At 53.0% G+C, this 52,727-nt stretch carries 70 protein-coding genes and 4 pseudogenes (1 of these 74 running past the window's edge); 37 read left to right on the top strand and 37 right to left on the bottom strand.

Annotated elements, in window-relative coordinates:
- On the bottom strand, positions 1-274 hold the 5' end (the start) of the coding sequence (mfd, locus tag ACOTYB_RS04015) for a transcription-repair coupling factor (RefSeq protein WP_409248873.1). It extends 3,173 nt beyond the left edge of the window; 274 of the gene's 3,447 nt are visible here — the first part of the coding sequence; it begins with the start codon at positions 272-274; its stop codon lies off the left edge, out of view.
- Positions 275-419: 145 nt separating this feature from the next.
- A complete protein-coding gene (locus ACOTYB_RS04010; RefSeq protein ID WP_220153739.1) occupies positions 420-1,493 on the bottom strand; it encodes an acyltransferase family protein in 1,074 nt (357 codons plus the stop codon).
- 256 nt (positions 1,494-1,749) lie between these two features.
- Between ACOTYB_RS04010 and lolC the strand changes: the two genes are divergently transcribed.
- Genes lolC through cobB form a run of 5 tightly spaced genes read left to right on the top strand, consistent with a single transcriptional unit; the run spans position 1,750 to position 6,689 of the window.
- Complete coding sequence (gene lolC / locus ACOTYB_RS04005) at positions 1,750-2,949, top strand: lipoprotein-releasing ABC transporter permease subunit LolC (protein WP_017384712.1); 1,200 nt, start codon at positions 1,750-1,752, stop codon at positions 2,947-2,949.
- On the top strand, positions 2,942-3,643 hold the full coding sequence (gene lolD, locus ACOTYB_RS04000) for a lipoprotein-releasing ABC transporter ATP-binding protein LolD (protein WP_126524697.1): 702 nt from the start codon (positions 2,942-2,944) through the stop codon (positions 3,641-3,643). The genes lolC and lolD overlap by 8 nt, the downstream gene beginning before the upstream one ends.
- Positions 3,643-4,887, top strand: coding sequence for a lipoprotein-releasing ABC transporter permease subunit LolE (gene lolE / locus ACOTYB_RS03995; protein WP_220153740.1), 1,245 nt, complete (start codon positions 3,643-3,645; stop codon positions 4,885-4,887). The genes lolD and lolE overlap by 1 nt, the downstream gene beginning before the upstream one ends.
- A 54-nt stretch (positions 4,888-4,941) precedes the next feature.
- Complete coding sequence (gene nagK, locus ACOTYB_RS03990) at positions 4,942-5,853, top strand: N-acetylglucosamine kinase (protein WP_023324463.1); 912 nt, start codon at positions 4,942-4,944, stop codon at positions 5,851-5,853.
- Positions 5,854-5,867: 14 nt separating this feature from the next.
- The gene (gene cobB / locus ACOTYB_RS03985; RefSeq protein ID WP_022647760.1) at positions 5,868-6,689 is read left to right on the top strand and encodes a Sir2 family NAD+-dependent deacetylase; all 822 of its coding nucleotides are present in this window, start codon (positions 5,868-5,870) and stop codon (positions 6,687-6,689) included.
- A gap of 34 nt (positions 6,690-6,723) precedes the next feature.
- Here the strand turns inward: cobB and potD are convergent, their stop codons facing one another.
- The 4 genes from potD to potA are packed head-to-tail and all read right to left on the bottom strand — an operon-like array spanning position 6,724 to position 10,532.
- A complete protein-coding gene (potD, locus tag ACOTYB_RS03980; protein ID WP_421765752.1) occupies positions 6,724-7,758 on the bottom strand; it encodes a spermidine/putrescine ABC transporter substrate-binding protein PotD in 1,035 nt (344 codons plus the stop codon).
- Positions 7,755-8,546 carry a spermidine/putrescine ABC transporter permease PotC gene (potC, locus tag ACOTYB_RS03975; protein WP_015570805.1) on the bottom strand — a complete coding sequence of 264 codons (792 nt, stop codon included), beginning with the start codon at positions 8,544-8,546 and terminating at the stop codon, positions 7,755-7,757. Before potC ends, potD begins: the two co-directional genes overlap by 4 nt.
- Positions 8,543-9,400 carry a spermidine/putrescine ABC transporter permease PotB gene (gene potB / locus ACOTYB_RS03970; RefSeq protein ID WP_017693625.1) on the bottom strand — a complete coding sequence of 286 codons (858 nt, stop codon included), beginning with the start codon at positions 9,398-9,400 and terminating at the stop codon, positions 8,543-8,545. Before potB ends, potC begins: the two co-directional genes overlap by 4 nt.
- Positions 9,384-10,532, bottom strand: a complete 1,149-nt coding sequence (gene potA, locus ACOTYB_RS03965; RefSeq protein WP_166714835.1) for a spermidine/putrescine ABC transporter ATP-binding protein PotA — start codon at positions 10,530-10,532, stop codon at positions 9,384-9,386. Before potA ends, potB begins: the two co-directional genes overlap by 17 nt.
- A 237-nt stretch (positions 10,533-10,769) precedes the next feature.
- On the opposite strand from potA, the gene pepT reads away from it, so the two are divergent.
- Positions 10,770-11,993 (top strand): peptidase T, encoded by a 1,224-nt coding sequence (gene pepT, locus ACOTYB_RS03960; protein WP_032658046.1) that lies wholly within the window; start codon positions 10,770-10,772, stop codon positions 11,991-11,993.
- 92 nt (positions 11,994-12,085) lie between these two features.
- Here pepT and ACOTYB_RS03955 read toward each other — a convergent pair whose 3' ends face one another.
- The 3 genes from ACOTYB_RS03955 to phoP form a co-directional block, all read right to left on the bottom strand.
- The gene (locus tag ACOTYB_RS03955; RefSeq protein ID WP_003857909.1) at positions 12,086-13,207 is read right to left on the bottom strand and encodes a cupin domain-containing protein; all 1,122 of its coding nucleotides are present in this window, start codon (positions 13,205-13,207) and stop codon (positions 12,086-12,088) included.
- A gap of 91 nt (positions 13,208-13,298) precedes the next feature.
- Positions 13,299-14,762 (bottom strand): two-component system sensor histidine kinase PhoQ, encoded by a 1,464-nt coding sequence (phoQ, locus tag ACOTYB_RS03950; RefSeq protein WP_015570801.1) that lies wholly within the window; start codon positions 14,760-14,762, stop codon positions 13,299-13,301.
- Positions 14,763-15,434 carry a two-component system response regulator PhoP gene (gene phoP, locus ACOTYB_RS03945; protein WP_026094318.1) on the bottom strand — a complete coding sequence of 224 codons (672 nt, stop codon included), beginning with the start codon at positions 15,432-15,434 and terminating at the stop codon, positions 14,763-14,765.
- A 394-nt stretch (positions 15,435-15,828) separates the two neighbouring features.
- Here phoP and ACOTYB_RS03940 point away from each other — a divergent pair, with 394 nt between their 5' ends.
- A complete protein-coding gene (locus ACOTYB_RS03940) occupies positions 15,829-16,221 on the top strand; it encodes a hypothetical protein (RefSeq protein ID WP_022650801.1) in 393 nt (130 codons plus the stop codon).
- A gap of 86 nt (positions 16,222-16,307) precedes the next feature.
- On the opposite strand, the gene purB is transcribed toward ACOTYB_RS03940, so the two are convergent.
- Genes purB through rluE form a run of 5 tightly spaced genes read right to left on the bottom strand, consistent with a single transcriptional unit; the run spans position 16,308 to position 20,643 of the window.
- Positions 16,308-17,678 carry an adenylosuccinate lyase gene (purB, locus tag ACOTYB_RS03935; protein WP_048240970.1) on the bottom strand — a complete coding sequence of 457 codons (1,371 nt, stop codon included), beginning with the start codon at positions 17,676-17,678 and terminating at the stop codon, positions 16,308-16,310.
- Positions 17,679-17,697: 19 nt separating this feature from the next.
- The gene (gene hflD, locus ACOTYB_RS03930) at positions 17,698-18,327 is read right to left on the bottom strand and encodes a high frequency lysogenization protein HflD (protein ID WP_006809213.1); all 630 of its coding nucleotides are present in this window, start codon (positions 18,325-18,327) and stop codon (positions 17,698-17,700) included.
- A 27-nt stretch (positions 18,328-18,354) separates the two neighbouring features.
- Entirely contained in the window at positions 18,355-19,467 is a 1,113-nt protein-coding gene (gene mnmA, locus ACOTYB_RS03925) for a tRNA 2-thiouridine(34) synthase MnmA (protein WP_220153742.1), read from the bottom strand.
- 40 nt (positions 19,468-19,507) lie between these two features.
- A complete protein-coding gene (locus tag ACOTYB_RS03920; protein ID WP_220153743.1) occupies positions 19,508-19,981 on the bottom strand; it encodes an NUDIX hydrolase in 474 nt (157 codons plus the stop codon).
- Entirely contained in the window at positions 19,981-20,643 is a 663-nt protein-coding gene (rluE, locus tag ACOTYB_RS03915) for a 23S rRNA pseudouridine(2457) synthase RluE (protein WP_022650805.1), read from the bottom strand. The genes ACOTYB_RS03920 and rluE overlap by 1 nt, the downstream gene beginning before the upstream one ends.
- 117 nt (positions 20,644-20,760) lie before the next feature.
- On the opposite strand from rluE, the gene icd reads away from it, so the two are divergent.
- Positions 20,761-22,011 (top strand): NADP-dependent isocitrate dehydrogenase, encoded by a 1,251-nt coding sequence (gene icd / locus ACOTYB_RS03910; RefSeq protein ID WP_003857898.1) that lies wholly within the window; start codon positions 20,761-20,763, stop codon positions 22,009-22,011.
- A 75-nt stretch (positions 22,012-22,086) separates the two neighbouring features.
- On the top strand, positions 22,087-22,332 hold the full coding sequence (locus tag ACOTYB_RS03905; protein WP_003857897.1) for a DUF2543 family protein: 246 nt from the start codon (positions 22,087-22,089) through the stop codon (positions 22,330-22,332).
- 4 nt (positions 22,333-22,336) lie between these two features.
- Here the strand turns inward: ACOTYB_RS03905 and ACOTYB_RS03900 are convergent, their stop codons facing one another.
- Together ACOTYB_RS03900 and yncL are read right to left on the bottom strand one after the other, a co-directional pair.
- Positions 22,337-23,836, bottom strand: a complete 1,500-nt coding sequence (locus tag ACOTYB_RS03900; RefSeq protein ID WP_421765751.1) for an EAL domain-containing protein — start codon at positions 23,834-23,836, stop codon at positions 22,337-22,339.
- 124 nt (positions 23,837-23,960) lie between these two features.
- Positions 23,961-24,053 carry a stress response membrane protein YncL gene (yncL, locus tag ACOTYB_RS03895; RefSeq protein WP_071524166.1) on the bottom strand — a complete coding sequence of 31 codons (93 nt, stop codon included), beginning with the start codon at positions 24,051-24,053 and terminating at the stop codon, positions 23,961-23,963.
- Between the two features lie 371 nt (positions 24,054-24,424).
- Here yncL and ACOTYB_RS03890 point away from each other — a divergent pair, with 371 nt between their 5' ends.
- A complete protein-coding gene (locus ACOTYB_RS03890; RefSeq protein ID WP_003857896.1) occupies positions 24,425-24,673 on the top strand; it encodes a GlsB/YeaQ/YmgE family stress response membrane protein in 249 nt (82 codons plus the stop codon).
- A 53-nt stretch (positions 24,674-24,726) separates the two neighbouring features.
- Here the strand turns inward: ACOTYB_RS03890 and yoaJ are convergent, their stop codons facing one another.
- From yoaJ to ACOTYB_RS03875, 3 genes are read right to left on the bottom strand one after another with little or no spacing between them, the layout of a single operon-like run.
- Positions 24,727-24,801, bottom strand: coding sequence for a protein YoaJ (gene yoaJ / locus ACOTYB_RS03885; protein ID WP_015570794.1), 75 nt, complete (start codon positions 24,799-24,801; stop codon positions 24,727-24,729).
- Positions 24,802-24,900, bottom strand: coding sequence for a YoaK family small membrane protein (locus ACOTYB_RS03880; protein ID WP_220153744.1), 99 nt, complete (start codon positions 24,898-24,900; stop codon positions 24,802-24,804).
- Between the two features lie 45 nt (positions 24,901-24,945).
- Positions 24,946-25,974 carry a sensor domain-containing diguanylate cyclase gene (locus tag ACOTYB_RS03875; protein ID WP_023315855.1) on the bottom strand — a complete coding sequence of 343 codons (1,029 nt, stop codon included), beginning with the start codon at positions 25,972-25,974 and terminating at the stop codon, positions 24,946-24,948.
- Between the two features lie 312 nt (positions 25,975-26,286).
- Here ACOTYB_RS03875 and ACOTYB_RS03870 point away from each other — a divergent pair, with 312 nt between their 5' ends.
- Both ACOTYB_RS03870 and ACOTYB_RS03865 read left to right on the top strand, forming a co-directional pair.
- A complete protein-coding gene (locus ACOTYB_RS03870; RefSeq protein ID WP_022650809.1) occupies positions 26,287-26,541 on the top strand; it encodes a DUF333 domain-containing protein in 255 nt (84 codons plus the stop codon).
- Positions 26,542-26,621: 80 nt separating this feature from the next.
- Complete coding sequence (locus ACOTYB_RS03865) at positions 26,622-26,927, top strand: hypothetical protein (RefSeq protein ID WP_022650810.1); 306 nt, start codon at positions 26,622-26,624, stop codon at positions 26,925-26,927.
- On the opposite strand, the gene ACOTYB_RS03860 is transcribed toward ACOTYB_RS03865, so the two are convergent.
- A complete protein-coding gene (locus ACOTYB_RS03860; RefSeq protein WP_003857886.1) occupies positions 26,928-27,272 on the bottom strand; it encodes a DUF488 domain-containing protein in 345 nt (114 codons plus the stop codon).
- Between the two features lie 150 nt (positions 27,273-27,422).
- On the opposite strand from ACOTYB_RS03860, the gene ACOTYB_RS03855 reads away from it, so the two are divergent.
- Complete coding sequence (locus ACOTYB_RS03855; RefSeq protein ID WP_045898122.1) at positions 27,423-28,130, top strand: CTP synthase C-terminal region-related (seleno)protein; 708 nt, start codon at positions 27,423-27,425, stop codon at positions 28,128-28,130.
- A gap of 31 nt (positions 28,131-28,161) precedes the next feature.
- Here the strand turns inward: ACOTYB_RS03855 and ACOTYB_RS03850 are convergent.
- Positions 28,162-29,349: pseudogene (locus ACOTYB_RS03850) on the bottom strand (CynX/NimT family MFS transporter).
- Between the two features lie 99 nt (positions 29,350-29,448).
- On the opposite strand from ACOTYB_RS03850, the pseudogene ACOTYB_RS03845 reads away from it, so the two are divergent.
- Positions 29,449-30,240 (top strand): annotated as a pseudogene (locus tag ACOTYB_RS03845) (AraC family transcriptional regulator).
- On the opposite strand, the gene ACOTYB_RS03840 reads toward ACOTYB_RS03845, so the two are convergent.
- The 3 genes from ACOTYB_RS03840 to ACOTYB_RS03830 all read right to left on the bottom strand — a co-directional run bounded on the left by ACOTYB_RS03840 (position 30,224) and on the right by ACOTYB_RS03830 (position 34,160).
- Positions 30,224-30,670, bottom strand: a complete 447-nt coding sequence (locus ACOTYB_RS03840) for a DUF441 domain-containing protein (RefSeq protein ID WP_063162718.1) — start codon at positions 30,668-30,670, stop codon at positions 30,224-30,226. The pseudogene ACOTYB_RS03845 and the gene ACOTYB_RS03840 sit on opposite strands and share 17 nt — an antisense overlap.
- Positions 30,671-30,776: 106 nt before the next feature.
- On the bottom strand, positions 30,777-32,813 hold the full coding sequence (locus ACOTYB_RS03835; protein ID WP_023315858.1) for a TIM-barrel domain-containing protein: 2,037 nt from the start codon (positions 32,811-32,813) through the stop codon (positions 30,777-30,779).
- A gap of 15 nt (positions 32,814-32,828) precedes the next feature.
- On the bottom strand, positions 32,829-34,160 hold the full coding sequence (locus ACOTYB_RS03830; RefSeq protein WP_022650815.1) for a glycoside-pentoside-hexuronide (GPH):cation symporter: 1,332 nt from the start codon (positions 34,158-34,160) through the stop codon (positions 32,829-32,831).
- Positions 34,161-34,447: 287 nt separating this feature from the next.
- Here ACOTYB_RS03830 and yoaI point away from each other — a divergent pair, with 287 nt between their 5' ends.
- A complete protein-coding gene (gene yoaI, locus ACOTYB_RS03825) occupies positions 34,448-34,549 on the top strand; it encodes a small membrane protein YoaI (protein ID WP_017384693.1) in 102 nt (33 codons plus the stop codon).
- A gap of 20 nt (positions 34,550-34,569) precedes the next feature.
- Here yoaI and ACOTYB_RS03820 read toward each other — a convergent pair whose 3' ends face one another.
- The 10 genes and pseudogenes from ACOTYB_RS03820 to ACOTYB_RS03775 all read right to left on the bottom strand — a co-directional run bounded on the left by ACOTYB_RS03820 (position 34,570) and on the right by ACOTYB_RS03775 (position 40,586).
- Complete coding sequence (locus ACOTYB_RS03820; protein ID WP_015570783.1) at positions 34,570-35,070, bottom strand: YbaK/prolyl-tRNA synthetase associated domain-containing protein; 501 nt, start codon at positions 35,068-35,070, stop codon at positions 34,570-34,572.
- Positions 35,071-35,289: 219 nt separating this feature from the next.
- Complete coding sequence (locus ACOTYB_RS03815; protein ID WP_006809195.1) at positions 35,290-36,432, bottom strand: phage integrase Arm DNA-binding domain-containing protein; 1,143 nt, start codon at positions 36,430-36,432, stop codon at positions 35,290-35,292.
- The gene (locus ACOTYB_RS03810) at positions 36,407-36,670 is read right to left on the bottom strand and encodes an excisionase (RefSeq protein ID WP_022650818.1); all 264 of its coding nucleotides are present in this window, start codon (positions 36,668-36,670) and stop codon (positions 36,407-36,409) included. The genes ACOTYB_RS03815 and ACOTYB_RS03810 overlap by 26 nt, the downstream gene beginning before the upstream one ends.
- 32 nt (positions 36,671-36,702) lie before the next feature.
- Positions 36,703-36,972, bottom strand: coding sequence for a hypothetical protein (locus tag ACOTYB_RS03805; RefSeq protein ID WP_333032238.1), 270 nt, complete (start codon positions 36,970-36,972; stop codon positions 36,703-36,705).
- Positions 36,973-37,072: 100 nt separating this feature from the next.
- A pseudogene (locus ACOTYB_RS03800) lies at positions 37,073-37,357 on the bottom strand (dATP/dGTP pyrophosphohydrolase domain-containing protein); the annotation flags it as partial.
- A gap of 481 nt (positions 37,358-37,838) precedes the next feature.
- Positions 37,839-38,015 carry a hypothetical protein gene (locus tag ACOTYB_RS03795; protein WP_170965310.1) on the bottom strand — a complete coding sequence of 59 codons (177 nt, stop codon included), beginning with the start codon at positions 38,013-38,015 and terminating at the stop codon, positions 37,839-37,841.
- A gap of 2 nt (positions 38,016-38,017) precedes the next feature.
- Entirely contained in the window at positions 38,018-38,551 is a 534-nt protein-coding gene (locus tag ACOTYB_RS03790) for an ead/Ea22-like family protein (RefSeq protein WP_137041913.1), read from the bottom strand.
- A gap of 109 nt (positions 38,552-38,660) precedes the next feature.
- Positions 38,661-39,206: a hypothetical protein gene (locus ACOTYB_RS03785; protein WP_375293765.1), complete on the bottom strand. Its 546-nt coding sequence runs from the start codon at positions 39,204-39,206 to the stop codon at positions 38,661-38,663.
- Complete coding sequence (locus ACOTYB_RS03780; RefSeq protein WP_063963787.1) at positions 39,193-40,227, bottom strand: hypothetical protein; 1,035 nt, start codon at positions 40,225-40,227, stop codon at positions 39,193-39,195. Before ACOTYB_RS03780 ends, ACOTYB_RS03785 begins: the two co-directional genes overlap by 14 nt.
- On the bottom strand, positions 40,227-40,586 hold the full coding sequence (locus ACOTYB_RS03775; protein WP_333032234.1) for a hypothetical protein: 360 nt from the start codon (positions 40,584-40,586) through the stop codon (positions 40,227-40,229). The genes ACOTYB_RS03780 and ACOTYB_RS03775 overlap by 1 nt, the downstream gene beginning before the upstream one ends.
- A 384-nt stretch (positions 40,587-40,970) precedes the next feature.
- Here ACOTYB_RS03775 and ACOTYB_RS03770 point away from each other — a divergent pair, with 384 nt between their 5' ends.
- Positions 40,971-41,207, top strand: a complete 237-nt coding sequence (locus tag ACOTYB_RS03770; protein WP_135733748.1) for a hypothetical protein — start codon at positions 40,971-40,973, stop codon at positions 41,205-41,207.
- Here the strand turns inward: ACOTYB_RS03770 and ACOTYB_RS03765 are convergent.
- Together ACOTYB_RS03765 and ACOTYB_RS03760 are read right to left on the bottom strand one after the other, a co-directional pair.
- Positions 41,197-41,424 carry a ClpX C4-type zinc finger protein gene (locus ACOTYB_RS03765; protein ID WP_062932511.1) on the bottom strand — a complete coding sequence of 76 codons (228 nt, stop codon included), beginning with the start codon at positions 41,422-41,424 and terminating at the stop codon, positions 41,197-41,199. The genes ACOTYB_RS03770 and ACOTYB_RS03765 overlap by 11 nt on opposite strands.
- A gap of 152 nt (positions 41,425-41,576) precedes the next feature.
- Positions 41,577-42,209, bottom strand: a complete 633-nt coding sequence (locus tag ACOTYB_RS03760; RefSeq protein ID WP_045357684.1) for a LexA family protein — start codon at positions 42,207-42,209, stop codon at positions 41,577-41,579.
- A 100-nt stretch (positions 42,210-42,309) separates the two neighbouring features.
- Between ACOTYB_RS03760 and ACOTYB_RS03755 the strand changes: the two genes are divergently transcribed.
- The 20 genes and pseudogenes from ACOTYB_RS03755 (at position 42,310) to ACOTYB_RS03660 (ending at position 51,771) form a co-directional block, all read left to right on the top strand.
- The gene (locus ACOTYB_RS03755; protein WP_045357683.1) at positions 42,310-42,513 is read left to right on the top strand and encodes a Cro/CI family transcriptional regulator; all 204 of its coding nucleotides are present in this window, start codon (positions 42,310-42,312) and stop codon (positions 42,511-42,513) included.
- 22 nt (positions 42,514-42,535) lie between these two features.
- On the top strand, positions 42,536-43,090 hold the full coding sequence (locus ACOTYB_RS03750) for a YmfL family putative regulatory protein (RefSeq protein ID WP_333032229.1): 555 nt from the start codon (positions 42,536-42,538) through the stop codon (positions 43,088-43,090).
- 163 nt (positions 43,091-43,253) lie between these two features.
- A complete protein-coding gene (locus tag ACOTYB_RS03745) occupies positions 43,254-43,439 on the top strand; it encodes a DUF4222 domain-containing protein (protein ID WP_032673528.1) in 186 nt (61 codons plus the stop codon).
- A complete protein-coding gene (locus ACOTYB_RS03740; protein WP_333032227.1) occupies positions 43,423-44,376 on the top strand; it encodes a conserved phage C-terminal domain-containing protein in 954 nt (317 codons plus the stop codon). The genes ACOTYB_RS03745 and ACOTYB_RS03740 overlap by 17 nt, the downstream gene beginning before the upstream one ends.
- Entirely contained in the window at positions 44,373-44,867 is a 495-nt protein-coding gene (locus ACOTYB_RS03735; RefSeq protein WP_333032225.1) for a hypothetical protein, read from the top strand. Before ACOTYB_RS03740 ends, ACOTYB_RS03735 begins: the two co-directional genes overlap by 4 nt.
- Positions 44,867-45,525: pseudogene (locus ACOTYB_RS03730) on the top strand (MT-A70 family methyltransferase). Before ACOTYB_RS03735 ends, ACOTYB_RS03730 begins: the two are co-directional and overlap by 1 nt.
- Positions 45,522-45,749, top strand: a complete 228-nt coding sequence (locus ACOTYB_RS03725) for a hypothetical protein (protein ID WP_022650831.1) — start codon at positions 45,522-45,524, stop codon at positions 45,747-45,749. The pseudogene ACOTYB_RS03730 and the gene ACOTYB_RS03725 overlap by 4 nt, the downstream one beginning before the upstream one ends.
- Entirely contained in the window at positions 45,746-46,066 is a 321-nt protein-coding gene (locus ACOTYB_RS03720) for a LexA family transcriptional regulator (protein ID WP_045325141.1), read from the top strand. Before ACOTYB_RS03725 ends, ACOTYB_RS03720 begins: the two co-directional genes overlap by 4 nt.
- Complete coding sequence (locus tag ACOTYB_RS03715; RefSeq protein WP_045326198.1) at positions 46,063-46,452, top strand: RusA family crossover junction endodeoxyribonuclease; 390 nt, start codon at positions 46,063-46,065, stop codon at positions 46,450-46,452. Before ACOTYB_RS03720 ends, ACOTYB_RS03715 begins: the two co-directional genes overlap by 4 nt.
- Positions 46,453-46,476: 24 nt before the next feature.
- Entirely contained in the window at positions 46,477-47,193 is a 717-nt protein-coding gene (locus ACOTYB_RS03710; RefSeq protein ID WP_421765759.1) for a phage antirepressor KilAC domain-containing protein, read from the top strand.
- Complete coding sequence (locus ACOTYB_RS03705; protein WP_333032219.1) at positions 47,190-48,179, top strand: DUF968 domain-containing protein; 990 nt, start codon at positions 47,190-47,192, stop codon at positions 48,177-48,179. The genes ACOTYB_RS03710 and ACOTYB_RS03705 overlap by 4 nt, the downstream gene beginning before the upstream one ends.
- Positions 48,180-48,191: 12 nt before the next feature.
- Positions 48,192-48,770, top strand: a complete 579-nt coding sequence (locus ACOTYB_RS03700; RefSeq protein WP_328736194.1) for a DUF1133 family protein — start codon at positions 48,192-48,194, stop codon at positions 48,768-48,770.
- 108 nt (positions 48,771-48,878) lie between these two features.
- The gene (locus tag ACOTYB_RS03695) at positions 48,879-49,451 is read left to right on the top strand and encodes a hypothetical protein (RefSeq protein ID WP_328736192.1); all 573 of its coding nucleotides are present in this window, start codon (positions 48,879-48,881) and stop codon (positions 49,449-49,451) included.
- An 89-nt stretch (positions 49,452-49,540) separates the two neighbouring features.
- Complete coding sequence (locus ACOTYB_RS03690; protein WP_022648767.1) at positions 49,541-49,936, top strand: phage holin family protein; 396 nt, start codon at positions 49,541-49,543, stop codon at positions 49,934-49,936.
- Positions 49,923-50,204 (top strand): phage holin family protein, encoded by a 282-nt coding sequence (locus ACOTYB_RS03685; protein WP_022648766.1) that lies wholly within the window; start codon positions 49,923-49,925, stop codon positions 50,202-50,204. Before ACOTYB_RS03690 ends, ACOTYB_RS03685 begins: the two co-directional genes overlap by 14 nt.
- Positions 50,204-50,833 carry a glycoside hydrolase family 19 protein gene (locus ACOTYB_RS03680; RefSeq protein WP_333032216.1) on the top strand — a complete coding sequence of 210 codons (630 nt, stop codon included), beginning with the start codon at positions 50,204-50,206 and terminating at the stop codon, positions 50,831-50,833. The genes ACOTYB_RS03685 and ACOTYB_RS03680 overlap by 1 nt, the downstream gene beginning before the upstream one ends.
- 7 nt (positions 50,834-50,840) lie before the next feature.
- Complete coding sequence (locus ACOTYB_RS03675; RefSeq protein WP_252457051.1) at positions 50,841-51,110, top strand: hypothetical protein; 270 nt, start codon at positions 50,841-50,843, stop codon at positions 51,108-51,110.
- A 4-nt stretch (positions 51,111-51,114) separates the two neighbouring features.
- Positions 51,115-51,261 (top strand): hypothetical protein, encoded by a 147-nt coding sequence (locus ACOTYB_RS03670; RefSeq protein ID WP_230031897.1) that lies wholly within the window; start codon positions 51,115-51,117, stop codon positions 51,259-51,261.
- Between the two features lie 29 nt (positions 51,262-51,290).
- Positions 51,291-51,515, top strand: a complete 225-nt coding sequence (locus ACOTYB_RS03665; protein ID WP_333032211.1) for a hypothetical protein — start codon at positions 51,291-51,293, stop codon at positions 51,513-51,515.
- Positions 51,516-51,609: 94 nt separating this feature from the next.
- A complete protein-coding gene (locus ACOTYB_RS03660; RefSeq protein ID WP_023303625.1) occupies positions 51,610-51,771 on the top strand; it encodes a hypothetical protein in 162 nt (53 codons plus the stop codon).
- Here ACOTYB_RS03660 and ACOTYB_RS03655 read toward each other — a convergent pair.
- Positions 51,754-52,218, bottom strand: a complete 465-nt coding sequence (locus tag ACOTYB_RS03655; RefSeq protein WP_058685152.1) for an aspartyl protease family protein — start codon at positions 52,216-52,218, stop codon at positions 51,754-51,756. The genes ACOTYB_RS03660 and ACOTYB_RS03655 overlap by 18 nt on opposite strands.
- Before the next feature lie 262 nt (positions 52,219-52,480).
- Here ACOTYB_RS03655 and ACOTYB_RS03650 point away from each other — a divergent pair.
- Positions 52,481-52,727: hypothetical protein (locus ACOTYB_RS03650; protein WP_421765750.1), on the top strand; the 247-nt coding region annotated here is incomplete at its 3' end.

The raw sequence follows: 52,727 nt of genomic DNA, 5'->3' as shown, positions 1-52,727 counted from the left end.
GGCGCGAGGAGATGATCTCCTGGTGCGGAGAGAAACTGTCGTAGGGAAGCGTTTCCCAGTCGGCCAGGCTGAATACCAGACTGTCGGTGAACTGACGAATTTCGTCGTGCAGGCGCAGGGCGTTTTGCATGTCCGGGGCAACCAGCACCACCGGCCCTGGATGCCGCTCGGCAATTTCCGCCACCAGCGTGGCGCAGGCCGCGCCTGTCAGTTCGCCCAGCTGGCGTTGGTCACCTGCTTTTACAGGCAAGGAAAAACGATAGTGTTCAGGCATGGCTATGTCAGAGTCTCTTGGGGATATACCAACAGTATTGGGGCATATCACTGATACGCAATGTCTTTATTATCCTCGATCGTTATGCATAAGCAAATCGTAACCGCACAAGAGGGAAAGTGCCCCCGGATGGGGGCCGAGGAGATTAACGGGTAGCAGTCTGTGGAGAAAGCCGCGCGGGAGGGGAGAAGAAAAGGTCGCCAAAGAGGGCGGTTGAGAGCTTACGTGCCCCCAGCCCAACCAGCGTGCAGACGAGCAGGCTGATAAACGAATAGACCAGAATCAGCGTTAACTCCGCCCAGATCGGCCAGTACGCCGCATTCATTTCGCGAATCAGGAGCAGGCTAAACGCCTCAATTAAAATGCGGTGGGTGGTATAAATCGCGATGGTGTTTGAACCGATGACGTTCAGCAGATTATTGGGATGAACGGCATAACGCTGCTCGAAGCTGTAAAAGAGCTTCATGATGACTACGATCGACAGCAGTGAGAGCGGCAGAGGAACATTAGCGAACCACAGCACTACCGACACCGCGCCAGAGGCGATAAGTACCAGCCAGCTGCGGCGCAAATTCATCCCTTTCATCCACGCCATCAACTGCGCGCCGTACCATGCGCCGAGGCTGTAGTAGATCATGTTGCGCACCACGCTGTTCATTCCCCACCACGGTAACGGCAGGAAGTTGATGGCGATGCTTGCCAGCGCCAGAATCCCCAGCATCGGCAGTTTCCAGCGGCTCAGCAGCTTACAGAGCGTAAAGTAGACCACTAACGCGTACAAATACCACAGGCTGGTGCTGGCCGTGAGCATTCCCAGTACAAACCCTGAAACGGAATCGGCGTAGGCCGCATTGGATGCTGTCGCCAGTTCTCGCTCGGGGGCGAGCCAGGCATTCAGATGGGTCAGCGCCTGCCATTGCAGGACGCCCCACAGGGCCAAAACCCAGACGATGCTCCAGATCCGCTTGTCGAGACTGGTGCGCCAGTTCACCTCGTCAATATAACGACGGATCAAATAGCCGGAGATAAAGAAAAACACCGGCATACGGAACGGGGCAAGGTAAAGATTAAAGTAGACCCAGCATTTGGCGAGCAGGCCCGATAACGGATGCTGTAGCCCGTCAAGGTGAGGATAAAAGGTGATCACCGAGTGGTAAATTACCACCAGGCAGATGCACAGGCCTTTTATCTGGTTAATCCATAATGCTTTTTGTTTCATGGTGCGTGACGACCTTGTTGCCATAAACGAAACGCCGATTGTTGTAAAATGAAGCCCTGATGTAATGGGTAACAGTCTGTATCAGGACGATTTTCGGAAAAGTTGGAGGCTGTCTGGCGGAAGTTCAGTCAGTAGCATGATGATTTATCTGAATTTTTCGGAAAAATGATTACCGAATCTTACGGTTTCAGTCATTTACGCTTAACGGATTCGCTTATATACTCGTGGGTCTGCTATCAGCAAACAGACGGATTTCATGTATCAACCTGTCGCACTCTTTATAGGCTTACGTTACATGCGTGGGCGCGCCGCGGACCGCTTCGGTCGCTTTGTCTCCTGGCTTTCGACTATTGGCATTACGCTTGGCGTGATGGCACTGGTGACGGTGCTTTCCGTCATGAACGGCTTCGAGCGCGAGCTGCAAAACAATATCCTGGGGCTCATGCCGCAGGCCGTTCTCTCTTCCACTCAGGGTTCCGTTAATCCGCAACAGCTGCCGGAAAGCGCGGTGAAGTTACAGGGTGTCACGCGCGTTGCGCCGCTCACGACGGGCGATGTGGTGCTGCAAAGCGCCCGTAGCGTGGCGGTCGGGGTGATGCTGGGTATCGATCCCGCGCAAAAAGATCCGCTGACGCCGTTCCTGGTCAATGTGAAACAAACCGACCTGGAAGCGGGTAAATATAACGTCATCCTCGGCGAGCAGCTTGCCGGGCAGCTCGGGGTCAACCGTGGCGATCAGCTGCGCGTGATGGTGCCGTCAGCCAGTCAGTTTACGCCGATGGGGCGTCTGCCAAGCCAGCGCCTGTTCAACGTGATTGGCACGTTTGCGGCGAACAGCGAAGTTGATGGTTACCAGATGCTGGTGAACATTCAGGACGCCTCGCGTCTGATGCGCTACCCCGCGGGAAATATTACCGGCTGGCGTCTGTGGCTTGATGCGCCGCTGAAGGTGGATACCCTTAGCCAGCAGACGCTACCGGAAGGGACGAAATGGCAGGACTGGCGCGACCGGAAAGGCGAACTGTTCCAGGCCGTGCGCATGGAGAAAAACATGATGGGGCTGCTGCTGAGCCTGATCGTGGCCGTTGCCGCGTTTAATATCATCACCTCGCTCGGGCTGATGGTGATGGAGAAGCAAGGCGAAGTCGCCATTCTGCAAACCCAGGGGCTGACTCCGCGCCAGATCATGGCGGTATTTATGGTCCAGGGCGCCAGCGCCGGCATCATCGGCGCGCTGCTCGGCGCGGCGCTGGGGGCGCTGCTCGCCAGCCAGCTCAACAATCTCATGCCGATTATCGGCGCGCTGCTTGATGGCGCGGCGCTGCCGGTGGCTATCGAGCCGCTCCAGGTGGTCGGTATTGCGCTGGCCGCGATGGCCATTGCGCTGCTTTCTACGCTTTATCCTTCCTGGCGGGCTGCCGCCACTCAACCCGCTGAGGCTTTACGTTATGAATAAGATCCTGTTGCAGTGCGACAACCTGTCCAAACGCTATCAGGAAGGCACTGTGCAGACCGACGTGTTGCACAATGTGAGTTTTAGCGTGGGCGAAGGCGAGATGATGGCGATTGTCGGCAGCTCCGGCTCCGGTAAAAGTACGCTGTTGCACCTGCTTGGCGGGCTGGACACGCCAACCGAAGGCGATGTGATCTTCTCCGGGCAGCCGCTGAGTAAAATGTCGTCTACGGCGAAAGCCGAGCTGCGTAACCGTGAGCTGGGTTTTATCTACCAGTTCCACCATCTGCTGCCGGACTTTACGGCGCTGGAAAACGTCGCAATGCCGCTGCTGATTGGTAAAAAGAAACCCGCGGAAATTTATGCCCGCGCCAGCGACATGCTAAAAGCGGTAGGGCTGGGTCATCGCGGGAATCACCGTCCGTCTGAGCTTTCCGGCGGTGAGCGTCAGCGTGTGGCCATCGCCCGTGCGCTGGTCAACAACCCGCGCCTGGTGCTGGCGGATGAACCGACAGGTAACCTCGATGCGCGTAACGCAGACAGCATTTTCCAGCTTCTCGGCGAACTGAACGCCGCGCAGGGAACCGCGTTTCTGGTGGTCACCCACGATTTACAACTGGCTAAGCGGATGGGGCGTCAGCTGGAAATGCGCGACGGTCGTCTGAATGCTGAACTGACGCTGATGGGAGCGGAGTAATGGCTTCACCGTTATCGTTACTCATCGGGTTACGCTTTAGCCGCGGTCGTCGCCGGAGCGGGATGGTTTCCCTTATCTCCGTGATCTCCACCATCGGTATCGCCCTGGGCGTGGCGGTGCTGATTGTGGGCTTAAGCGCCATGAACGGCTTTGAGCGTGAACTGAATAACCGCATTCTGGCCGTTGTCCCCCACGGTGAAATCGAGCCGGTTAACCAGCCGTGGTCCAGCTGGCGTGATGCCCTTAACAAAGTGGAAAAGGTGCCCGGCATTGCGGCGGCTGCACCTTACATCAACTTTACCGGGCTGGTAGAGAGCGGGGTAAACCTGCGCGCCATTCAGGTGAAAGGGGTAAATCCTCGTCAGGAAGAGCGTCTGAGCGCGCTGCCGCGCTATGTGCAAAATGGCGCATGGGCAAACTTTAAGGCTGGCGAGCAGCAGATCATCATGGGCAAAGGCGTTGCCGATGCGCTGAAGGTGAAGCAGGGCGACTGGGTCTCGATCATGATCCCGAACGCCAGCGCTGATCACAAATTGCAGCAGCCTAAGCGCGTACGTCTGCACGTCACCGGTATTTTGCAGCTGAGCGGCCAGCTCGATCACAGCTTCGCGATGGTGCCGCTGGAAGATGCACGCCAGTATCTGGATATGAGCGACAGCGTGACGGGCATTGCCATTAAGGTTAACGACGTCTTCAACGCCAATAAACTGGTGCGTGACGCTGGCAGCGTGACCAATAACTATGTCTACATCAAAAGCTGGATCGGCACTTACGGGTATATGTACCGTGATATCCAGATGATCCGCGCGATTATGTATCTGGCGATGGTGCTGGTGATTGGGGTGGCGTGTTTTAATATCGTCTCGACGCTGGTGATGGCCGTTAAGGATAAGAGCGGCGACATCGCCGTGCTGCGTACCTTAGGGGCGAAAGACGGTCTTATTCGCGCCATCTTCGTCTGGTACGGTTTACTGGCGGGGCTGTTGGGCAGCCTCTGCGGCGTGGCGATCGGCGTGGTGGTTTCCCTTCAGCTGACGCCGATTATCAACGGGATTGAAGCGCTTATTGGCCATCAGTTCCTGTCAGGCGATATCTATTTTATTGACTTCCTGCCGTCTGAACTGCACTGGCTGGACGTTATTTATGTGCTGGTTACAGCACTTTTACTGAGTCTGCTGGCAAGCTGGTATCCGGCGCGTCGCGCTAGCCGAATTGATCCGGCGAGGGTATTAAGTGGCCAGTAATTTCGTCATGGTTTAGCGGTCTTTTGGCCGCTGAATCAAACAGAGGAATGCATCATGTATTACGGATTTGATATTGGCGGCACCAAGATTGCGCTCGGCGTGTTCGATAAAGATCTTAAGCTACAATGGGAAACCCGCGTCCCCACGCCGCGCGAAAGCTACGATGAATTTTTAACCGCCATTGCCGCGCTGGTGGCGCAAGCGGATGAACGCTTTGGCGTCAAAGGCAGCGTTGGCATTGGTATTCCGGGTATGCCCGAAACCGACGATGGCACGCTGTACGCGGCCAACGTGCCTGCCGCCAGCGGCAAACCGCTGCGGGCCGATCTCTCCGCGCTCCTTGAACGCGACGTGCGCTTAGATAACGATGCCAACTGCTTCGCGCTCTCTGAAGCCTGGGATGATGAATTCCGTCGCTTCCCGCTGGTGATGGGGCTGATCCTCGGAACGGGCGTCGGTGGCGGGATTGTCATTAACGGTAAGCCCATTACCGGGCGCAGCTACATCACCGGCGAATTTGGCCATATCCGCCTGCCGGTGGATGCTCTGGAGGTCGTCGGACGTGATTTCCCGCTGACCCGCTGCGGCTGTGGGCAGCACGGCTGTATTGAGAACTACCTATCAGGCCGCGGGTTTGCATGGCTTTACGAACACTTCTATCATCAGAAACTTGAGGCCCCTCATATCATTACCCTGTGGGAGCAGGGGGATGCGCAGGCGCGTGAGCACGTCGAGCGCTATCTGGATCTGCTGGCGGTGTGTCTGGGGAATATCCTGACTATCGTCGATCCGGATCTGCTGGTGATCGGGGGAGGGCTGTCAAATTTCACTGCGATTACGGAACAGTTGTCCGGGCGTCTGACCCGACATTTATTGCCGGTCGCCCGCGTGCCGCGCATTGAGCGTGCGCGACACGGGGACGCAGGAGGCATGCGCGGAGCCGCATTCCTTCATCTCACCGATTAGTTTACGAGGTTATTATGCTGTCGCGTCGCCAGGGTCGACTCAGCCGTTTTCGCAAAAATAAACGCCGCTTACGTGAACGCCTGCGTCAGCGGATCTTTTTCAGAGACAGGATGATGCCAGAAGCGATGGATAAACCCAGAGTGGTGGTGTTGACCGGGGCGGGGATCTCCGCCGAATCCGGTATTCAGACTTTCCGCGCAGCGGATGGACTGTGGGAAGAACACCGAGTTGAAGATGTGGCGACGCCGGAAGGTTTCGCCCGCGACCCGGCGCTGGTGCAGGCGTTCTACAACGCCCGCCGTCGCCAGCTTCAGCAGCCGGAGATTGCGCCGAATGCGGCGCACCTGGCGCTGGCAAAGCTGGAGGAAGCGCTGGGGGATCGTTTTCTGCTGGTCACGCAGAACATCGACAATCTTCACGAAAGGGCCGGAAACCACAACATCATTCACATGCACGGCGAACTGCTCAAGGTGCGGTGCGCCTGGAGTGGTCAGGTGCTGGAGTGGAAAGAAGACGTGCTGGACGAAGACCGCTGCCACTGCTGTCAGTTCCCTTCGCGTCTGCGTCCGCATGTGGTCTGGTTTGGCGAAATGCCGCTGGGAATGGATGAGATCTACAGCGCCCTGGCCATGGCGGACGTCTTTATCGCCATTGGTACTTCGGGACATGTCTATCCGGCGGCGGGATTTGTTCACGAAGCGCGACTTCAAGGTGCCCATACGGTGGAGCTTAATCTGGAGCCAAGCCAGGTCGGGAGTGAGTTTGAAGAGAAACATTACGGTCTGGCGAGCGAGGTGGTGCCAGCCTTTGTGGATAAACTCCTGAAGGGGCTATAAGAGTAACGGGCGACATTGCGTCGCCCGTTATGCATTAACGGCCTGCTTTTAGCTTCTGATAATATTCTTCATACAGGCGGCTCGCGTCACCGACGTCGTTCTGCCATTCCCCTTTGCTGATGGTTTCAGCGTCCGGATAAAGCGATTTATCATTTGCCACTTCAGGGCTTAAAAGCTTCCGCGCGGCCAGGTTTGGCGTCGGGTAGCCGATAGTTTCCGCCACCTCTTTTGCCACATCCGGGCGCAGCAGGAAGTTGATCAGCTTCAGGGCACCCTCGACGTTTTTCGCATTCGCCGGGATCGCGAGGCTGTCCATCCAGAAGATGCCGCCCTCTTTCGGCCAGACCACCTCAAGCGGCGTCCCGGCCTGACGCGCCACAAACGCAGAGCCGTTCCAGACCATCCCCAGATTCACTTCACCTTCCATATACGGGTTAGCCGGGTTATCCGAGTTGAACGCCGCCACGTTTGGCATCAGCTTTTTCAGTTCGTTATACGCTGCTTCGATCTCTTTCGGATCGGTGGTGTTGCCGGAATAGCCGAGTTTACGCAGCGCCACCTGGAACACTTCGCGCGCATCGTCGGTTAACAGCAGGCTGCTTTTGTATTCCGGCTTCCACAGGTCAGCCCAGGATGAAACCGTTATGGGATCAATGGCATCGCTGTTGATGCCAATTGCCGTCGCGCCCCAGATGTACGGAATGGAGTAGTCGTTGTTCGGGTCGAACGGCTTGTTTAGCATCTCAGGATCGAGGTTAGAAAAATTGGTTAGCTTCGTTTTGTCGATCTTCTGGATCATGCCTTCTTTGCGCATCTTGTCGACGAAATAGGTCGACGGCACCACCAGGTCATACGCGCCATCTTTATAGGTTTTGAGCTTGGCGTACATGGTTTCATTCGACTCGTAGGTCGAATAGATCACCTTGATGCCTGTCTCTTTGGTGAACTGCTCCAGCAGGCCCGGCGGCACATACTCGGTCCAGTTGTAGAAATAGAGCGTTTTGCTGTCATCAGCATGCGCAGCGCCCATTCCGAGCACCAGTGCCGCAGCGGCAAGCATTTTTTTCATTTCTGTGTCCCCTGAGATTTTGTTTTATCACGAGCAATAACCTGGCTGGCAATCACCAGAACCAGCGATAACACCAACAGAATAGTCGCCAGCGCGTTCACTTCGGGTGAAACACCGACTTTAACCATTGAGTAGATCTTCAACGGCAGAATTTCATAGCTCGGCCCGGTGACGAAGGAGGACACGACCACGTCGTCCATCGACAGGGTAAAGCTGAGCAGCCATCCTGCTGCCACGGCGGGCATCGCCAGCGGCAGAATGATTTTGCGCAGAATGGTCATCTCGCTGGCACCCAGATCTTTCGCCGCTTCCAGCATGCGAACGTCGAACCCTTTCAGACGCGCGTAGACGGTTACCACCACAAACGGCAGACAGAAGGTGATATGCGAGAACAGCAGCGACCAGAAACCGAGCTGGACGCCCAGCAGCATAAACAGCACCAGCAGTGAAATGGCCATCACGATATCCGGGGACATCATCACCACAAACAACATGCCACTGACGAACGGCTTACCGCGAAAACGGTAGCGGTACAGCGCCACGGCGGTCAACGAGCCAATCAGCGTCGCGAAGGTGGCAGAGAATACCGCCATCGTCAGCGAGTGCTGAGCGGCCTGTAGCAGGCTGTCATTGTTCATCAGCAGGCCATACCATTTGGTGGTAAACCCTTGCCAGTTGATCCCGAAGCGCGAGCTGTTAAAGGAGTTCACGATCAAAATGATTATCGGAATATAAAGATACGCATAAATGGCGGTCATAAAACCACCGCGAAGCAGTCGACCGATCATTCCAGCTCCACCTTCTTATTCAGCAGGCGTGAGGCACGCCAGTAAACCAGCAGCATCAGCCCCATCACCACCGTCAGCGTTATGCTGGTGGCCGAGCCGAACGGCCAGTCGCGAATGTTAAGGAACTGGCTCTTAATCACGTTACCGATCAGCAGGTTTTTCGCCCCGCCCATCAGGTCCGAGACGTAGAACAGCCCCATCGCAGGCAGCATGACCAGCAGACAGCCGGCGATAATACCCGGCATGGTCAGCGGAATAATGATGCGGACAAAGGTTTGTAACTTACTGGCGCCCAGGTCTTTAGCTGCTTCCAGCAGCGGTTTATCGAGCTTTTCAATGCTGGAGTAGAGCGGCATCACCATAAACGGCAGCAGGATATAGACCAGGCCGACAATCACCGCGCCCGGGGTGAACATGATGCGGATCGGCGTCTCGATCACCCCCAGCCACAGCAGAAACTCGTTCAGATAACCTTTGGTGCTGAGGAAGATTTTCAGCCCGTAGATGCGGATTAACGAGTTGGTCCAGAACGGCACAATCAGTAAAAACAGCAGCAGCGGCCGCACTTTTTGCGGCAGGCGGGCCAGGAACCAGGCGAACGGATACCCCAGTACCAGGCAGGCGAGGGTGGCAATCAGCGCCATATTGAGCGAGTGCAGCAGCACGTCAAAATAGAGCGGATCGAGCAGGCGCGCGTAGTTGTCCAGCGTAAAGACCATCGCCACGAAGTTCGCGTCGTCGCGGGTCAGGAAGCTGGTCACGATGATCATCAGGTTGGGAAGAAAGACAAACAACACAAGCCAACCGACGATCGTGGCAATCACCACATTCTGGAACTTACTTGTGTTCTTCATCAGCCAGTACAACCTCCCAGCTTTCTACCCAGTTGATGACCATTTTCTGATCCAGCGAGTGGTCGAAGTCCGGATCGTCCTCGTTAAAGAATTCGCTGACCATCACCATTTTGCCGTTTTCCAGTTCGACCACGGATTCGAGGGTCATCCCTTTGTAGTTACGTTCGCGAACGTAACCGATCAGACCTTCGACGTCAGCCGTGTCGTGGATCTCATCAACGCGGAGATCTTCCGGGCGCAGCAGGACGTTGAGCCTTTGCCCCTTTTCCACGGCAAAGTTCACCGTGATGTTGCATTCGCGGCCTTCCACGTTCGCGCGCACGCGCTGCTCGTCCAGACGCTCAATCACCGTGGCGTTGAAAATATTGATTTCACCAATGAAGCTGGCGACGAACAGGTTTTTCGGCTCTTCGTAAATTTCACGCGGGGTGCCATCCTGCTCAATCTTGCCGTCGCGCATCACCACGATACGGTCTGACATGGTCAGGGCTTCTTCCTGATCGTGCGTGACAAACACGAACGTAATGCCGAGCTTACGCTGAAGTGCTTTCAGCTCGTTCTGCATCTGCTTGCGCAGCTTGTAGTCCAGCGCGGAGAGGGATTCATCCAGCAGGAGCAGGCGAGGTTTGTTGACCACGGCGCGGGCAATGGCCACACGCTGCTGCTGACCACCGGAAAGTTGATGAGGCTTGCGCTGGGCGAATGCCTCCAGCTGCACCATGCGCAGGGCTTCGGTAACCCGAGGCGGGATCTCGCTGGCCGGTGTTTTTTGCATCCGCAGGCCAAACGCCACGTTCTCAAACACGGTCATGTGCGGGAACAGGGCATAGCTCTGGAAGACGGTATTGACGTGGCGATCTTCGGCAGGAACCTGGGTAATGTCCTGGTTCTCAAGATGGATATGGCCGTTATCGACGCTTTCCAGCCCGGCGATAAGGCGCAGGACGGTGGTTTTGCCGCAGCCGGAGGGGCCGAGCAGCGTGAGAAACTCACCGTCATTGATGGTCAGATTAAGGTCGGAAATGACATCTTTGCCATCGAAACTTTTACGAATTCGTTCCAGTTGCACCAGCGGTGAAAGGGAACGGGGTTGTGTATTCAATTTTCGCGCTGTCCCATATAGACGCCTCAGGCAGCAGACTGAAGCGGGGTTTGTGTGTAACCACCTTGGTGACTCGTAATGAGGGCGGACATTCTACGGCAAACCCATTGAATCGCCAATCCTTCTCACTTATTCATAAGCTACATTTATTAACGCAGAACGATATAAACGTAAAAAGTTCTCGTTTGCGGGATAAAAGTGACCTGACGCAATATTTGCGTTTTGCTGCTTAATGATAATGTTGTCACAAAAAGTGAGGGTGACTGCATGGATAAACTACTTGAGCGTTTCTTACATTACGTTTCGCTGGATACCCAATCTAAGCCGGGGGTCCGACAGGTGCCAAGCACCGAAGGCCAGTGGAAGCTGCTAAATCTGCTGAAAGAGCAGCTGGAGGCTATGGGGTTGGTTGACGTCACGCTCAGCGAAAAAGGGACCGTGATGGGAACGCTGCCGGCGAATATTGACGGCAATATCCCGGCAATTGGCTTTATTTCTCATGTCGATACCTCACCTGATTTTAGCGGTAAACACGTTAATCCGCAGATTGTTGAAAACTACCGCGGCGGTGATATAGCACTGGGCATTGGCGACGAAGTGCTGTCGCCAGTGATGTTCCCGGTACTGCATCAGCTGCTGGGGCAGACGTTAATCACCACCGACGGCAAAACCTTGCTGGGGGCCGATGACAAAGCGGGCATCGCCGAGATCATGACGGCGCTGGCGGTGCTGAAGGGCAAAAATATCCCGCATGGCGATATCCGCGTGGCCTTCACGCCGGATGAAGAGGTTGGAAAAGGCGCGAAACACTTTGACGTTGAGGCGTTTAACGCGCAATGGGCCTACACCGTTGACGGTGGCGGCGTGGGTGAACTTGAGTATGAAAACTTCAACGCGGCATCGGTAACGATCAAAATCGTCGGGAATAACGTGCACCCGGGCTCTGCGAAAGGAGTGATGGTGAATGCACTGTCGCTGGCTGCGCGTATTCATGCGGAAGTGCCCGCCGAAGAAAGCCCGGAGATGACGGAAGGGTATGAGGGTTTTTATCATCTGACCAGCATCAAGGGGACCGTGGACAGCGCGCAGATGCACTATATTGTCCGCGATTTCGACCGCAAAGCCTTTGAAGCGCGCAAGCGTAAGATGATGGAGATCGCGAAAAAAGTCGGCAAGGGGCTACATCCGGATTGCTATATTGAGCTCATCATCGAAGACAGCTATTACAATATGCGCGAGAAGGTGATGGAACATCCGCACATTCTTGATATCGCCCAGCAGGCGATGCGCGATTGTGACATCGAGCCGGTGATGAAACCGATCCGTGGTGGAACCGATGGTTCACAGCTGTCGTTTATGGGCCTGCCGTGCCCGAACCTGTTTACCGGTGGATATAACTACCACGGCAAGCATGAGTTCGTGACGCTGGAAGGGATGGAGAAAGCGGTGCAGGTGATTGTGCGGATAGCGGAGTTAACCGCGAAGCGGTAAAAAAAGCCCGGTGGCGCTTCGCTTACCGGGCCTACAGGAACGGCTTTTGTAGGCCGGGTAAGGCGTAGCTGCCACCCGGCAAACATCATGGTTCAGTCCTCAAAAAACCAGTACCCGCTGTTAACCAGCGCGGCCAGCATGGCGAGGAAGGAGGGATCGTCCAGCGCGTCGCCAAAGGTATCCGCAGTCAGCACCATATGGCTGGCAATTGCTTCCAGCGCCGGGCGATGCGGAGAGTCCAGGCGCTCGCCGTTGACGAATACCTCTTCGCCAATGCGCAGTACACGTAATCCGCCCAGACGAACCAGCTTATCGCCCTGCTGGAGCGCATCATAAATTTCATCTGCCTGATAAGGCGGCTCTGGCGGTGCGACGTCCAGTTCGTGACGCGACTGGCTGATAAACTCGCCAAACCACTGTCTGAAGTGCTCCGGTTCGTTGATCAGATCCAGCATCATCCCGCGCAGCTTATCCAGCTCCTCTGGCAGAATATCCGCCGGATGCTCACGCGCCGGAACGTCCGGATCGCTGTAACGGTAACTGCCCAGCTCACGCTGTAAAACATAGTCAGCAAATCCGCTGATCATCTCGCGCCCGCTTGGCGCGCGGAAACCAACCGAATAGTTCAGCGAGTTTTCCAGGGAATAACCTTCATGCGGGAAGCCCGGTGGGATATAAAGAATGTCACCTGGCTCCAGCTCTTCATCAATGATCCCTTCAAACGGATCAACCTGGAGCAGATCCGGGTGCGGGCAGTGCTGTTTCATTGGCACTTTTTCGCCCACGCGCCAGCGACGGCGACCGGTACCCTGAATGATAAACACGTCGTACTGATCCAGATGCGGACCCACGCCGCCACCGGGAACGGAGAAGGAGATCATCAGATCGTCCATTCGCCAGTCTGGCAGGGCGCGGAAGGGACGCATTAAGGCTGCGGTAGGTTCGTGCCAGTTGTTGACCGCCTGCACCAGTAAAGACCAGTTGTTTTCGCCCAGGTGATCGTAGCTTTCAAAGGGACCGTGGCTGACCTGCCATTTCCCGTCCTGGTGGCTTACCAGACGGCTGTCTACCTCGTTTTCCATCGCCAGACCAGCGAGTTCGTCAGGAGAAATAGGGTCGATAAAATTGCTGATCCCGCGTTTAAGAACGACCGGGCGTTTTTGCCAGTAACGTTCAATAAAGTCGGGCCAGTTAAGCGTTAATTGATAATCCATATTTATGTATTCCGCAGGCTCTTACTGAGTCGGATTATAACGGAAGCCCCGCTCCCTGGCTGCGAGATCCGCGTATTTTTCACATTCCGGGTCAACTATCGTTCGATACGGGATGCTGGCGGCCAAAAATGACTTCCATCCGGGCTCCGCCCAGCAAACTTTCACCGGTTTCAATCTTGCCCTCGTACTGATCGACAATTTCCCTGGCGACGGATAATCCGACGCCCTGGCCTGGCCGCAGCGTATCGGCGCGCTGGCCGCGATCGAACACCACTTCGCGTTTATTACGGGGAATGCCAGGACCATCATCCTCAACGATAATATGCAGTTCGTTATCCGTTACCCGCGCGGAAACCTCGACAAACTCCAGACAATATTTGCAGGCGTTATCGAGCAGGTTTCCCATCACTTCCATAAAGTCATTCTTCTCGCCAACAAAGCTAATTTCCGGTGAGATATCCAGACTGATGTTGACCCCTTTACGCTGGTACACCTTGTTCAGCGCCGAGGTGAGGTTATCCAGCAGCGGGGCTACCGGGTGCAGTTCACGGCTCAACAGAGCGCTTCCGGAGCGCATGCTCGCGCGGTGCAGGTAATAGCCGATCTGCTGTGAAATACGGCTGATTTGTTCCAGCATCACCGGCTCTGCATCATCCACGCTCATTTTCGAACTGCGCATGGAACGCAGGGTACTCTGCATCACCGCCAGCGGGGTTTTCAGGCTGTGCGTAAGGTCGGTGAGCGTCGTGCGATACTTGTCGTAGCGTTCACGTTCGCTTTTCAGCAGGCGGTTGAGGTTGCGCACCAGGCTGGTCAGTTCGCGCGTAGTTTCCGGGTTCAGCTTCTCGCGGTGATGTTCTTCCAGCTCGCGCACCTCTTTGGCAAGGGATTCAATCGGGCGGAGGCTCCACCATGCAGCAACCCACAGGAGAGGGATCACCAGCAGCAGGTTGGCAGCCAGAACATACACAAACCAGTTCCAGACCATATATGAGCGTTTCAGCTCAACCGGGATGGTATCGATCACCACAATGGTTAACTGCGGCATGTTCAGGGTGGCGGGATAAAGGTTGATGGCCACAGAGTGGGTCATCTCCGTGTCGTCATCTTCGGCACGGATCTCATTAAGCTTGATCTGTAAGGCGCGATCGTCACGCAGCAGGCTGCTGGTGGAGTTGAGATCGGCTTCTATTTCATGAAAACCGTTGGTTTTCAGCCATTCCGGACGGATGCGCTTTTTCAGCCACGGGACATCGCGCTGGGCCCACAGCAATTTCCCTTTTTCATCGTAGATCAGCGCCAGCGTCGGGCTCTGCTGATTCAGGTTTTCCGGCATCTCGACGGTGATTCGGTTGTTCTCCCACTTCGCCAGGGTATAAAACAGGTTACTTTCGCCGCGAAGCAGGCGGAAGGTGGTTTTATCGAAGCTCACGCTATACCCGACCAGCGCCACCATCCCGTAAGAGAGCGACAGCACCAGCACGACGGCGGCGGTTGCCAGCAAAAAGCGAACCCGCAGCGAAAGGGGTAAAATGTGACGCAAAATCCCTTTCATTTAGCGTAATTCAAACAGGTAACCCTGACCACGCACGGTGGTGATCACGTCATGCGGGTACTGCGCCTGAATTTTTTTACGCAGGCGGCCCATCAGCACGTCAATGGTGTGGCTTTCGCGCAGTTCGGCATCCGGATAGAGCTGAAGCATCAGAGAATCTTTGCTCACCACTTTACCGTTGTTACGGATCAGCGTTTCCATGATGGTGTATTCGAATGCGGTCAGCTTGATCACTTCATCATTAATAGAAAATTCGCGGCGGGAGAGATCCACCTGGAATGGCGGCAGAGAGATCACCTGCGACGCCAGCCCGCTGTTGCGGCGCAGAAGCGCCTGCATACGCGCGGCGACTTCTTCAATATGGAAGGGTTTAGTCACGTAGTCATCCGCGCCAGCGCTCAGGACTTCAACCTTGTCCTGCCAGCCTTCACGGGCAGTTAGCACCAGCACCGGCAGGGAAACGTCATGGCTACGCCAGCGGCGGATAAGGGACAATCCGTCTTCATCCGGTAGCCCTAAATCGACAATGGCGATGTCCGGCAGGTGTTCATTGAGATAATAATCGGCCTCTTTTGCGTCTTCAGCATCGTCCACCTGATGACCCATCTCCTGAAGTTGAACTTTCAGGTGATGACGTAGCAATGCGTTATCCTCAACAACCAGTACGCGCATCATCATTTCTCCCTTTATAAATGGTATGAATAGTTTAACGCTGATTATTCAGGTTGACACCAGCGCGATGAAATTAAATGATTTTTTTGCATGCTCCAGAACACAGGGGGCATGACGCCAGGCGCGGGTAATATAAACGGACTTGTTTTCGCAAGCTTCTGCAATCCGGATAAAACAGCCATCCGTTTATGAAATGTTGAAGGCGAGTCGCTTTTTTGACAGAAGGGTCACGCCAGTTTTGTAAAGATTGCCCTTTTTTTTGTAAGGATGTTCTCACTATGTCTGCCTTTGTCTACGCTTATTTTATGGTGCGAAATTAGATTTGCATAAGATGTGCCAGAAAAGCAGCATTTTTACACGACAAAACAGCAATATAGCGAGTAAAGAGGGTTTTATGGAATGGAAGGTTGTTGAGACTATTGCGAGCCCGGAAAGCGGAACTATCTTTTGCAAAGTTGAAACACAGTATGGCCTGAATTATATCCTGTGGTTAAAGGGAGATTATTACGTTCGTACAGGTGAAATCATCACCACCTCAAACCAGGGGATCCTGATTAACGATCGACGCCGTAGAGTATGGATAGCGCAGGCAATGCCCTTTACATCCATAGGCTGGATGGGGTTCAAACAGAAAAACGCGTGTCCAGGCAACCGGCAAGAGATGGATCGTCCGTGCACGGCTGAAACCCCGTGCCAGTTCAAACTGTGCCCGTTCGGCTTAAAACGATATATTCCGGAAAGTTATTCCACGACGAAAATTAACAACCATCCTGACGGCAGGCTTTAATCCCGGCAAAACAGGTAATGTGACGTGAAAACATCAACTCGATGATGAAAAACAGCCCCCTTTCCGGGTGGAAAGGGGGAAGGCGATTACTTCAGCTCGTCAACCATAGTGATGGCACGGCCAATATAGTTTGCCGGGGTCATCTCTTTCAGGCGCGCTTTTTCTTCTTCTGGCAGCGCCAGACCGTCGATAAACTGTTTCATACCTTCAGCATCAACGCGTTTACCGCGGGTCAGCTCTTTGAGTTTCTCGTACGGTTTTTCGATGCCGTAACGACGCATCACGGTCTGAATCGGCTCCGCCAGCACTTCCCAGTTGTGATCCAGCTCGTCCAGCAGACGGTCGCGGTTAACTTCCAGTTTGCTCACACCTTTCAGGGTGGACTGGTAGGCGATCAGCGCGTAGCCAATACCTACGCCCAGGTTACGCAGCACCGTGGAGTCAGTCAGGTCGCGCTGCCAGCGGGATACCGGCAGCTTGCTCGCCATATGCTGCAACACGGCATTCGCCAGACCCAGGTTACCTTCGGAGTTTTCGAAGTCGATTGGGTTCACTTTGTGCGGCATGGTGGACGAACCGATTTCCCCGGCGATGGTTTTCTGCTTGAAGTGGTTCAGGGCGATGTAACCCCATACGTCACGATCGAAGTCGATCAGGATGGTATTGAAGCGCGCAATGCAGTCAAACAGCTCGGCGATGTAGTCGTGCGGCTCAATCTGGGTGGTGTACGGGTTCCACTGGATCCCCAGAGAGGTCACAAAATCTTCGCTGAACTGGTGCCAGTCCACTTCCGGGTACGCGGCGATGTGGGCGTTGTAGTTACCCACCGCGCCGTTGATTTTGCCGAGGATCTCAACCTGCTCCAGCTGACGATACTGGCGTTCCATGCGGTACGCCACGTTCGCCATCTCTTTACCCATGGTGGATGGGGTTGCTGGCTGGCCGTGAGTACGGGACAGCAGCGGAATGTCGCGGTATTCCACGGACAGCGCTTTCACCGCATCAATGATTTTACGCCAGTAAGGGAGTACCACCTCTTTTCGCGCGGTAGAGAGCATCAGCGCGTGAGACAGGTTGTTAATATCCTCAGACGTACAGGCGAAGTGAATAAATTCAGATACCGCGTGCAGGGCAGGGACGCATGCCACTTTCTCTTTCAGGAAGTATTCAACTGCTTTCACGTCGTGGTTGGTGGTGCGTTCGATGGTTTTAATGCGCGCGGCATCTTCTTCGCTGAACTCAGCAACGATTTTATCAAGGTAATCGTTTGCCTTTGCGTCAAAAGCAGGAACTTCCTTGATTGCTGTCTGGGCGGCCAGCTTTTGCAGCCAGCGTACTTCGACCTGAACACGGAACTTCAGCAGGCCATATTCGCTGAAGATCCCGCGCAGCGCGCTGACTTTATCGCCGTAGCGTCCATCGACAGGGGATACGGCGGTCAGTGAGGATAATTCCATAATTCGCAACTCCGGGAGGTTAACAATGAGCAAGAATTTGTTTTGCCTGAGTCGTCAGGCGATGACGAGAAAACATTAACTGTAGGCGGCCACCGCCGACCTGTTGCCACAGCACGGCGGCACGGATGCCTGCCAGCAGCGAAGCGCGTACCTTCGCCTGTACCTGTGGGCTTTGCAATACGGCAGGCGAACCGGTGACCTGAATACGCGGGCCGAGCGGGCTAATCACGTCAACGTAGATACCGGCCATCGCGCTCAGCAGGGTCTCAGACTGGAGGTCAAAGTGGTCGAGCTGGCGCTGTAGCCCGGCGATGCGATCGCCCAGGGTATTCATTGCGCCTTTTGCCGCGTTCAGCTTACGTTCCAGCACCATCAGGCTTAAGGTGTAGCGGGTCAGTTCCGCATTCAACCCCTGACGGTTACTGGCGTTGAGCACGCCGAGCAGAGTTTCAAGACCGAGACGAAGATTGGTTTCACTGCCGCCAAAGACGCCCAGCGTGGAGCCTGGGTTGAGGTCGATAACGCTGTTAAGTGAAACGTGCAGGGCGTCAGCGTCGCAATGACCCTGATGCGCCAGCTGTTGCACCAGACGGGCTGACTGGCAAATTCCCGCCAGCGCCAGGGTGATGTCGTAATAGTTCTTCGCCACACGGTCTCCTTTATGTGTGCAAACGGTTTAAACAGCAGGCAGCGGCAGGCGCTGTTCAATGATCCCACCGCCGAGGCAAATTTCGCCGCTGTAGAAAACAGCAGACTGGCCAGGGGTAACGGCGGAAACCGGCTCGTCGAAACGCACGTCAATGCGATCGTCATCCAGTGCGGTTACGGTGCAAGGGATGTCCGTCTGGCGGTAGCGCGTTTTCACTGTGCAGCGCAGCGTGTCTTTCAGCGGCTCGCGATCGACCCAGTGCAGCTGTTGCGCGATCAGTCCAACGGACATCAGGCGCGGGTGGTCGTGACCCTGAGCCACAACCAGAATATTGTTTTCGACGTCTTTGTCGACCACGTACCACGGATCTTCGCTGCCCTCTTTGGTGCCGCCGATACCCAGACCTTTACGCTGGCCGAGAGTGTGGTACATCAGTCCCTGGTGCTGACCAATCTCATCACCGTCAACGGTGACGATTTTGCCCGGCTGTGCAGGCAGGTAGCGCCCCAGGAACTCGCGGAATTTACGCTCGCCGATAAAACAAATACCGGTGGAGTCTTTTTTCTTCGCGGTGATCAGATCCAGATCTTCAGCAATCTTACGCACTTCCGGCTTTTCCAGCTCGCCGACCGGGAACAGACTTTGGGCAATCTGTTCGTGGCTCAGCGTATAGAGGAAGTAGCTCTGATCTTTGTTGCCGTCCAGACCACGCAGCAGCTGGCTTTTGCCATTCACATCCGCGCGACGCACGTAGTGGCCGGTCGCAATGTAGTCTGCGCCCAGGTCTTCCGCAGCGAATTCCAGGAAGGCTTTGAATTTGATCTCTTTGTTGCACAGGATATCCGGGTTCGGCGTACGGCCCGCTTTGTACTCTTCGAGGAAGAGTTCAAAAACATTGTCCCAGTATTCTGCGGCAAAGTTAACGGTGTGCAGTTCGATGCCGAGCTTATCGCACACGGCCTGCGCATCGGCGAGATCCGCAGCGGCAGTGCAGTATTCCTCGCCATCGTCTTCCTCCCAGTTCTTCATGAACAGGCCCTCCACCTTATAGCCCTGTTGCTGCAACAGGTAGGCGGAAACGGAGGAATCGACACCGCCGGACATGCCGACGATTACTTTTTTCTGGCTGTTATCTGACATGGAATACTCACGACATTGAACTTCAAGGCGGCGTATTCTATCACGCCCCCCCACCATTGACACCCTCTGTAAACGGCCAGTTAAATTCTGCAATGACATCCAGCGGCAGGCGCGCCGTAGACTGCCAGCAGCGGATGCTTTCCGCAACCAGTGGCGAGCGCAGGTTTGGCGCGTTCAGGATCTCCTCTGCGGTCACCCACAGGCAGCGATCGATATCGTCGTCGTGCGGTTCAGTGGCGCACGTTTCGTTAAGCTCAACGGCGAATAAGAAGCGCAGGAAAGGCGTCTGGTCAGGCGCTAGCCACTGATGCATACGGATAAAGTGCTGCGGTTCGGCGCGGATACCCGTCTCTTCCCAGAGCTCGCGTTTCGCTGCCTGCAATAAGGTTTCATTGGCTTCAAGATGCCCGGCTGGCTGGTTCCACAGCGCTTTGCCGTTAATGGTCTCTTCCACCACCAGGAATTTCCCCTGCGAGTGGACCACGCAGGCGACCGTAACATGAGGTTTAAACATCAGTTCTCCTTAGGGGTAACATCCCGCCATTCCCCGTTTGCCAGCGAGTCCAGCGTATAGCTGCCCATGGCGTAGCGAATGAGTCGCAGGGTAGGGAAGCCCACATGCGCAGTCATGCGCCTGACCTGTCGGTTGCGGCCTTCATAAAGGGTGATTTTAAGCCAGCTGGTAGGAATGGATTTACGCTCACGAATCGGCGGGTTGCGCGGCCACAGCCACTCGGGTTCATTCACACGTTCAATACCAGCCGGCAGGGTGGGACCGTCGTTCAGCGTTACGCCGTTGCGCAGCTTTGCCAGCGACGCGTCGTCCGGCTCGCCTTCAACCTGCACATAGTAAATTTTTCCGGTACGTTTGCCCGGCTGAGTAAGCCTGGCCTGGAGCACGCCGTCATTGGTAAGGACCAGCAGCCCCTCGCTGTCGCGATCCAGGCGTCCCGCTGCGTAGACTCCCTGTACGGGGATAAAGTCCTTCAGCGTGCTGCGCCCGGCCTCGTCGGTAAACTGCGGCAATACATCGTAGGGTTTATTGAACAGTATGACCCGCGTTGGCTGGGGTTCTGGCGTTCTTCTGGTGGCTTGTCGTGAGCTGAATCGCTCAACCCGGTGTTTTCTAAAAGAAGTTTTCGTCATGGTATTTTCAGGCGTTATCAATTGCCGCATTATAGCCTAATAACGAAGACCTTTCATGGCGTCGGACAATCAGGTACTATCGGAAGGCTCATTACAATTTATTAACATAAGATCAGTAACAACCAGAAGCGCTCGAAGGAGAGGTTAATGGAAAGCAAAGTAGTTGTTCCGGCGGAAGGTAAAAAGATCACCCTGCAAAACGGCAAGATTAACGTTCCTCACAACCCGATTATCCCGTTCATTGAAGGCGACGGTATCGGTGTAGACGTTACCCCGGCGATGCTGAAAGTGGTTGATGCCGCTGTTGAGAAAGCCTACAAAGGCGAGCGTAAAATTTCCTGGATGGAAATTTACACCGGTGAAAAATCCACTCAAGTTTATGGCCAGGACGTCTGGCTGCCAGCCGAAACGCTGGACCTGATCCGCGACTATCGCGTTGCTATCAAAGGCCCTCTGACCACGCCAGTTGGCGGCGGTATTCGCTCCCTGAACGTGGCGCTGCGTCAGGAACTGGATCTGTATGTGTGTCTGCGTCCGGTGCGTTACTACCAGGGCACTCCAAGCCCGGTTAAGCACCCGGAACTGACCGACATGGTTATCTTCCGTGAAAACTCTGAAGACATCTACGCGGGTATCGAATGGAAAGCGGACTCTGCTGATGCAGAAAAAGTGATTAAATTCCTGCGCGAAGAGATGGGCGTGAAGAAAATTCGCTTCCCTGAGCATTGCGGCATCGGCATCAAGCCGTGCTCCGAAGAAGGGACCAAGCGTCTGGTGCGTGCCGCCATCGAATACGCTATCACCAACGATCGTGACTCTGTGACCCTTGTGCACAAAGGCAATATCATGAAGTTCACCGAAGGCGCGTTCAAAGACTGGGGCTACCAGCTGGCGACCGAAGAGTTCGGCGGTGAACTGATCGACGGCGGCCCATGGCAGAAAATTAAGAACCCGAACACCGGTAAAGAGATCATCATTAAAGATGTGATTGCCGATGCGTTCCTGCAACAGATCCTGCTGCGTCCTGCTGAGTATGACGTGATCGCCTGTATGAACCTGAATGGTGACTACATCTCCGATGCGCTGGCAGCACAGGTGGGTGGTATCGGTATCGCCCCGGGCGCGAACATCGGTGACGAGTGCGCCCTGTTCGAAGCCACTCACGGTACTGCACCGAAATACGCAGGCCAGGACAAAGTCAACCCAGGCTCTATCATTCTGTCCGCAGAGATGATGCTGCGTCATATGGAATGGTTCGAAGCCGCAGACCTGATCGTTAAGGGTATGGAAGGCGCGATTAACGCGAAAACCGTCACCTATGACTTTGAACGTCTGATGGAAGGCGCTAAACTGCTGAAATGCTCAGAGTTTGGCGACGCGATTATCGCGAACATGTAATCCACTCGCTGGGTTAAATGACAACGGGAGCCTGAGGGTTCCCGTTTTTTATGCACACAAGACGGAAACAACGCTATGACCCATGATATCCCGCTCAAGTATTATGACATCGTCGACGAGTATGCGGCTGAAACGGCGAAACCGGTAGAAGAGGCAGAGCGTACGCCGCTGGCACACTATTTCCAGCTGCTGCTCACTCGCTTATACAACAATGAGGAAATCAGTGAAGAGGCGCAGCGGGAGATGGCTGTCCAGGCGGAGATAGACGAAGCGCGCATTGACGATATTGCGAACTTCCTGAATCAGTGGGGCAATGAATAACGCGTCATCGCGCTGAGTCTGCCAGCAGCCTGGCAAGGTCGTGCCGGATTAGCGACTTTGAAAAGTACCAGCCTTGTACGAGGGCATCGGGGTATCTCTGCGCGATGAACTGAAATTGTGTTTCGCTTTCAACCCCTTCAAAAACCAGGGTTTTGTTCAGTTTAGCGAGCGCGTCGCTGAAGATCACCAGGATATCCTGTTTATAGTGCTCGCTGATGCCGTCCACTAACGACTTATCTACCTTGATTTCGTCATATTTGAGATTAGTGAGCCTGGCAAGATTAGAGTTTTGCACGCCAAAATCGTCTATTGAAATTTTGACGCCTGCCGATTTAAGCTCCTCACAAAACTCTTCAAGGATGGCCGAGGTGGAAACGCCATTCTCGGATAACTCAACTTTGATTAACGATAAAGGAATCGCGTTCTCTGAGCATGCATGACGTAATACCGACAGGAATTTGCCGTCTTCAATTTCCGTCCGGCCAACGTTCAGTGAAATCATTAACTGATGTTCAGCGGCCAGCGCGGCAATTTCCGCCAGGGATTTCTTTATCATGTTCTGATAATAAACGTTATACAGGCCAATTTTTTTGATTAACGGGATAAACAGCTCAGGAGAAACCTCTTTGTGATTGTTATCCTGCCATCTTGATAACACTTCAACCCCAACGATTTTCTTATCAGCAACCCGAATAACAGGCTGAAAATGAACGCTGATGGTATTCGCTTTTACCGCTTTGACCAGCGTTCGTTCCAGAGAACGTCGGTCTTCATACAGTCGAAGAGAAAACAGCGTCAGGGATACCCAGATAAAGTATAAAAACAGGCACAGAAGCACCATCACTACGTGGGAGAGCGAAGCCAGTCCGGCATCGTGGTGTGTGACGGTGACACACAAATCCCAGCGTGTACTGCACTCTGTCACAGCCAGCGTAAATAACAGAGACTGTAAGCGGCTAAGGTTTTCTGATGGCGGCGTAACGGTGAAAAAGGTGCGGCCGAAATCTTTAGTGGAAGAACGAAGCGAATAGTTGGCGGTAACGGGGGCAAATTTATCGTAGGCTGAACGGGAGGTGAAAATAATAAGGTGGTTATAAATTGTCGCATTACCGATAAAGAAATCTTTCTGCGAAAACTGCGCCAGACTGAATCCGTTCTGGGTTTTATGCAGCTCAGGGGGAAGGGCGATGGGATTTGCCAGCTTGCCCCAAAACGCGGTGCAGGTGATTTTCCCCTTTTCAATAAACCCCACATCGGCGAAATAGAGACTACGCATCTTTAATTTTCGGTAGACGTTCAGACTGGCGCTATCGCATCCCTGCACGGTGGTATTTTTAAGCGTACTGGCGATATTTTGTGTTAACTCTTCGGAATAGCTTAAGAGCGTGTGGGAGATCTCCCTCTGCCGGTTCTTTTGCTGCTCAACGATAATGGCGTTAACCGCATACAGCGACAGGACGACCATTAGGGTTGAGATGATAGCAACGGCAATGGCCTTCTTCATTTTCCTGCTGTCCCGCCACGTCCTGAGGTGCAGGGATCTTATCACAGGTCATAAAAGCTACAAGTATGAGAGTTGAGCCGGCACGGAATCGGAAGGAAATCCACCTTGCTAGGCTCCTTTCAACTCAGAACCACTCAAACCGTGTTGAGAGCAGTAACAGTAGCGTACTGGCAGAAACAAGATTAAGGCAGATGACGAACTTGCTCGATACGTTCATGTTATCAACGCTTTTTGGTTATTCAGAAGCCACAGAGAATAGCGTTTCACCTCCACAGAAAAAACGCCAGATTTTGGTGGGTTGAGGCAAAAAAAAAGCCCACTAAAAAGTGGGCAAAAAATACTGGAAGCAATGTGAGCAATGTCGTACTGAATACCTGAGTTATTTGCTCAACTATTCAGTAATGAGAAAGATAATCTTTCTCAGTAGAAGATGCAACCCCAGGATGAGTGTGGATCGACATTTTTTACTGCTCATATTTTACTCAAACGAGCCGTGTGATTCTTATCACAAATTTCCTTTCTCAGATCCTGTGCTATCCTTTTCTGTGTCGTTGATTTAATGACAAAAACCATACAGAGAGGAAAGCTATGGGAATTTTATCCTGGATTATCTTTGGGCTGATTGCGGGGATCCTGGCGAAGTGGATTATGCCGGGCAAAGATGGCGGCGGTTTCATCGTCACGATCATTCTGGGGATTGTGGGTGCAGTCGTCGGCGGCTGGATCAGTACCCTGTTCGGCTTTGGCAGAGTTGATGGCTTCAACTTCGGCAGCTTTGTCGTCGCGGTGATTGGCGCGCTGGTTGTTCTGTTTATCTACAGAAAAATCAAAAGCTAAATCTGACCTGTGTTAAAAAAGGCTGCCTGACGGCGGCCTTTTTACCTTGGGCGTTACCACCAGCCTAACTGCGTACCGGCGACGGCCACGATGGCGACAATCAGCATGATGATGGTCGTTTTTCTCATTTATGCCCCCGGCGCGGCGTAACCGCCAAGGAAAAACCAGCCTAAAAACACCACCGCTGTGATAAAAATAACCACCGGAAAGAGGATCCCTATTATCATGCCATCACCTGTTTGAGTTTGTATAAGGCCGTAGAGTGTACGGTTTTAATCTAACGCGACAAAGCCTGTTTTGCTTTTTCCTTTTTTATCCTGATACATCGCGAGGTCCGCGGTGCGCAGGGCGCTATCTTCATCCGTGCTGTGAGGATCAACAATAACGACGCCAAGGCTTGCACCGGGATAAAGAATGGTGGCATTGCCTAACCCGTATTCGCCCGCAATAAGACCATTGAGGCGGGTTTTGATTGCGTTGATCTCTGTACTGGCGTCGCCATCATCGCTGTGACTCAGGCTGGCAACCAGAAATTCATCGCCGCCGAGCCGGCCAATAATCTCATCCTGCGTTTGCTCGTGAGTCAGTCGCTTGCCGACCTGTACGAGGAAGCGATCGCCCGCCTCATGCCCGTACTGGTCATTGATTCGCTTGAAATCATCGAGGTCAATAAAGGCAATCATGACGTTGCGGCTAAGATGGCGCGCCAGTGAGAACAGGGTGGTAAGGTTTTCAAAAATGGCGCGACGATTCGGCAGGCCGGTAAGGGCGTCGGTGTAAGAGTGGGCAATGAGCGCCGCATTTGCTTCGCGAAGCTGAAGCACAAGCGACTCTTTCTGAATGTACTGACCAATTAACCCGGCAAAGAGCCTGATCACCTGCTCGCCACGCTCGCTGAACTGTTTCTGTGCGGTGCTGGCAGCGCAAAGCGTGCCGTACAGAGAACCGTCAGCCAGGTGAACCGGCACGCTCATATAGGTTGTAATACCCAGTGCTTTTGCCGCTTCACACTCCGGCCAGCGGTCGGGCACCTCGTTACTGAACAAAGTGTCGCTATCCATGGCGCGCTTACAGAGCGTTTCGTCCCAGGGCACGCTGAACCCTTCCGGGATTTGCATTTGCTTGCTGTTACGGGCATATAAAATGTGCTGCAAACGCGCGTTAATATCGATTTTGGTCAGGTAGGTTGATTCCATATCCGTCACAATTTCCAGCATTTCCAGTAGCTGACGCACCAGACTGTCGAGAGATTGTTCAGTGGAGAGGGTTTCTGAAACACGGGCAAGAATGATATCTGACATGAGGCAGGTTGACTCCCATGCAGAAGACCTCTGTATCTGCATGTTATGCTGAAAATTTAGACTCCGGTCATAGTAAAACATGAACAGGATTAATTTTATAGATTCTTCTGAAAGCGGATGAGGGAGATGCTAAAAAAAAGCCCCGATATTGAGATCGGGGCAAAACATCTTGATTACGGAATGATGTTCTCTGGTCAGTGTGAGAACAGGTATCACTATAAGGGGGAATCGTGCAGGTTTAATGGAGAAATCATGGAGAAAATGGCGATGACCCGTTACTCTGACGTTTTTACACCCTGAAGGATCATGATAATGAAATATCTTCTCCTGGCGCTTGTTGTACCGCTGGCCGCCTGCTCAACAAAGACCACCCCTCCTGATGCGCCTCAACCGCCGCACGCTATTGGTATGGCAAACCCGGCGTCAGTGTACTGTCTGGAGAAAGGGGGAGAGCAAATCCCTGTTCAAAGCCCGCAGGGTGTACGTACCGAGTGTAAATTACCAGGCGGGGAAGTGATCGATGAATGGGATCTCTACCGCCGCGATCACCCGCAACCAACCAGATGACAAGGGCAATAAAACTGCGATACACTTCTCTTTAGGATTATTCTTAGCCAGTTTCTGGCAGTACGTTTGCGAGAAGAAGTATGTTTCAGTTAAAACCGGGCAGCATGGCGATGATCGTGGGTGCGCGTACGGCGGCAGGCCGTCGAAATATCGGTAAATCCGTGGAGCTGTTTGGCCTTTGTCAGCCGGGCCAGCGTTTTGTAAACCCGGTTAACGGCGTCATGACGCAATTACCTGATACATCAGCACGTGCGCTGTGGCTGGTCACCGGTGATGTTTACGCCTTTGATAACCAGCACGGTTTTGCGTTTGTTCGCCCGGAACATTTGATGCCGCTTACTCCCGACGAGATGCCACACAACGTGGATGAGCTGGCGATCGGTTAATCACAGTTTACGTAGCCAGTCCGCCAGTACCCGCGCGTGATTCTGCTCCCTGTTTTTCGCCCCGTAGAGTAGCGTCACGGTCTGCTGTCGGGCGAGGGCCGCCAGGCGTTTGCCTTCATCCTGATGCTGCGCCAGCTCTTTACGATAGGCTTCACTGAACGCAGTGAAATCTATCGTTTCACTGTGAAAAGCTTTTCGCAGTTCGCTGGACGGCGTTAGCGATTTACACCACTCATCACAGGCGAGGTCGGTCTTTTTTATTCCTCGCGGCCAGAGTCTGTCTACCAGCACCCGGTAACCATCGTCTGACGTTGCCTGTTCATATACGCGCTTACATTGAATCATCCGTTTTCCTCCTGCCGTGCGACGTTCGGCAAGAACACTATAGCACCCGGCTTTTATCCACCCAATTTAAGGTATTGTGATAATTGCAAAAGATCGGTAGTCTGAGGTTCCTTATGTTATCTGAAAATCCTCCGGCATAAGGAATCTCTGATGGAACTCTCCCCGGTTAAAACGACGCTGCGCATTGCGCTGGTTGGTGATTTCAATCCCGATGTTATTGCGCACCAGGCGATCCCGCTGGCGATTGACGACGCCGCTGCGGTTCTGGATCTCACCGCTGATTATGACTGGCTCGCCACGCCTGAGCTGACCAGCCCCGAAGACCTCGTCGGGTATGATGCCATCTGGCTGGTACCGGCAAGCCCGTATAAAAACACCGAGGCGGCGTTTATTGCGGCGCGTTACGCGCGTGAGAATAGCATCCCCTTTCTCGGCACCTGCGGCGGGTTCCAGCATGCGCTGATTGAGTATGCGCGTAATGTACTGGGCTGGCACGATGCAGGCCATGCCGAAACCGATACCGAGGGAAGGATGGTGATTGCGCCGCTGGCCTGCTCGCTGGTAGAAAAAACCGACGCGATAGAGCTGCGGAATAACACGCTGATTGCCAAAGCGTATGGCAAGCCGGAAATTCAGGAGGGGTATCACTGCAATTACGGTGTCTCGTCTGAGTTTGCCAGCCAGCTTGAGCGGGGCGACATGCGCGTAACGGGCTGGGACGAGCAGGGCGAGATCCGCGCGGCAGAGCTGATAACCCATCCTTTCTTTGTCATCACCCTGTTCCAGCATGAGCGGGCTGCGCTTCAAGGGCGACCTGTCGTGCTGGTACAGGCCATGCTGCGGGCGGCGCAGGGATAAAAAAAGCAGACCGTCAGGTCTGCCTTGAATGTCAGCGGGGTGTGATCTCCCGGTCACGCCCGGCCAGCATGCCGCACAGGGCCATCACTACCGCAGCCAGCGCACAGGCCAGCAGCGGAATGCGCCAGTCTCCGGCGGTATCGTGAATTTTCCCCATCAGCGGTGGGCCACAGGCCGCCATAAGATAGCCAATCGACTGTGCCATGCCGGAGAGCGCGGCGGCCTGATGTGCCGAGCTGGCCCGCAGTCCGATAAACGTCAGGCCGAGGATCATGGTGGCGCCGGATCCAAAGCCAAACACCAGCGTCCAGACGACGGCCAGCCCCGGCGCGAACCAGAACCCGGCCGCACTGACAGCGCACATCAGAGCGACAAGCCCGGCTATGCCACGCTGATCGTTAAGACGGTGTAGGATCAGCGGAATGGCGAGACCGGGAACAGCGGTTGCCAGCTGGAGAAGCCCGTGCATGGAGCCAGCCTGCGTTTCGCTGTAGCCGTGGCTAAGCAAAATCGCGGGTAACCAGCCGATAATGACATAGTAAATCAGCTAGTTAATGCCCATAAAAAGCGTCACCTGCCAGGCGAGTGCCGAGCGCCAGATAGCCCGGTTGTGCAACGCGCCCGCGCCGGTCAGGGTGGCGGCCGGCCTCTGGCGCCATTGCGGTAACCACAGCAGCAGCGCCACCAGCGGGAAGAACATCAGCATCAACAGCGCTCCGTGCCAGCCACCACTCCCCAGCGACAGCGGGACGATCAGCGCCGACCCTGCGGCAGCGGCGGCCCCCATCGTCAGCGAATACGCCCCCGTGAGTTTTGCGACCTGGCCCGGAAAATCACGTTTGATTAAGCCAGGTAACAGGACATTGCCCAGCGCAATCCCACAGCCCACGATCGCCGTACCGATAAACAGCAGCGCGGCCGACGGCAGCGAACGTACGCCAATCCCGATGCAAATCAGCAGCAGAGCGATAAAAAGGCTGCGCTCCATGCCCAGGCGCCGGGCGACGCCTGCGGCAAGGGGAGAGATAAAGGCGAAGGCAAGCAGGGGCAGCGTTGTGAGCAGGCCGGTTTGCGCCGTGCTTAAGCCATAGTCCTGTCGGATGGTGTCGAGCAGGGGGGCGACACCGGTAAAGGTGACGCGCAGCGTCGTGGCGATCATCAGGATGCCTGCAACCAGCAGCGCACCCTGTTTCCCGGAAGGTTGAATAGCAGTAGTCATTATTGTCTCTTACGTTCAGGCGAGCGCATACCATACCGATTTAAGTCGTGGTTGAAATCAGGCTAAAATGACAGTTTATCGCTAATATCGGACAACTTTATGTACGGACTGGGGCTCGACGGCTACGATCCCGATAGCCAGCACGACGCGGCGGTGGCCTTTCGCATCCGGGTGGTGGCACAGGAACAATTTATTCCGCTGCATCAGCACCGCAAAGGGCAGCTGATTATGGCGCTGGGTGGAGCGATCACCTGTGAAGTGGAGAGCGCGATGTTGATGGTGCCGCCCCAGTATGCGGTGTGGATCCCAGGACAAACGCCGCACAGCAACAAGGCGACGCCCGGCGCGCAGCTTTGCCTGCTGTTTATTGAACCCGGTGCGCTCGAATTGCCGACGCGTACCTGTACGCTGAAAATATCGCCCCTGGTGCGGGAGCTGGTGCTGGCGCTTGCGGACAGGTCACGGGAAGAGTTGCCTCTTCCCGCTACGAGAAGGCTGGTAGACGTCCTGTTTGATGAACTGCCCCTGCAACCGCAGTAGCATCTACAGCTGCCGGTATCTCCGCATCCAAAAATTCGCCTGATGAGTGAGACCATGGCAAACGAACCTGCCGCCTGGCAGACGCTGGCGCAGTGGGCCAGCCACTTTGCCATGAGCGAACGCAATCTGGCGCGGCTGGTGGTGAAAGAGACCGGCTTAAGCTTTCGCCGCTGGCGGCACCAGCTCCAGCTGATTGTCGCATTGCAGTTTTTGATCGGCGGAAAGTCGGTTCAGCAGGCGGCGCAGGCGCTGGGGTATGACTCCACCACCGCCTTCATCACCATGTTTAAGAAAGGACTGGGACAGACGCCCGCCCGCTATATCGCCAGCCTGACTACGACTTCCCGATAAACAGCGAAACCAGACCGGCAGCAATCAGCGGGCCAACCGGCACGCCACGAAACAGCGCCACGCCTAACACGGTGCCCACCAGCAGCCCGGCCACCAGCGAAGGCTGGCTGCTCATCAGCGTCACGCCGCGACCGCCAAGCCACGAGACAAAAACGCCCACCGCAATCGCCACCAGCGATTTCCAGTTTACAAAGGAGTGCAGCAGCGTTGAGGCCGGTAGCGTTCCGCTGGCAATCGGGGCTATCACGCCGATGGTCAAAATAATGATCCCGATGGTAAGCCCCTGTTTTTCTATCCACGGGAAGAAGGTGTTCAACGGTGTGACGCGAACGATGATCAGGACCAGAATGGAAATCGCGACGGTGGTGTTGTGGCTGACAAAACCCAGTGCAGCCAGGGCCAGAAGTATGAGCAGTGTAGGGTCGAACATGACGGGATCCTTGCCAAAAATAGTAAGCCTGCTTACTTTACGCGCAAACGCGTCGGCAGGCAGGCTTTACTGAAAAAATTGTCTATTTTTGGGCACTTGCCTGACGTCAGTCCACCAGCTGCTGGATAAGCGGACTTCCTTCGCGGATAAACACCGGGATGGTTTCCAGCGCCGCAGGCACCCGGATATGCTCCCCACCGGCGTAGCGCTCACCGTTGAGAGCGACCCAGCTATTGCCCGTCGGCAACCAGACATCGCGCTCACGCTGGCCGGCCTGCATAACCGGTGCCACCAGAAGATCTTCGCCAAACAGATACTGATCTTCACACGCCCAGCTCTGCTTGTCCTGCGGATAGTGCCAGAACAGCGGACGCATGAGCGGGTCTCCGTGCAGATGAGCCTGCTGGTACAACGCGTCAATATACGGGCGCAGGGTTTCGCGCACGGTAAGCCAGTGCTGCATGATGGCGTAATTCTCTTCTCCGTAACTCCACAGCTCATTAGGCGAACCGCTGTTACACTGAGGAATGCCGTCACGGTAGCGCTCCGGAGGCTGGATCTGCGGTTCGCGATAGCCGTGCATGCGCAGAACCGGTGTAAACACCGCCCACTGGAACCAACGGATCAGTAATTCGTGGAACGCCGGGTCGTTAACGTTCCCTCCCTGGAAGCCGCCGATATCGGTCGTCCACCATGGGATCCCCGCCAGGCCCATATTCAGTCCCGCGGCGAGTTGATTGCGAAAAGCATGGAATGAGGAGTGGACATCACCCGACCACGCCAGCACGCCGAATCGCTGGCTGCCTGCCCAGGCGCAGCGTACAAGGTTAACAATGTCGGTTTCACCGTTTGCCTGGAGCCCATCGTAAAAGCCCTGCGCAAAATCACGCGGGTAGCGATTGCCCACTTCCAGTACCGGACCGGCGTGGTAGCGATAGTTGTCAAAATCATAGGCGCGGTATTCCGGTTCCGCTTCGTCCAGCCAGAACAGCTTAATGCCCATGTCGTAGTAATTTTTCTTCACCGTATCCCAGACGAATTTCCGCGCCTCAGGATGGGTCGCATCAAAGAAGGTGGTATTGCCCATAAAGTCGAGGTTGACCTGCACGCCACGTTCACTGCTGACCAGCCAGCCTTTGGCTTTCATCAGCGGATAGAGAGGGCTGCGCGCCTCTACCGTTGGCCACACCGACACCATCAGCGCAATACCCATTTCGCGCAGCTCGTCGACCATCCCTTCAGGGTCGGGCCAGTCTACGGGGTCGAAGCACCAGGTGCCCTGATTCGGCCAGTGGAAAAAGTCGATGACCATCACCGACAGCGGCAGATTACGGCGGCGATACTCCCGCGCAACCTCCAGCACCTCCTGCTGGGTGCGGTAGCGTAATTTGCACTGCCACAGCCCGCTGATAAACGCCGGGGCGGCGGGCGGAGTTCCGGTGGCTTTTACATACTGGCGGGTGATATCCGCCACCGTGTCAGCGGCGGTGATCCAGTAGTCCATTTCTCCCGTCACGCGGGCGCGCCATTCCGTCTGATTTTTTGCAAAGCTGGCTTCACCAATCGCCGGATTGTTCCACAGCAGGCCATAGCCAAGGCTGGACTGCATAAAGGGCACGCTGGCCTGGGAGTTGCGCTGCGCCAGTTCCAGCGTACAGCCTTTCAGATCCAGCCACGGCTGTTGATACTGACCCATGCCATAGATGCGTTCATCCGGACGCGATTCAAACCGGACGGTGAGCTGATATTTTCCCCCCATTAGCGGCTTAAATTCACGGCCATCCAGCTTCAGGGCGCTGACATATTTATCCTGACTCTTCTCGCTGGCACCGATACCCACCGTTGAACGCTGGCGCCACATCTCTTCCAGCAGCAGTTCGCCGCGCTGATTGTAGAAGGCCAGCTGACCTTTAAGGTTCAGCGTCGCGGTAATATTGCCGTTGCGCAGCGTCAGGCTTTCCGCTTCGGCGATAATCTCAGCCTGGCAAGGGGCGGCGGGCAACAGTGCCTGTAAGGCGTCCTCAAAAGCCGGGGAGCAGGTGGCCCTGACGCGCAGGCTGTTTTCTCCCCACGGTTCAATACGCAGGATCTGGCGTTCAAAACGCCATTCGATGCTGTTGGAATGTTGAATCAGCTCACTCATGGATAACGCGTCCTTCTAAACAGGGTTTTTGGCGAGATGGATGGATTGCATTGTGCTGTCGTCGAGCTTATACCAGCGCAGCGTGGCAAACGCGCAGAGTGACAAGACGCCAGGCACGACGGTGAAGAGGGCGATGATGCAGTACATGGCCGTGTTGGTCTGCTCCGGGGCATTGGCAACATAACCGCTTAAGCCCAGCGTCCAGCCAACAATCGCGCCGCTGATCGCCATCCCCAACTTGAGTACGGCGAGGAAAGTGGAGAAGATCACGCCGTCCATGCGTTTGCCCTGTTTCCATTCGCCGTAATCGGCGACGTCCGCCATCATTACCCACATCAGCGTGGTGGTGGCCTGGTAAAGGGTGGAGACGATAAACGTCATGGGCACCAGAATAAGCACCGACTTAGGCGCAAAGAACAGAGCGATGCTGAGTACCCCCGCTAGTACGGAACAGTATCCAAACATCTGCACTTTGCTGACGTTCTGCGTCAGACGTTTGGCCAGCGCGCTGCCTGCGGCTTTCCCGAGAATATGCGCCCCGAGCATCCACATAAAATAGCTTGCGCTACCGAGATAATAAGTGACGAAATACATCATTGCGCCAAGGCGAATAACGCCAAAACCAATGTTGGTTAATACCAGGACGGCGACAATCCGCCATTGGTCGTTTCGTAATAAATCCCGCAGTTCCGCAAGATAATTATTGTGGGTAGCGGGAGCCTTAATACGTTCACGCGTATTGGCGAAGCAGATCCAGAACATGACGACCGCGACGGTCGCCATAATGGCCATTGCCCAGCGGTAGCCCAGTAATTTATCGTCGCCACCTAAAAACTCTGCCAGCGGCATCATAAAGAATGTCGACAGCGCGCCACCCAAAGTGGCAAGGAAAAAGCGATAAGACTGGAGGGAAATTCGCGCATCGTTGTCGGGCGTAATCACCGCGCCCATGGAGCAATAGGGAATATTGATTGCGGTATACATCAGCATCATCAGGGTATAACTGACGGTAGCGAAAATCATTTTACCGTGCAGATCGAGGGACGCCGGCACGGCGTAGGTCAGCAGACAACTTGCGCCAAAGGGCAGCGCCAGCCACAGCATCCAGGGACGGAATTTGCCCCAGCGCGTGCGCGTCCTGTCAGCGATATAGCCCATCGCCGGGTCTATTATGGCATCGGCGGTTCTCGCCAGAAGAAACATGGTGCCCACGAATGCGGCAGGTAGCCCCACCACGTCCGTATAGTAAAACGTCAGAAAAATAATGACGTTATCCAGCCCAATATGGCTCGCCATATCGCCTAACCCATAACTGATCTTTTCTTTACGGGTAATTATCTCGGTCATTGTATTCACCTTGCCAGTGTAAGGTTTATTTTTGAGGTGCTCCGTAAACAGGGTTAACCAGGATGAAAAGGTTAACAATTGCGAGATCTGGCATCGGGGTTACGTAAATTTCTTTTCGTGATACCGGTAACAAATAAAGTATTTAAACAGTGACTTTATATGGAGGAGGATAGTTAACAACGAATCGTTTCAGCGAAAAAAATCGTCTTTTCGCGGACGCGTCATTGTCATTTAGCTGTCATTGTGGGGGAGTAAAAAAGAGGTAAATGGGCAAAGCAGAGGGCATCATGAACGATCCTATGTTTGTCGAAACGCTAATTATTTCCTCATCATTTTTTATCATCGCGATTATTTTGATTGCTTCCGTGCTGCTGCTGGAAAACGGCTGACCGTTAGCCAGCCGCTGTATTTATTGTTTACGGAACGTCACCAGTTCAGGACGGGCGATACGCAGATAGTCCTGGGTATCCATAATCACCGACTTTTCCAGCAGGCCGGCGTTAAAGGCGATCTCATCGAAGCGCTCAAACAGCAGCGGATCGGCGACCAGCGTCAGATCTGGATGAAAGCTGAAGGGGGGAATGGCGCCGAAAACGCAGCCGGTAAGCGCATCCACTTCTGCCGGACTGGCGAGAGAGGCCTTTAGCCCACCGAAATGGCTGGCCAGCAGGCTCAGATCGGCCTGCCGATCGGCGGCAAGGATTGCCAGAATATGTTTCTTAACGCCGTTGCCTTTTACCTTGCAGACCAGTGCTTTTGCACCCTGCCGGAGATCGGTCCCGCGAATTTCACTGACCGCTTCGCATTTCCCAACGGCCTCATGCGCCACCACGCGAAAGCGCGCCTCCTGCTCGGTTAATAAGCTGATTAGGCGCTGATGGGTCGTCGTCCCGATCACGTCATCAGACATAACGATTTCACCTGTGATTTGCCAATACGTAGCTTGCTACATTAGCACGGGACGGAGAGGGCTGAAAGAAAACAGCCAGCGGGAGCGCTGGCTGTTGGGTCATGCGTTGCTGGTGGATGACTGTTTCTGGAGCAATTCGCTAAAATATAGGTGCCTGAATTTAAATAATAAAAATCCTTCCCCAAAACATCCCCAAAATAATTCCCCAAAACTCCCCGTCTAAATCACAACTTTTTTCCATTCTAGACCACGGTCATCTCCATACATTACGCTCATTGCTTCGGTTTTATGCCCTAAAAGAGTTTTGACATCTATACCCTGAGCTTTGTATGTTCTTGATGAAAGCGAGCGTTGTTCATGAAACGGCGGGAGGGCAGTGCAATCCTTAGGCCAGGTAATATTTGCTTTATCTCTTGCCTCCTTAAAATATCTTGATATTGTTTTTTCGGGAACGTGAGATCCCGCTTTACCGTAGGCGTGATGCTTAACATGATGGATCAGATAAGGACTCACTACTCTATCGCGACACTTACTTATAACATCAGCCAGAGTCAACCCGATTGCATCGCACCTTAAATTTAAAGGGATAGCTAACTTCATTCCGGTTTTATTTTGGGTAACATGAAGGTGATTATCCCAAATGTCACTAAACTTCATCTCGACTATGTCACCTATCCTTTGCCCGGTTACTAAAGCCAAAAGCATAGAATTTTGAGCGCAAGGCGGCAAAGAGCCTGCGCTTTCAAAAATCAATTTCCATTGTTCAATGCTAAGTCTGCTTCGTTTCACTTTGGCTATTGGATTTTTTACAGCTAAGGCTGGGTTGTAGCCAGGATCAACCTCGCCAGCATGCTGCGCCTCTTTGAACACGTCGTTTAGTACGCTTCTTATCAGTTGGCCCATTCTGTGCTTTCCCTCTGCCTTATATTCATCAATAATTTTTGCAATGAGTCTTGTATCAACATCCTTCAGGCGAAGGTTTGGCACTCTATCTGCGAGAATCTGAGAACACAATCGTCTGGATTTTACAGTAGGGTTTTTTATCTCACCGTCACGCAACCTTTCCATCTGAATTTCGATGTATTTTTTAATCCACTCAGAAACACGTATACCTTGATCCTTTTTCCCTGAGCTCTTCATTGCCATATCAATCAGAGCATAAGATTGCTGAGTTTCTTGTTCTGCGGTTATACGGTTCATCTCGATTGCAGCAGCTTTTGCCGCTTCATCATCTGTTCCGAATCCAATAAATGAACCTGTTACAGGGTGGCGATATTGCCAATAAATTTTTGAAGTACGCTTATCTAACTTACAGTAAAGGTTGGGTATTTTGACGTTATGTTTTCTGGGGCGAGCTGCCATTTATTGCTTTCTCCACTAACTGGCGGGCCTTGTCTGATAATGATGACGAAATATCAACACTGCCAACCATGCCAACAAAACGAGCATCTTCATCTATAACCCAGCGTCGACCTTGCTTTAAGGCTGGCGGATAAGTCTGTTTGGTCTTTGCTATTTTGTTTAATGCTGAGTTGCTTAATGGATATTTGAATCCATTAGGACCAGATGCCCACTCATGAAGTGTTACTAACTGCCCCATGCGTTTCTCTCCACTTTACCGGCTGCACCCGGCTATCTTTTATAGAAAATGCATGATGAGCACCCACCACGGAGGCCATCATTGCAGGTACGACATCTTTTCGTTTCGTTGTTATAAAGCTGGTTGGCCATCTCCTTTGAAATAATTACTGGCATCGGCACGCGGATGACCAGCCTGCGGAGTTCGGCTATTTCGTCGGCCTGCTCCATGACTCTGGCGTACAGGTCCGAGGCTTCACCTTTCCACCATGCCACGTCGGCTTTAAGACGGCGCAGGCGCCGCTGTTTGAGTTTGCCCACCATGGCAGCCACCCCATTTGCTGAAGTGCGCCGATTGCCAGCAGCACGAACATCACAAAATCGAATGGGTTAGGCATCACTTCACCTCCTGCTGCGGTGCTGCTTTGATATGCAGTCGCGGCTCGCCGTCTTTCGGCTCTGGCCACTGGCGCGCAATATTCACCTTCAGCTTTTCTTCCATCGCTGCTGTAATTTCACCATCGCTGATACCGGCGCGGCGCTGTGCATCCCATAATAAGAACTGCATGTCGGCCCACTCACTGAGATCATCAGGTTCCTCTGCTGCTTCGAGTGCCTCTTTCGACAGATGCTTGAGCGGGCCGACAGGACCAACATCACCGAACGTGGCCTGTGACCACTCAGCATGGCGCTGACGGATGAGATTACGCAATTGCAAAGATGAACCGGTTTCTTCTGGCAACTTGTTAGTCGTCGTTACAGGTTCGGAACCCTGAAGCATGGCGGCGCGGATGTTTTGCGCGTATTCATGAGCAGCGTTTGAAGCCTTACTCTGCCACCCATCTGGATAATCACCAGACTTAATAGATTCTGCCGCCATAAATTCAGCAAACTGCTCGAGCAAATCAGGCACAGATACCGGCGCTGGAGGGGCAGAGCGATACAGAAGCACATCACCCATCTCTGTTCTCGATGCTGGCCATACGTCTGCATCAGATCCCGATTTGAGATAATCAAGATTGGACTGGTCGATGACGCACACAGCCTCCGCTTCGAGCGATGCCAGCGCGATACGCGCCAGCTCGTGAACTTCCCACTGCTCTGCATTGGCATGGCAATCACTACCTTCAGAATTGAACTGAAGGAGGTTTGCAACGCGTTCTTTGGTAATAGTGCTCATGGGTTAGTCCTCAGTATCCAGAGTACGCGCGGAGTGATGCTATTCTCGCGGTGATATCATTGATGATTTCTTCCACCGCAATTTCGTGCTCATGCTCATCACGCAATACGTCAAGGGCGCAGTCTATTTCACGGAGCATATCCTGCTGCCATTCAATATCTTCTGATTCTGGGATTTCGTATTTCATGCTCACTCTCCTTTACCGGCTGCGGCAGCGCGTTCAGCTTCGCTTTGTTCCCAGAACCACCGATGAAGAGTCATGAGTTCTTCGTCAAGCGGGCCATATTTGCGGTCGAAGTATGCCTGGGCATCTTTCTCCGCCTCGTCCGGCAGTTCGCCGGGACCAAACAGCGTGTTATAAATCCATGCCAGTCCTTTTCTGGCGTCGCCAGTTCCCTGCCATTCGACGATTGCGGCCTGCATTACCAGAATGTTTTTGCCAATTAACAGGTCCAGTTCTTTGTGGCGGTTTTTGATGTAAGCATTGTCGCTTTCCAGCTCAGCAATCCGCTCCTCATACCGAGCGCCAACGGAAACTGCTTTATGGAAGGCTTCGCACCATTTGGACGATTGCGCCTGCATCTTCTCCAGCTCATCCAGCAGCGCCAGCACGGTTTCTGGAGTTGAGCAGCGCAGATAGTGGAACCATTCATCCTGGGTATGGTTATCTGTGCTGGCCTTTTCCGCAGCTTCTCGTAATGCGCGTTTGTCGATGTTGCTCATTGGGCGGCCTCCTCGCAGACGTGTATTTCTGGCTCATCAGCCTTGTAGTAACCGCCGCAGATTGTGCATGGCACCACCTGGACTTCGTCGTAATGAGAGGTTCCTGTAATCATGACTGCACTCCTTTGCGAAGCTGTGCGGCGATGTCTTCGAGTACGCCATCAGCGAACGAGCGATCGAAATCGCCTTCGGGAGCATCAGCCATAAACTCTGTGGAGGTAAGGATCATCCTCGCAATGTCAGCTGCGTTCTTCGCCGTGTCATCAATAAACCCAGCCTCCCATGCAGCCAACATTCGGTTGGCAACAAAGTGAGCGCCTTCCTTGTGGGCTTGCGCCCGCATTTCAGCCAGGAAAGCGTCGGTCGCTGGGGTTTTAACGTCGACCAGCATTCGGACACTTTCGACATTCTCCGGATCGGTTGATTGCTGCCATCTGATAGTTGCGTCAATCGCAGCTTTAATCCCCGCATTCTCCGCAGCTAGCGCCGCAGCTTCATTACGAACCTTACGCAGTTCCAGAACAGCTACCTGCACTGCATAAGCGAACATAGCAGCAGGGCGGTCACTCACTTTTTCACTATCTCGTTGCATGTTGACAGCAATAGTCATCAGTTCATCCAGCTGTTCGCCGGTCATTGGTTTATTGGCTGTCATGATTTTGCTCCTGCTGCAATTTGTGTTGCTTGACGAAGTGGGCCACAGCCTTTGACTGGCTGGCGACAATGGTTTTGTCATCTATGTCCAGCCAAACGGTTTTACCGCGATACAGTGAGGCCCGACCAATTTCCTTACCATCGAGCATCACATACAGAGATCGTCCGCGAATTTCTGTTGTCGGTACTGGTTGTGACAAGCGATAGAGTTCACGTGCTTCAGCAATGGCTTTATGTTCGTCCATAATCGACAGCGCCTCGGCCAGTGCAGTCCCTTCAAGAGTGAAGACACCTTCATCACTGATGGTGGCCTGAGCCATCAGCTCAACGAAACGGCGTGCGTTCTTTACACTCAGTTCCGGCGCGATAGAGCTACGGGTTACTTTCGATTTACCCTGGGCAGCCGCTACAGCTTTATCATGTTGGAGTACTTTCCCGGCCTGTTCGCCATACTCCATAACACGATCAACCGCGACATCGACTGACACAGCACCGGATTTAACCTCCTGCTGAACGTCATGGTTCGCCGTACTGAGGAGCAGCAGCTTCTCGACGGTGGCCACAGACTTATTCACCAGCTTTGCTATCTCGCTGGTGGTCTGGTTAAAGGCGTTATGTAGCTCCTGAATAACAGCTGCCTGTTCCATATCGGATAGCGGGAGCTGGTTGTTACTGGTCATGATGCGCGCCAGGCGCTGAACATCGTTACCGTTGAACGGCATGATGTGGATACGGTCTACTGGCTTACCTGCTTCTGCACAGCGCGCATAGCAGCGACGCCGACGGTGGCCTTCAACAACCCACACTCCACCTTCATCGCGGGCGATAACTTCCAGTGGAGGAACAGAACCACCGTTCATCAGATAGTTGAAGAGGTCATCATCTGCCTGGCGGGTACGTTCATCATCTTCGCGTTTGTTGAAACCTTCCCGCACATGGATTTGGTCGAGGCTGATGAACATCCCGGTATCGGTGCGCTTGATGGTCCCGTCACGGGTCATTTGCTTGAATGAGTTAGCCATCAGAGAGCCACCTCGTTATTTAGGGAAATGACGACGGTAGGCAACTCACGTAGTTCTCGCTGGGCTTCCAGTAAATGCATATTGGTTCTGGTCTTTGTGTGGCGTTCAACAATGCGGTCACACTCTTTGGCCCAGCTTGCGACATCTTCACGCAGAGTAGCGTTCCGAGCAGCCAGTTCCTTACGCTGCGCCATCGCTTCACAAAGCGCGACGCTGGTATAGTCCAGGCGGTTAGCCAGTTCTTTCATAATGCCGCGATAAGCTGGCGGAAGGAGAGGGGCGGCCTTACGCGCAGCGTCGATCAGCTGCTCCCGGGTCATGCGTGGTTGTAACTCGGTGACGTTCTGTGTGTTCGCCATGGATAGTTTCTCCGTGTTATACGCGCTCTGCACAGCGCTGAATTTTGGTTGCACGAATCCCTCGCCGACAGGCGACAAAAAATAAAGGGGGTTCGTTTTAATAAGCACCCAACCAGGGCGCTTAGTGAAACGGGCGGCTGCCACCGCCAGTTAGCTTCTCCACAATTGAGAGCGCGTTCTCCTGAGTTGATTTAACGACTACGGCCTCTCAAGTTGAACGCTGAACGTGCTTTCAGTTGTGTAAAAGGGGCGGTCGACATTAAGGACATTCAAAACTGCCGACCGCCAAGACTACACACAGCAATCAAAACTTTGCCTGTCTTTTCACCACATCAGGCTCAGTGGTATTCTTGGAGTTCTCACACAACCAAGAAGGAAATTAAAATGAGTCAAACTCCAATTGATATGGTAACTCTCGCCCGAAGGATTGAGGCGCTTGAGAACGCATTTACTGTTACTCTTCACTCAATTTCAACAGCATTACCATCAGTTAAATCAGATGTAATAGAGAACCTTAATCGGCACGCTCAGTCTTATGAGGGCAAAGATTCTTACATTGTTTCTACAAGTCGTTCGCTTGTTGAGCGAATCGAGGGCTTTAACCCCACCATTAAAGGCTGATTTTTGTTATCTCGCCGCCCTGGATGTGGGCGGCTTCAATCATCGAGCGCTCTTCAAGTGCCGAAATAGAAGCCAAATTTGCAAACACCGTAACGCACTGAACAACGCAGTCAGAGCAAATGGCCGCCTCGTCTTTTCCACCTTTAGCAATAATCCGTTTTGCCTGCTGTTCTGTAACTCCGCAGAAAGAGCACTTGTAGATACTGTTAACGCTCATTTATTTTCACCGCCACAATGTTCGCTGCTGATGGATGTAATATTAGACATCTTACATTTGCAGTCAAGTCAATTTTGTAAGTTTGCTTACTATTGTTTTTTGAGAATGAAAAAGCCCGCACGAGCGGCGGGCTTGTAGGAATCGGGCTTGGTCTAAAGGTCAATAATTATTTGCTTAACTATCCCAATAAGCTTGGTTTCCTGATTCACCTCAATGGGCTTGAATGCCGGATTTAGTGGAATCAGGTAAGAAAAAGGGGGATCTATCGCTAGTTTTTTTAAGGTCGCCTCACCGCCAGATACCGTTTGAGCCACGACAATTTTACCGTTTGCTTCATCCACGAAGCCGAACTCGGGCTCAACAATGACAATAGAACCTTCAGGAATGCTCAACTCCCTACTGGAAGTCATTGAATCCCCCTTAACCCTCAATGCAAAGGCTGAATCAGAAAGCTTGCGAGTAGTTTTTACTTGCTCATTGCTTGGGTTGCCAATTACTTCAGTCCAATTCCCAGCTTGCACCCATGATATCAGTGGTACCTCTCTGGCAGACATTAAGTTGATGTTAATGCCATTTTCGATATCGCCTGAACCAAAAACCAACCACTCCGGCGAACACTGAAGGCACTTACACACCAGTATCAAGTTCTCACCAGAAAGTTTAGTTAAATCACTTTCCCATTGGGTCACAGCAGACGCGCTTACTCCAGCCCACTCAGCGACATCGCGCTGGGTAAGTTTTTTCTGCTTTCTTCTGAATCTCAGCCTGCTGCCAACGGTATCCATAAAATCTCCTCGGAATGCACGTTAGCAATCTTACATTTTATTGACGTAAGTATGCTGTCCATATACGATGTAAGAATGCTAACTATTGAGGATTCAAACCATGCATAAAGGGACAGTCGTCGATTACTACGGCGGCATTTCTAAAACCGCAGTTGCCCTAGGGGTAACTCACAGTGCCGTTTGTCAATGGGGAGAGGTAATCCCAGAAAAACAGGCTCTTTACATCGAAAGAATTACAAAAGGTAAGTTGAAATACGACGCCTCTCTCTACAGCAAATTTAACAATTCTCAACGCAAGCAGTAACCACAGAAAAGAGGATATGGCCGTGGGTAAAGAACCTGAATGGAAAGTTGAAAAGCAGCCCGCCTGGCTGGTGGCCGCAATCAGGAAGACGATTGCCGCGTTACCAGGCGGGTACGCTGAAGCGGCGGAGATTCTGGACGAAACCCAGAACTCACTCTTTAACCGCCTTCGTGCTGGTGGTGACCAGATCTTCCCAATGGGCTGGGCAATGGTGCTGCAAAGCGCTGCTGGAGTAAGTTACATCGCTGACGCGTTCTCTCGTGAAACTGATAACGGAATTCACGTTCCCGGCGCCGTGCCTGATGATGAAAACGAAGAGATTGGCCTGAAACTGGCCGAGCTGGTGGGGAGGCTAGGTGAGCTGGTCAATGCTTACCGTCATTACATTGAAGATGGCGTAGTTGACCGGAGCGAGTGGAAAAGTCTTAACGATATCGCATATCAGTTCAGGGTCACTCTCATGACGTTCCTGAACCTTATTTCCCGTGTTTATTGCCTTCCAGAAATGGGTGAGGCCCGCGAGTGTGCAGCTCCGGGCCCCTTGGCGTGTCGTATCAGTGGAGAAACTAACGCATGAACAGTTTAACGGTAAACAACCGTCTCCCACAACTCCGTGGTATTCCCGTTGTTGGAACCTCGTCGTTTCGGTATGAGCGCATGGTATCAGGCCGCTGGGTTCCATGTAACCACAGCAGGGCTATGGCGATTGTGGGTGTCTGGCGTCGGAAGGGGAGAGCGCTGTGCGAGAACTTAACCGGCGTTTCAGAGATCACTATGGCGTCCCGGTGCGCGTCATCAGGTGGGAGCCCGAGACTCGACGCGTTATATACCTTCGCGAAGGGTACGATCATGAGTGCTTCAGCCCTCTTGAGCAATTCCAGCGTAAATTTACAGAGTTAAAGGACGACCATGAGCAGAATCTTTGACATCGTCCAGTCAATGTCAGGCCAGAAGAACGTCATTGTTCTTCCCAGGCCGTACCTGCTGTTCTTTAAAGAAGACCAGCAGGCTCATGCGCTGGCGGCAGTTCTTAACAATCTCGTTTTCTGGTCAGCTTTTGGGGGAGAAGACGGCTGGTTCTATAAAACTCACAAGGAGCTTGGAGCTGAGGCGGGCGAATTAACTGAAGACCAGACAGAGCGGCTGGTTAAAAAGCTGGTAAACAAGTATCTGCCTGGCGTGATCGAGACCTGTTCTCGAAAGGTCAATGGCACGCCAACCAAGCATTATCGCATCGACGGCGATGCTCTAATCTCATTAATCTTTCCAGAAAATAACGATTCCGCAAAAGTACGTAATGGAAAACGTGAAGATGCGGAATCCAAACCGCGAAGCTGCGTTTCTCAATCCGCGAATAACAGCAATCTTGGGAGCCGCGAAAGTACGGAATCCTATCTCTATACAGACTTTAATACAGAGTTAAACAAGCAGACTAATAAACCTATTTGTCCGGTTGCGCCGCAACCAGACCGTGATGTGTTGATCACCGATCAGGCTAAACAGGTTTTAACCCATCTGAACCAGGTGACCAGTTCGCGTTATCAGGTTTCAACAACCTCGCTGCAAAACATTCGCGCCCGCATCGGGGAGGGCTTCACCGTTGAAGAGCTGTCGCTGGTGGTGGACTACTGCAACGCCAAGTGGAGCGACGATTTAACAATGGCGGCCTACCTGCGCCCACAAACGCTTTTCCAGCCAACCAAGTTTCCAGGCTACCTAAAATCAGCGAACAGCTGGGCGAATGCCGGAAGGCCAGCGCGTGTTAACGGGAAGTGGGAGCGTGAGGATGGAATCTTCAAATCCAGCTTCAAGAACACCGACTACAGCAAAGTCCCGGCGGGCTTCAGAGGAGCGAACTCATGAGTCTTCTGAAAGATATTCAAATTTTCATCGCCGCTAATCCTGGCTTAACGAACAAAGAGATTGCGGCATCAATGCCTCAATACCGCCTTCATGCTGTTCAGCGCGGTGTATGCCATCTGGTCAAACTGAATCGCGCAACCCGCCAGCATAACGGTAAGTGCTACCAGTATTTTGCCAAAGCACCGGGTGGGGAGATTGGCGAGGGGCGTTCTGCACTGAAAATCAACCGGGCTGATAAACCAGCTGTACCAGAACAGGAAGAAGGTCTGAATCCGGCTGTGACCACAATGATGGATAAGGCTCAAGGCCTGTTTGAAAAAGGGCTCTACCAGCGTGCGGCCACAGTACTGATGGATGCCTTCAATCGCTCTAAGAACGAAGAGCAGCGGATGAAGATACTGATTGAGCGTCAGCGTTGCCTGAGCATGGCGCCGAAAGTGAAAGCACCCTCTGATGCATGGTGTCTGGCTGGCCGAGCGAGGAATGTCTGATGAAATACTCACTGATTTACGCTGACCCAGCCTGGCTTATGACAACAAAGCCAGTAACGGTGCAGCAGAAGATCACTACGACACGATGAAACTGATCGACATGAAGCGCTTGCCGGTTTGGGACCTGGCTGCCGATGATGCAGTTCTGGCTATGTGGTTCACCGGTACGCACACCCGAGAGGCTATCGAGCTGGCTGAAGCGTGGGGCTTTAAGGTCCGCACGATGAAGGGCTTAACCTGGGTAAAGTTCAACCCACTGGCAGAGAAGCATATCAACAAAGCACTTCAGGCAGGCCGTGTAGAGGATTTTTATGACTTCCTCGACCTGCTGAACGCACAGACACGCATGAACGGCGGGAACTACACCCGAGCCAATACCGAAGACCTCTTGATCGCCACCAGGGGAAAAGGACTTGAACGCAAATGCGCCAGCATCAAGCAGGTTATTTACAGCCCACTCGGTGAGCACAGCCAGAAGCCAGCAGAGGCGCGTTTCCGTCTGGAGATGCTTTACGGTGATGTTCCACGCATCGAACTATTCAGCCGTTGCGGTGCGCCTGGCTGGGACCACTGGGGAAATCAATCTGAATCACCAGCTGTTGAGCTTATACCGGCAGTTGCCGTTCCCATGAAAAAACTACAGGAGCGCGCCGCATGAAAAAGCTATCTACCGAGCATGAGAACGCTGTGCGTGATGTAGCCCGTCAATGCAACGATGCCATCAAAAAAGCCCTAAAGCAGAAGCCAAAGCCAAGCTGGAATGTCGTAGTGCCTCCGATCCTGAAGGAGTACCACGAGAAGGTTAAACCGATGGGTGTAAGCCTGGTGATGTTCAACAGCGTAATCGGACGCCTGAACGGGCGTTATGGAGTCGAGTCATGATCGAATTAACGCCGCGTCAGAATGAAGTGTTCGAAGCTATCAAGGTTCATATCGAAAAGGCTGGCTTCCCACCTACGATGCTGGAGCTTGCCGGATTAATTGGCTGCGCATCACCGAACGCTGCTGTAGCGCACGTGAAGTCACTTAAGAAAAAGGGTTACATCACTGTTGCTCCTGGCGCAGCCAGGGGCATTACCGTCGTCAAAACGGAATGGGATGCAGATCCAGTGACGATCATCAAAGACCTGCTATCCGGTGGAGATAAGGCCAGAGATAACGCTGTTGAATGGCTGAAAAAACAGGGAGTGACGTTATGAAACTGGTGCTCCCGTTCCCACCGAGCGTAAACACATACTGGCGAGCCCCGAATAAGGGGCCATTAAAGGGTCGCCATTTGATCAGCGCCAAAGGCAGGGCATATCAAAGCGCGGCCTGTGTCGCCATTGTCGAGCAGCTTCGCTTCCTTCCAAAGCCATCAACAGCCCCGGCAGCCGTCGAAATTATATTGTACCCACCAGACGAACGCCGCCGCGACATCGACAACTACAACAAGGCTCTGTTTGATGCGCTTACGCATGCTGGCATTTGGGAGGATGACAGCCAGGTGCAGAGAATGCTGGTGGAGTGGGGGCCGAAGGTACCGGGTGGACGTGTAGAAATATCGATCAAGAAACATGAACCTCTGGCGGGTGCAGCCGCCTGATAAGTGGAGAAGAGCATGAATCAGATGAACATCACCGTAACGTGTCCTACGCACCATGCCGCCGCGATAGGTCAGCAGATAACGATGTCCAGTCGTGAAATTGCGAAGCTGGTCGATTCCCGTCACAGCAATGTCTGCGTAACCATCGAGCGACTGATGAAATCCGGCGTGATTGGGGGGTATGCTGCAATGCAGTACACCCATCCTCAGAACCAGCAGGTTTACCACTACTACGAAGTTAACAAGAGAGATAGCTATGTGATCGTCGCGCAGCTGTGCCCGGAGTTTACCGCCCGTCTGGTTGATCGCTGGCAGGAACTGGAGAGCGGGGCCGGGATGATTGTTCCCCAAACACTCCCTGAAGCACTCCGGCTCGCCGCTGATCTTGCTGAACAGAAGCAACGTCTGAGTGAAGAGCTGGCAATTGCCGCACCAAAGGCTGAATTTGTTGATCGCTACGTCAAAGCCACCGGGTCAATGACATTCCGGCAGGTTGCCAAGCTCCTTAACGCCAAAGAACCCGAGTTCGCGATGTTCCTCATTGAGAACGGCATCATGTACCGCCTGAACCGCGTGCTTACTCCGAAGAGTAAACACATCGAAGCAGGCCGATTTGAAGTTAAGACCGGGACCACCAACCAGACCAACTATGCGTTCAATCAGTCTCGTTTCACGGCGAAAGGGGTGCGCTGGATAGGTGGACTTTGGGCAGAGTATGTCGCTAAGGGGCAAATTGCGTGAGAGCCATACTAACGCCTGAAATTGCGCCGATGTCCGGGGTGGTTCTGTTCCGCCCTGGTAACGAACTGCTCTGGCTATTCCGTCAGGGAAGGGTAGTTATTGAGTCACCATCCGAAGCCATCCAGCATCTGCCATCTGGATTAATCCCTGAAGCCCACCAGCCCCTGACTGACGATGCCAACATGCAGGCTATTTTCGTTAACGAGAGGGTCATTCAGCGAGCCGGTGGATTGAGTAGCCTTGATGCCTGGCTGGAGAGAAAATTTGAATGTCAGTGGCCTCATACTGACTGGCATGCCAGTGATTTTACGGTTATGCGCCACGCTCCGGGGAGCATTCGTGTTTGCTGGTCATGTGATAACCATTTACGTGAGCAAACCACTGAAAGACTGGCAGGAATTGCCATGCAGAACCTGGTAAAATGGCTGCTGGAAAGGGTAAATATTGATTTAGGTTTCAGCCCTGACCACACTCTTTCACTTCCTGAGTTCTGCTGGTGGATGGTACGTAATGATCTGGCTGACCTTGTTCCTGAATCGGTGGCGAGTAAAGCACTCAGAATCAAGCCAGAACAGCACAGTTCAGTGATGAGGGAAAGCGACATTGTCCCATCATTACCGGCTACGCAAATCTTTCAGGAGAAGGCAAAAAAGATAGTGGCTGTGAGGGTCGATCCTGAAACGCCGGAATCTTTCATGCTGAGGCCAAAGCGACGACGCTGGGAAAACGAGAAATACACCCGCTGGGTGAAGTCGCAGCAGTGCAGTTGCTGCAATAACCCGGCAGACGACCCACACCACCTGATAGGCCACGGGCAGGGTGGAATGGGTACCAAAGCGCATGACCTGTTTGTGATACCGCTGTGCAGAGCACATCACGACGAGTTACACGCTGATCCTGTGGCATTTGAAGCGAAATACGGCGACCAGTTAACGCTGCTGTTTCGGTTTTTAGATCGTGCGCTGGCAATCGGCGTACTGGCGTAAGTGGAGACGCAAATGATCAATCCTTCAGAAGTAGGCAAATACGGCGAGTTGGTTCGCCTTCGCACTCTCGAAAGTATCTGGGTACAGGGAAAGCTCCGCATGTGGGGCCGCTGGTCTTATATCAGTGGTGGCTCGGGCGGAAACATGTTCAACCAGCTGCTGGCATCCGGGAAAATAACCAAATCCGCCATCAACGATGCGCTGCGCCGCATGAAGAAATCCGGCATCACCAAACCCGAGCTGGAAGCGTACCTGCAAGAAATTCTCGACAGTAAAAACAAAACTGGCCTGGCGTTCTGCTCGGACGAAGAGGGGCTTAAGATTGACGGCGTTATTGCGGCAGTGCTGATGAACGAAGAATACCGTGGGCTGTATAGTGTGATTGTTGATCGTCATCGTCTGCGTAAAAGCAAACTCCAGATGGCTAAAGAGCTTAATTCAAAACACCCTGACTGGACCCTCATCACTTGCCGTCGTCGCATTGATACATGGGTCAGTCTTGCAGAATCGATCCTTTACGCACCACTTTGTGACGCGTTCGGCACAAATAGCGACAGATTTAAGTTGCAGAGTGAGCAAGAAAGTGCTTAAATTGTGGTAGGCTCGGGACGTTAAAGCGAACTGAGCAGCAAGCTTAAAACCCGCAAGCAATGCGGGTTTTTTGTTATCATGACCTTTTTAATCCATTAAGGTCTCATCATGTGGTTAGGCATACCATTCCTGTACGTTCAAGAGCGTTTAGCAGATACAATTAGTATTGATAAAATTGCTACAGTTTCAGTAGATTCTTCATTCTCATGGGAAACCATAATTGCCGCCTTTATTAGCGGCTTGGTTCCGGCAATGATTTCTTTATATGTTATCCGGCAAAATAATGAATCGGTTAGATATCAACAAAGCCGTGAAGACAAAAGGAACTATGCAGCTCATGTTAGGCTTAACGTCAGTGAATATGCATATCATCTCACGAAAGTAAAAGAGCTACATTCTGAATGGGTGAATGAAGGGATTAAAGGTGTTAGCTATAAACGCTCTGAAATTGAAAAAAATATGTCGGTTGCTTTACTAGAACTTGAGAAATATAAAGTAAGTTTGCTGATATCAATACTTGAAGATGAAAAAGGATTGTCCTTTAAGAAATCAATAAATGACATCCAAGGTTATTTGTCAGGAATAATAATAAAGAAATATGCAAGTATAAATGACTCAAGCGACTGGGTTGATAAATACTCTCATTTTATATCTGATGCTAATAAATATCTTAATGACTGACCATTCACTCGATTAACACATAAGCCACGTTTTGTGGCTTTTTTTATCCCCTCATTTTGAGAGGACTCACGGCAATAAGAGGGGGCTAAATGTCCGATCCTGTTTCTGGTACTACGGTAGCGGCTGGTGGTCTGATGGGGGCCAGCATGTTCGGCCTGGCAACAGGCATAGATTACGGTGTGGTGTTTGGCGCATTCGCTGGTGCGGTGTTCTATGTCGCTACGGCGGTTAATATCAGCCGCCTTAAGCTGGTGGGCTACTTCATCACTTCCTTCATCTTCGGCGTTATCGGAGCTCCACTGCTTGGATCTTACTTCTCCAAATGGACGGGGTATAGCGACAGGCCACTTGATGCGCTGGGCGCGGTCATCGTAGCCGCTATTGCTATTAAGCTGCTGACGTTCGTCAACAGTCAGGATTTGGGTAGCCTGTTTGGAATTCTCTCGCGTTTACGTGGTGGAGGGGCCAGCAATGGTAACAAGTGATCCGAGTGCAATGGCAAACGCAATTATCTCTGCTGTTATCGTTATTGCACTGATGTTCTACCAGCGTGGCGGGGCGAGACATCGCCCTCTGATATCGCTGATGGCTTATTTCACGGTGCTGGTATACGCCAGTGTCCCTTTCCGTTATTTGTTCGGCCTGTACCATGAATCCCACTGGTTTGTGGTGTTGGTGAACGTCCTGATTTGTGCTGCCGTTCTCTGGGCTCGGGGAAACGTAGCACGTCTGGTTGATGCACTGAGGCACTAATGAACCAATCACAATTTCAGAGGGCGGCTGGTATCAGCGCCGGGTTACCTGCGCGCTGGTTTCCGCATATCGACGCCGCTATGAAGGAATACGGCATAACCACACCGCTTGATCAGGCGATGTTTATTGCCCAGATGGGGCATGAAAGCACCAGATTCACCCGGCTGGTGGAAAACCTGAATTACGCTGCTGAAAACCTGGTACCGACGTTCGGCAGCCACCGCATCACTCCACAGCAGGCCGCCGCACTTGGCAGAACGGCAGAGCACCCGGCTAATCAGAGAGCGATCGCCAATCTGGTATACGGTGGTGAGTGGGGAAAAGAACACCTGGGCAATCAGGTTGCCGGTGATGGATGGAAATATCGCGGTCGCGGCCTGAAGCAAATCACCGGGCTCAGCAATTATCGCAACTGTGGCCACGCGCTGAAGCTGGACCTTGTAACCCAGCCTGAATTGCTTGAACAGGATGAATACGCCGCGCGCTCAGCCGCATGGTTCTATGTCTCTCGCGGTTGCCTGCTTCATTCCGGTGACGTGGAGCGCGTGACACTCCTTATAAATGGCGGCAGAAACGGGTTGGATAAACGCCGCGCGCTGTTCAACCTGGCGAAATCCGTTCTGGTGTGAGGTGAATGTGGGTATCGAAACGATAATAGGGCTGGCCGCACTGGTCATTTCCGCCATTGCCGGCGCTTTTGGTCTGGGTCATATTCGCGGCACCAGCAAAGCGGAAGCGAAAGCCGACCAGCAACGCTCCGAAGATAACGCAGCTGCAACGGTCGCAGCAGCTGAACGCCGGATAGATGCAACGAAAGAGGCCAGCAATGTACAGCAGACTGTTAACCATATGCCTGGCGACGATGTTGATCGCGAGCTGCGGGACAACTGGACCCGTAAGGGTTGAGGTAGTGGACACGGCTTGCGACTGGGTTAAACCCATCTACGGCACAGCGCACGACTGGGATGTGCTGGATCGCCAGACCAAGAAAGACATCCTGGCGCATAACAAAGCGTGGCAGGCTAACTGCCAGAAACAAACCAGCGCCTCGCAATAGCGGGGCTTTTTACTATCCGAGGAAACCCCATGACCGTTCGCGCTAAATTCCGCTGCCACTTTATTCAGAAAGCAGATGGCGATTCACACCGTACAATTCACATGAGCCCCGTGACCGCTGACACAGAAGAAAACAAGTCATGGTCAAAGTACACGCCTGGCGGCCAATTGCAGCTGGTTGTCTGGAACCCGGCTGCATTCGAACAGTTTGAGCAGGGCAAAGAGTACTTCATCGATATTCAACCAGCGCAGTAACCATTACAAAGCTCATCTGCGGGTGGGCTTGATAATGGTAAGTATTGTCTTCGGGCAGGCTTTGTAGATGTTAAGCGATTATTAAGAGGCAATCATGACTTTAGCTGAACGTGTAAAGAGAATTGAGAGCGAATTAAAAGATATTAAATCGCAACTCAATTCTGGTACCGATTCTAGGAAAACAGCAAAAGCAATGCCCTTATCCAGTCTTGCAAAAGAGGGAGGTATCCCTGGGGGGTTAGTTAAAAAATGTTAACTCAAATACTTGATTGGAAAAATCCATCGTAAGGGCGCCCATTTTAATTAGTTGCATTCCGAAAACGACCTGGAATTTTCTCCCGTTACTTACCAATGGCACTGAAGTCAATTCTGTTGAAAAAACTCTTTCGTCCTCAGTGAACGATATTACCGCATGCCGAACTGTAGTTTCTATTGTTGAGGTGGCTCCGCTCACAGTTGTTTTTTCCGCGATTGGGAGTTTTAAATCGTCAGCAAAGTCTGAATCCACATAGCAAAGATCTGCTCCGGTATCTATAAGTGCGTAGGCACCAGCCTTCAATCCATTTGGTTTATAAACGTTTATATCTTTTGAGCTACTTGGCCATACTGTCAATGGAACTACGGGAATTGCATGCTCCGTGGGGGTATCTGATACCGATCCATCAATATGGGAAATAAACTTGATTTTTACTTTGGTGATCATCCTTTTTCCTTCGAAGAGTTATTCAGCCATTCCTCCTCTTTGCGTGAATCAGTGTCCCACCACTGACGGGCTGAATGTTTACCTTAACCAGGGCTAATACAAAGCAACATCCTGATATACAGACAGTAGCCGCCATCGTGCGGCTTTTTATGCGCATCGCACGCGCACATCAAAGAAAGTCTTTCAGCTGTGAGCCTGGGCAAACCGTTAACTTTCGGCGGCTTTGCCGTGCGACAGGCTCACGCCTAAAAGGAAAATTAAAATGTCAGAACCTTCAATCGTCCCTTACGTAAAAACCACTCCCAAACCTTTTGGTGTGGACGTCAAATGGAAATGGCCGGGTGGCTGCTCGGTGCTAGAACTGCAATGCCTTCATGAAGATGGCCGACTTATGAAAGAACGCATCTTCTGGCCAGCTACCGTATGCCTTATTTCCGGGCTCAAAACTGGTGAGCGAGTTCAGGTGCGTCTGCGTCCAATTGCAGAGGATGGCTCAGCACGAGATTGGC

Origin of the sequence: Enterobacter cloacae complex sp. IR5450 (genome assembly GCF_049238665.1) — a bacterium.
GTDB lineage: Bacteria > Pseudomonadota > Gammaproteobacteria > Enterobacterales > Enterobacteriaceae > Enterobacter > Enterobacter hormaechei_C.
The sequence above is the reverse complement of the archived record's forward strand: the minus strand, read 5'-3'. Positions and strand labels throughout refer to the sequence as shown.

Coding starts and splice junctions, on each gene's coding strand:
- ACOTYB_RS04010 (WP_220153739.1), bottom strand. CDS start 1,493: ATGAAACAAAAAGCATTATGGATTAACCAGATAAAAGGCCTGTGCATC.
- lolC (WP_017384712.1), top strand. CDS start 1,750: ATGTATCAACCTGTCGCACTCTTTATAGGCTTACGTTACATGCGTGGG.
- lolD (WP_126524697.1), top strand. CDS start 2,942: ATGAATAAGATCCTGTTGCAGTGCGACAACCTGTCCAAACGCTATCAG.
- lolE (WP_220153740.1), top strand. CDS start 3,643: ATGGCTTCACCGTTATCGTTACTCATCGGGTTACGCTTTAGCCGCGGT.
- nagK (WP_023324463.1), top strand. CDS start 4,942: ATGTATTACGGATTTGATATTGGCGGCACCAAGATTGCGCTCGGCGTG.
- cobB (WP_022647760.1), top strand. CDS start 5,868: ATGCTGTCGCGTCGCCAGGGTCGACTCAGCCGTTTTCGCAAAAATAAA.
- potD (WP_421765752.1), bottom strand. CDS start 7,758: ATGAAAAAAATGCTTGCCGCTGCGGCACTGGTGCTCGGAATGGGCGCT.
- potC (WP_015570805.1), bottom strand. CDS start 8,546: ATGATCGGTCGACTGCTTCGCGGTGGTTTTATGACCGCCATTTATGCG.
- potB (WP_017693625.1), bottom strand. CDS start 9,400: ATGAAGAACACAAGTAAGTTCCAGAATGTGGTGATTGCCACGATCGTC.
- pepT (WP_032658046.1), top strand. CDS start 10,770: ATGGATAAACTACTTGAGCGTTTCTTACATTACGTTTCGCTGGATACC.
- ACOTYB_RS03955 (WP_003857909.1), bottom strand. CDS start 13,207: ATGGATTATCAATTAACGCTTAACTGGCCCGACTTTATTGAACGTTAC.
- phoQ (WP_015570801.1), bottom strand. CDS start 14,762: ATGAAAGGGATTTTGCGTCACATTTTACCCCTTTCGCTGCGGGTTCGC.
- phoP (WP_026094318.1), bottom strand. CDS start 15,434: ATGCGCGTACTGGTTGTTGAGGATAACGCATTGCTACGTCATCACCTG.
- ACOTYB_RS03940 (WP_022650801.1), top strand. CDS start 15,829: ATGGAATGGAAGGTTGTTGAGACTATTGCGAGCCCGGAAAGCGGAACT.
- purB (WP_048240970.1), bottom strand. CDS start 17,678: ATGGAATTATCCTCACTGACCGCCGTATCCCCTGTCGATGGACGCTAC.
- mnmA (WP_220153742.1), bottom strand. CDS start 19,467: ATGTCAGATAACAGCCAGAAAAAAGTAATCGTCGGCATGTCCGGCGGT.
- ACOTYB_RS03920 (WP_220153743.1), bottom strand. CDS start 19,981: ATGTTTAAACCTCATGTTACGGTCGCCTGCGTGGTCCACTCGCAGGGG.
- rluE (WP_022650805.1), bottom strand. CDS start 20,643: ATGCGGCAATTGATAACGCCTGAAAATACCATGACGAAAACTTCTTTT.
- icd (WP_003857898.1), top strand. CDS start 20,761: ATGGAAAGCAAAGTAGTTGTTCCGGCGGAAGGTAAAAAGATCACCCTG.
- ACOTYB_RS03905 (WP_003857897.1), top strand. CDS start 22,087: ATGACCCATGATATCCCGCTCAAGTATTATGACATCGTCGACGAGTAT.
- ACOTYB_RS03900 (WP_421765751.1), bottom strand. CDS start 23,836: ATGAAGAAGGCCATTGCCGTTGCTATCATCTCAACCCTAATGGTCGTC.
- yncL (WP_071524166.1), bottom strand. CDS start 24,053: ATGAACGTATCGAGCAAGTTCGTCATCTGCCTTAATCTTGTTTCTGCC.
- ACOTYB_RS03890 (WP_003857896.1), top strand. CDS start 24,425: ATGGGAATTTTATCCTGGATTATCTTTGGGCTGATTGCGGGGATCCTG.
- ACOTYB_RS03880 (WP_220153744.1), bottom strand. CDS start 24,900: ATGATAATAGGGATCCTCTTTCCGGTGGTTATTTTTATCACAGCGGTG.
- ACOTYB_RS03875 (WP_023315855.1), bottom strand. CDS start 25,974: ATGTCAGATATCATTCTTGCCCGTGTTTCAGAAACCCTCTCCACTGAA.
- ACOTYB_RS03870 (WP_022650809.1), top strand. CDS start 26,287: ATGAAATATCTTCTCCTGGCGCTTGTTGTACCGCTGGCCGCCTGCTCA.
- ACOTYB_RS03865 (WP_022650810.1), top strand. CDS start 26,622: ATGTTTCAGTTAAAACCGGGCAGCATGGCGATGATCGTGGGTGCGCGT.
- ACOTYB_RS03860 (WP_003857886.1), bottom strand. CDS start 27,272: ATGATTCAATGTAAGCGCGTATATGAACAGGCAACGTCAGACGATGGT.
- ACOTYB_RS03855 (WP_045898122.1), top strand. CDS start 27,423: ATGGAACTCTCCCCGGTTAAAACGACGCTGCGCATTGCGCTGGTTGGT.
- ACOTYB_RS03840 (WP_063162718.1), bottom strand. CDS start 30,670: ATGTTCGACCCTACACTGCTCATACTTCTGGCCCTGGCTGCACTGGGT.
- ACOTYB_RS03835 (WP_023315858.1), bottom strand. CDS start 32,813: ATGAGTGAGCTGATTCAACATTCCAACAGCATCGAATGGCGTTTTGAA.
- ACOTYB_RS03830 (WP_022650815.1), bottom strand. CDS start 34,160: ATGACCGAGATAATTACCCGTAAAGAAAAGATCAGTTATGGGTTAGGC.
- yoaI (WP_017384693.1), top strand. CDS start 34,448: ATGAACGATCCTATGTTTGTCGAAACGCTAATTATTTCCTCATCATTT.
- ACOTYB_RS03820 (WP_015570783.1), bottom strand. CDS start 35,070: ATGTCTGATGACGTGATCGGGACGACGACCCATCAGCGCCTAATCAGC.
- ACOTYB_RS03815 (WP_006809195.1), bottom strand. CDS start 36,432: ATGGCAGCTCGCCCCAGAAAACATAACGTCAAAATACCCAACCTTTAC.
- ACOTYB_RS03810 (WP_022650818.1), bottom strand. CDS start 36,670: ATGGGGCAGTTAGTAACACTTCATGAGTGGGCATCTGGTCCTAATGGA.
- ACOTYB_RS03805 (WP_333032238.1), bottom strand. CDS start 36,972: ATGGTGGGCAAACTCAAACAGCGGCGCCTGCGCCGTCTTAAAGCCGAC.
- ACOTYB_RS03795 (WP_170965310.1), bottom strand. CDS start 38,015: ATGAAATACGAAATCCCAGAATCAGAAGATATTGAATGGCAGCAGGAT.
- ACOTYB_RS03790 (WP_137041913.1), bottom strand. CDS start 38,551: ATGAGCAACATCGACAAACGCGCATTACGAGAAGCTGCGGAAAAGGCC.
- ACOTYB_RS03785 (WP_375293765.1), bottom strand. CDS start 39,206: ATGACAGCCAATAAACCAATGACCGGCGAACAGCTGGATGAACTGATG.
- ACOTYB_RS03780 (WP_063963787.1), bottom strand. CDS start 40,227: ATGGCTAACTCATTCAAGCAAATGACCCGTGACGGGACCATCAAGCGC.
- ACOTYB_RS03775 (WP_333032234.1), bottom strand. CDS start 40,586: ATGGCGAACACACAGAACGTCACCGAGTTACAACCACGCATGACCCGG.
- ACOTYB_RS03770 (WP_135733748.1), top strand. CDS start 40,971: ATGAGTCAAACTCCAATTGATATGGTAACTCTCGCCCGAAGGATTGAG.
- ACOTYB_RS03765 (WP_062932511.1), bottom strand. CDS start 41,424: ATGAGCGTTAACAGTATCTACAAGTGCTCTTTCTGCGGAGTTACAGAA.
- ACOTYB_RS03760 (WP_045357684.1), bottom strand. CDS start 42,209: ATGGATACCGTTGGCAGCAGGCTGAGATTCAGAAGAAAGCAGAAAAAA.
- ACOTYB_RS03755 (WP_045357683.1), top strand. CDS start 42,310: ATGCATAAAGGGACAGTCGTCGATTACTACGGCGGCATTTCTAAAACC.
- ACOTYB_RS03740 (WP_333032227.1), top strand. CDS start 43,423: ATGAGCAGAATCTTTGACATCGTCCAGTCAATGTCAGGCCAGAAGAAC.
- ACOTYB_RS03735 (WP_333032225.1), top strand. CDS start 44,373: ATGAGTCTTCTGAAAGATATTCAAATTTTCATCGCCGCTAATCCTGGC.
- ACOTYB_RS03725 (WP_022650831.1), top strand. CDS start 45,522: ATGAAAAAGCTATCTACCGAGCATGAGAACGCTGTGCGTGATGTAGCC.
- ACOTYB_RS03720 (WP_045325141.1), top strand. CDS start 45,746: ATGATCGAATTAACGCCGCGTCAGAATGAAGTGTTCGAAGCTATCAAG.
- ACOTYB_RS03715 (WP_045326198.1), top strand. CDS start 46,063: ATGAAACTGGTGCTCCCGTTCCCACCGAGCGTAAACACATACTGGCGA.
- ACOTYB_RS03710 (WP_421765759.1), top strand. CDS start 46,477: ATGAACATCACCGTAACGTGTCCTACGCACCATGCCGCCGCGATAGGT.
- ACOTYB_RS03700 (WP_328736194.1), top strand. CDS start 48,192: ATGATCAATCCTTCAGAAGTAGGCAAATACGGCGAGTTGGTTCGCCTT.
- ACOTYB_RS03695 (WP_328736192.1), top strand. CDS start 48,879: ATGTGGTTAGGCATACCATTCCTGTACGTTCAAGAGCGTTTAGCAGAT.
- ACOTYB_RS03690 (WP_022648767.1), top strand. CDS start 49,541: ATGTCCGATCCTGTTTCTGGTACTACGGTAGCGGCTGGTGGTCTGATG.
- ACOTYB_RS03685 (WP_022648766.1), top strand. CDS start 49,923: ATGGTAACAAGTGATCCGAGTGCAATGGCAAACGCAATTATCTCTGCT.
- ACOTYB_RS03680 (WP_333032216.1), top strand. CDS start 50,204: ATGAACCAATCACAATTTCAGAGGGCGGCTGGTATCAGCGCCGGGTTA.
- ACOTYB_RS03665 (WP_333032211.1), top strand. CDS start 51,291: ATGACCGTTCGCGCTAAATTCCGCTGCCACTTTATTCAGAAAGCAGAT.
- ACOTYB_RS03660 (WP_023303625.1), top strand. CDS start 51,610: ATGACTTTAGCTGAACGTGTAAAGAGAATTGAGAGCGAATTAAAAGAT.
- ACOTYB_RS03655 (WP_058685152.1), bottom strand. CDS start 52,218: ATGATCACCAAAGTAAAAATCAAGTTTATTTCCCATATTGATGGATCG.